At 71.8% G+C, this 57502-nt stretch carries 50 protein-coding genes (2 of these 50 running past the window's edge); 28 read left to right on the top strand and 22 right to left on the bottom strand.

Going from position 1 to position 57502, the window contains the following annotated elements; all coding sequences use genetic code 11:
* The 5 genes from ABD369_RS18770 to ABD369_RS18750 all read left to right on the top strand — a co-directional run.
* Positions 1–5581 carry part of the coding region annotated (locus ABD369_RS18770; RefSeq protein WP_425557658.1) for an amino acid adenylation domain-containing protein on the top strand (this coding region is incomplete at its 5' end). Its footprint begins 6604 nt before the window's first position, so 5581 of the 12185 annotated nt are shown.
* A 5-nt stretch (positions 5582–5586) separates the two neighbouring features.
* Positions 5587–5802, top strand: a complete 216-nt coding sequence (locus ABD369_RS18765; RefSeq protein ID WP_344637585.1) for an MbtH family protein — start codon at positions 5587–5589, stop codon at positions 5800–5802.
* 10 nt (positions 5803–5812) lie between these two features.
* The gene (locus ABD369_RS18760; protein WP_344637584.1) at positions 5813–7090 is read left to right on the top strand and encodes a cytochrome P450 family protein; all 1278 of its coding nucleotides are present in this window, start codon (positions 5813–5815) and stop codon (positions 7088–7090) included.
* A 30-nt stretch (positions 7091–7120) separates the two neighbouring features.
* Positions 7121–7855: an SRPBCC family protein gene (locus tag ABD369_RS18755; protein WP_344637583.1), complete on the top strand. Its 735-nt coding sequence runs from the start codon at positions 7121–7123 to the stop codon at positions 7853–7855.
* 33 nt (positions 7856–7888) lie between these two features.
* Positions 7889–8077 (top strand): hypothetical protein, encoded by a 189-nt coding sequence (locus ABD369_RS18750; RefSeq protein WP_344637582.1) that lies wholly within the window; start codon positions 7889–7891, stop codon positions 8075–8077.
* A 334-nt stretch (positions 8078–8411) separates the two neighbouring features.
* On the opposite strand, the gene ABD369_RS18745 is transcribed toward ABD369_RS18750, so the two are convergent.
* A complete protein-coding gene (locus ABD369_RS18745) occupies positions 8412–9017 on the bottom strand; it encodes a hypothetical protein (RefSeq protein WP_344637581.1) in 606 nt (201 codons plus the stop codon).
* A 406-nt stretch (positions 9018–9423) separates the two neighbouring features.
* On the opposite strand from ABD369_RS18745, the gene ABD369_RS18740 reads away from it, so the two are divergent.
* Positions 9424–10278, top strand: coding sequence for an SAM-dependent methyltransferase (locus tag ABD369_RS18740; protein ID WP_344637580.1), 855 nt, complete (start codon positions 9424–9426; stop codon positions 10276–10278).
* A 230-nt stretch (positions 10279–10508) separates the two neighbouring features.
* Here ABD369_RS18740 and ABD369_RS18735 read toward each other — a convergent pair whose 3' ends face one another.
* The 4 genes from ABD369_RS18735 to ABD369_RS18720 are packed head-to-tail and all read right to left on the bottom strand — an operon-like array spanning position 10509 to position 15013.
* The gene (locus ABD369_RS18735) at positions 10509–11525 is read right to left on the bottom strand and encodes a ketoacyl-ACP synthase III family protein (RefSeq protein ID WP_344637579.1); all 1017 of its coding nucleotides are present in this window, start codon (positions 11523–11525) and stop codon (positions 10509–10511) included.
* A complete protein-coding gene (locus ABD369_RS18730; RefSeq protein ID WP_344637578.1) occupies positions 11522–12250 on the bottom strand; it encodes an SRPBCC family protein in 729 nt (242 codons plus the stop codon). The genes ABD369_RS18735 and ABD369_RS18730 overlap by 4 nt, the downstream gene beginning before the upstream one ends.
* Entirely contained in the window at positions 12222–13997 is a 1776-nt protein-coding gene (locus ABD369_RS18725) for a thiamine pyrophosphate-binding protein (RefSeq protein WP_344637577.1), read from the bottom strand. Before ABD369_RS18725 ends, ABD369_RS18730 begins: the two co-directional genes overlap by 29 nt.
* Entirely contained in the window at positions 13994–15013 is a 1020-nt protein-coding gene (locus tag ABD369_RS18720) for a GlxA family transcriptional regulator (protein WP_344637576.1), read from the bottom strand. Before ABD369_RS18720 ends, ABD369_RS18725 begins: the two co-directional genes overlap by 4 nt.
* A 593-nt stretch (positions 15014–15606) precedes the next feature.
* On the opposite strand from ABD369_RS18720, the gene ABD369_RS18715 reads away from it, so the two are divergent.
* Positions 15607–16140, top strand: coding sequence for a hypothetical protein (locus ABD369_RS18715; RefSeq protein WP_344637575.1), 534 nt, complete (start codon positions 15607–15609; stop codon positions 16138–16140).
* A gap of 188 nt (positions 16141–16328) precedes the next feature.
* Here ABD369_RS18715 and ABD369_RS18710 read toward each other — a convergent pair whose 3' ends face one another.
* The 3 genes from ABD369_RS18710 to ABD369_RS18700 form a co-directional block, all read right to left on the bottom strand.
* Positions 16329–17531: a macrolide family glycosyltransferase gene (locus ABD369_RS18710; protein ID WP_425557657.1), complete on the bottom strand. Its 1203-nt coding sequence runs from the start codon at positions 17529–17531 to the stop codon at positions 16329–16331.
* Positions 17532–17668: 137 nt separating this feature from the next.
* The gene (locus tag ABD369_RS18705) at positions 17669–17812 is read right to left on the bottom strand and encodes a hypothetical protein (RefSeq protein WP_344637573.1); all 144 of its coding nucleotides are present in this window, start codon (positions 17810–17812) and stop codon (positions 17669–17671) included.
* Between the two features lie 329 nt (positions 17813–18141).
* Positions 18142–18819, bottom strand: a complete 678-nt coding sequence (locus ABD369_RS18700; RefSeq protein WP_344637572.1) for a macro domain-containing protein — start codon at positions 18817–18819, stop codon at positions 18142–18144.
* Positions 18820–19059: 240 nt separating this feature from the next.
* Between ABD369_RS18700 and ABD369_RS18695 the strand changes: the two genes are divergently transcribed.
* The 7 genes from ABD369_RS18695 to ABD369_RS18665 all read left to right on the top strand — a co-directional run bounded on the left by ABD369_RS18695 (position 19060) and on the right by ABD369_RS18665 (position 25566).
* On the top strand, positions 19060–20676 hold the full coding sequence (locus ABD369_RS18695; RefSeq protein WP_344637571.1) for an ADP-ribosyltransferase domain-containing protein: 1617 nt from the start codon (positions 19060–19062) through the stop codon (positions 20674–20676).
* Positions 20677–20844: 168 nt separating this feature from the next.
* Positions 20845–21735: a hypothetical protein gene (locus ABD369_RS18690; RefSeq protein ID WP_344637570.1), complete on the top strand. Its 891-nt coding sequence runs from the start codon at positions 20845–20847 to the stop codon at positions 21733–21735.
* A complete protein-coding gene (locus ABD369_RS18685) occupies positions 21729–22262 on the top strand; it encodes a GNAT family N-acetyltransferase (RefSeq protein WP_344637569.1) in 534 nt (177 codons plus the stop codon). The genes ABD369_RS18690 and ABD369_RS18685 overlap by 7 nt, the downstream gene beginning before the upstream one ends.
* A 184-nt stretch (positions 22263–22446) precedes the next feature.
* A complete protein-coding gene (locus tag ABD369_RS18680; RefSeq protein ID WP_344637568.1) occupies positions 22447–23172 on the top strand; it encodes a rhomboid family intramembrane serine protease in 726 nt (241 codons plus the stop codon).
* A gap of 379 nt (positions 23173–23551) precedes the next feature.
* Positions 23552–23791 carry a hypothetical protein gene (locus tag ABD369_RS18675; RefSeq protein ID WP_344637567.1) on the top strand — a complete coding sequence of 80 codons (240 nt, stop codon included), beginning with the start codon at positions 23552–23554 and terminating at the stop codon, positions 23789–23791.
* Positions 23788–24708: a 1-phosphofructokinase family hexose kinase gene (locus tag ABD369_RS18670; protein WP_344637566.1), complete on the top strand. Its 921-nt coding sequence runs from the start codon at positions 23788–23790 to the stop codon at positions 24706–24708. Before ABD369_RS18675 ends, ABD369_RS18670 begins: the two co-directional genes overlap by 4 nt.
* Positions 24709–24717: 9 nt before the next feature.
* Positions 24718–25566 (top strand): class II fructose-bisphosphate aldolase, encoded by an 849-nt coding sequence (locus ABD369_RS18665; protein ID WP_344637565.1) that lies wholly within the window; start codon positions 24718–24720, stop codon positions 25564–25566.
* Between the two features lie 73 nt (positions 25567–25639).
* On the opposite strand, the gene ABD369_RS18660 is transcribed toward ABD369_RS18665, so the two are convergent.
* Both ABD369_RS18660 and ABD369_RS18655 read right to left on the bottom strand, forming a co-directional pair.
* Entirely contained in the window at positions 25640–26482 is an 843-nt protein-coding gene (locus ABD369_RS18660; RefSeq protein WP_344637564.1) for an ABC transporter permease, read from the bottom strand.
* Positions 26483–26484: 2 nt separating this feature from the next.
* Complete coding sequence (locus ABD369_RS18655; protein WP_344637563.1) at positions 26485–27450, bottom strand: ATP-binding cassette domain-containing protein; 966 nt, start codon at positions 27448–27450, stop codon at positions 26485–26487.
* A 420-nt stretch (positions 27451–27870) separates the two neighbouring features.
* Between ABD369_RS18655 and ABD369_RS18650 the strand changes: the two genes are divergently transcribed.
* From ABD369_RS18650 to ABD369_RS18630, 5 genes are all read left to right on the top strand, one after another.
* Positions 27871–28314 carry a pyridoxamine 5'-phosphate oxidase family protein gene (locus tag ABD369_RS18650; RefSeq protein ID WP_344637562.1) on the top strand — a complete coding sequence of 148 codons (444 nt, stop codon included), beginning with the start codon at positions 27871–27873 and terminating at the stop codon, positions 28312–28314.
* A 47-nt stretch (positions 28315–28361) separates the two neighbouring features.
* Positions 28362–31412, top strand: coding sequence for an amino acid adenylation domain-containing protein (locus ABD369_RS18645; protein ID WP_344637561.1), 3051 nt, complete (start codon positions 28362–28364; stop codon positions 31410–31412).
* A gap of 27 nt (positions 31413–31439) precedes the next feature.
* Positions 31440–32678: a cytochrome P450 gene (locus ABD369_RS18640; protein ID WP_344637560.1), complete on the top strand. Its 1239-nt coding sequence runs from the start codon at positions 31440–31442 to the stop codon at positions 32676–32678.
* Positions 32679–32720: 42 nt separating this feature from the next.
* The gene (locus ABD369_RS18635) at positions 32721–33953 is read left to right on the top strand and encodes a cytochrome P450 (protein WP_344637559.1); all 1233 of its coding nucleotides are present in this window, start codon (positions 32721–32723) and stop codon (positions 33951–33953) included.
* Positions 33954–34192: 239 nt separating this feature from the next.
* Entirely contained in the window at positions 34193–35197 is a 1005-nt protein-coding gene (locus ABD369_RS18630; RefSeq protein WP_344637558.1) for a helix-turn-helix domain-containing protein, read from the top strand.
* Here ABD369_RS18630 and ABD369_RS18625 read toward each other — a convergent pair.
* Positions 35163–37646 carry a hybrid sensor histidine kinase/response regulator gene (locus ABD369_RS18625; protein WP_344637557.1) on the bottom strand — a complete coding sequence of 828 codons (2484 nt, stop codon included), beginning with the start codon at positions 37644–37646 and terminating at the stop codon, positions 35163–35165. The genes ABD369_RS18630 and ABD369_RS18625 overlap by 35 nt on opposite strands.
* 163 nt (positions 37647–37809) lie before the next feature.
* Between ABD369_RS18625 and ABD369_RS18620 the strand changes: the two genes are divergently transcribed.
* The 3 genes from ABD369_RS18620 (at position 37810) to ABD369_RS18610 (ending at position 41087) form a co-directional block, all read left to right on the top strand.
* Positions 37810–38475, top strand: a complete 666-nt coding sequence (locus ABD369_RS18620; RefSeq protein WP_344637556.1) for a response regulator — start codon at positions 37810–37812, stop codon at positions 38473–38475.
* Positions 38476–39275: 800 nt separating this feature from the next.
* Positions 39276–39842 carry an HAD family acid phosphatase gene (locus ABD369_RS18615; protein ID WP_344637555.1) on the top strand — a complete coding sequence of 189 codons (567 nt, stop codon included), beginning with the start codon at positions 39276–39278 and terminating at the stop codon, positions 39840–39842.
* Between the two features lie 372 nt (positions 39843–40214).
* Positions 40215–41087, top strand: a complete 873-nt coding sequence (locus ABD369_RS18610; protein WP_344637554.1) for a hypothetical protein — start codon at positions 40215–40217, stop codon at positions 41085–41087.
* A gap of 261 nt (positions 41088–41348) precedes the next feature.
* On the opposite strand, the gene ABD369_RS18605 is transcribed toward ABD369_RS18610, so the two are convergent.
* A complete protein-coding gene (locus ABD369_RS18605) occupies positions 41349–42155 on the bottom strand; it encodes a family 1 encapsulin nanocompartment shell protein (RefSeq protein ID WP_344637553.1) in 807 nt (268 codons plus the stop codon).
* Entirely contained in the window at positions 42152–43201 is a 1050-nt protein-coding gene (locus ABD369_RS18600) for a Dyp-type peroxidase (protein ID WP_344637552.1), read from the bottom strand. The genes ABD369_RS18605 and ABD369_RS18600 overlap by 4 nt, the downstream gene beginning before the upstream one ends.
* A 488-nt stretch (positions 43202–43689) precedes the next feature.
* Here ABD369_RS18600 and ABD369_RS18595 point away from each other — a divergent pair, with 488 nt between their 5' ends.
* Entirely contained in the window at positions 43690–44658 is a 969-nt protein-coding gene (locus ABD369_RS18595; protein ID WP_344637551.1) for an extracellular catalytic domain type 1 short-chain-length polyhydroxyalkanoate depolymerase, read from the top strand.
* Positions 44659–44833: 175 nt separating this feature from the next.
* Here the strand turns inward: ABD369_RS18595 and ABD369_RS18590 are convergent, their stop codons facing one another.
* The 4 genes from ABD369_RS18590 to ABD369_RS18575 form a co-directional block, all read right to left on the bottom strand.
* Positions 44834–45400, bottom strand: a complete 567-nt coding sequence (locus ABD369_RS18590) for a GNAT family N-acetyltransferase (protein WP_344637550.1) — start codon at positions 45398–45400, stop codon at positions 44834–44836.
* The gene (locus ABD369_RS18585) at positions 45394–46746 is read right to left on the bottom strand and encodes an ATP-grasp domain-containing protein (RefSeq protein WP_344637549.1); all 1353 of its coding nucleotides are present in this window, start codon (positions 46744–46746) and stop codon (positions 45394–45396) included. The genes ABD369_RS18590 and ABD369_RS18585 overlap by 7 nt, the downstream gene beginning before the upstream one ends.
* A gap of 220 nt (positions 46747–46966) precedes the next feature.
* A complete protein-coding gene (locus ABD369_RS18580; protein WP_344637548.1) occupies positions 46967–47095 on the bottom strand; it encodes a hypothetical protein in 129 nt (42 codons plus the stop codon).
* Between the two features lie 120 nt (positions 47096–47215).
* The gene (locus ABD369_RS18575; RefSeq protein ID WP_344637547.1) at positions 47216–47593 is read right to left on the bottom strand and encodes an HAD family acid phosphatase; all 378 of its coding nucleotides are present in this window, start codon (positions 47591–47593) and stop codon (positions 47216–47218) included.
* Positions 47594–48043: 450 nt separating this feature from the next.
* On the opposite strand from ABD369_RS18575, the gene ABD369_RS18570 reads away from it, so the two are divergent.
* Positions 48044–48871, top strand: a complete 828-nt coding sequence (locus ABD369_RS18570) for an LLM class F420-dependent oxidoreductase (RefSeq protein WP_344637546.1) — start codon at positions 48044–48046, stop codon at positions 48869–48871.
* Between the two features lie 7 nt (positions 48872–48878).
* Positions 48879–49310: a TIGR03668 family PPOX class F420-dependent oxidoreductase gene (locus ABD369_RS18565; protein WP_344637545.1), complete on the top strand. Its 432-nt coding sequence runs from the start codon at positions 48879–48881 to the stop codon at positions 49308–49310.
* Positions 49311–49419: 109 nt separating this feature from the next.
* Here the strand turns inward: ABD369_RS18565 and ABD369_RS18560 are convergent, their stop codons facing one another.
* Positions 49420–49911, bottom strand: coding sequence for an Lrp/AsnC family transcriptional regulator (locus tag ABD369_RS18560; RefSeq protein ID WP_344637544.1), 492 nt, complete (start codon positions 49909–49911; stop codon positions 49420–49422).
* Positions 49912–50094: 183 nt separating this feature from the next.
* Here ABD369_RS18560 and ABD369_RS18555 point away from each other — a divergent pair, with 183 nt between their 5' ends.
* The gene (locus ABD369_RS18555; RefSeq protein WP_344637543.1) at positions 50095–51762 is read left to right on the top strand and encodes a PLP-dependent aminotransferase family protein; all 1668 of its coding nucleotides are present in this window, start codon (positions 50095–50097) and stop codon (positions 51760–51762) included.
* A 147-nt stretch (positions 51763–51909) separates the two neighbouring features.
* Here ABD369_RS18555 and ABD369_RS18550 read toward each other — a convergent pair whose 3' ends face one another.
* Complete coding sequence (locus ABD369_RS18550) at positions 51910–52821, bottom strand: LysR family transcriptional regulator ArgP (protein WP_344637542.1); 912 nt, start codon at positions 52819–52821, stop codon at positions 51910–51912.
* 67 nt (positions 52822–52888) lie between these two features.
* Here ABD369_RS18550 and ABD369_RS18545 point away from each other — a divergent pair, with 67 nt between their 5' ends.
* Positions 52889–53500, top strand: coding sequence for a LysE/ArgO family amino acid transporter (locus ABD369_RS18545; RefSeq protein ID WP_344637541.1), 612 nt, complete (start codon positions 52889–52891; stop codon positions 53498–53500).
* Positions 53501–53633: 133 nt separating this feature from the next.
* Here the strand turns inward: ABD369_RS18545 and ABD369_RS18540 are convergent, their stop codons facing one another.
* On the bottom strand, positions 53634–54239 hold the full coding sequence (locus ABD369_RS18540) for a TetR/AcrR family transcriptional regulator (RefSeq protein ID WP_344637540.1): 606 nt from the start codon (positions 54237–54239) through the stop codon (positions 53634–53636).
* A 49-nt stretch (positions 54240–54288) separates the two neighbouring features.
* Between ABD369_RS18540 and ABD369_RS18535 the strand changes: the two genes are divergently transcribed.
* Positions 54289–54843, top strand: coding sequence for an HXXEE domain-containing protein (locus ABD369_RS18535; RefSeq protein ID WP_344637539.1), 555 nt, complete (start codon positions 54289–54291; stop codon positions 54841–54843).
* A gap of 206 nt (positions 54844–55049) precedes the next feature.
* Here the strand turns inward: ABD369_RS18535 and gndA are convergent, their stop codons facing one another.
* Complete coding sequence (gene gndA / locus ABD369_RS18530; RefSeq protein WP_344637538.1) at positions 55050–56489, bottom strand: NADP-dependent phosphogluconate dehydrogenase; 1440 nt, start codon at positions 56487–56489, stop codon at positions 55050–55052.
* A 540-nt stretch (positions 56490–57029) separates the two neighbouring features.
* On the bottom strand, positions 57030–57502 hold the 3' portion of the coding sequence (locus tag ABD369_RS18525; protein ID WP_344637537.1) for an MFS transporter. The gene runs 922 nt beyond the window's last position; only the last 473 of its 1395 coding nucleotides appear in the window; its start codon lies beyond the right edge, outside the window; the stop codon is at positions 57030–57032.

Raw genomic sequence — 57502 nt, 5'->3', positions numbered from 1 at the left:
GGACGCGGCCCGCGACAGCGGCCTCGAAGCGGATCACGTGGGCGAGTGGCAGGACATCTACGACGCCCTGCCCATCGCTCCCGAGGAAACCGCCTTCGGGCAGAACTTCGTCGGCTGGAACAGCAGTTACGACGCGAGCCCGATCCCCGTCGAGCAGATGCGGGAGTGGCGGGACGCCACCGTGGAGCGCATCCTGGCCCTGCGCCCCCGTCGGGTGCTGGAAGTCGGTGTCGGCACCGGTCTGCTGCTCTCGCAGATCGCTCCGCACTGCGAGAGCTACTGGGCGACCGACTTCTCCGCCACCGCGATCGACGCGCTGACCGCGCAGGTGGCCCGGCAGCAGGACCTGGCCGGGCGCGTCGTGCTGCAGACCCGCCCGGCGCACGACACCGACGGGCTGCCCGCCGGGGAGTTCGACACCATCGTGATCAACTCGGTGGTCCAGTACTTCCCGTCCGCCGACTACCTCGCGGACGTGATCAACCGGCTGATGGGCCTGCTCGCCCCCGGCGGCGCGCTCTTCGTCGGCGACGTACGCAACCTGCGGCTGCTGCGCCCGCTGGCCACCGCCGTCCAGCTGCACCGGATCGGCGACGGCGCCGACCTCACCGCGGTGCGCCGCGCGGTGGAGCAGGCCGTCAGGGTGGAGAAGGAGCTCCTGGTCGACCCGGACTTCTTCGCCGTCCTGCGGGGGCGCGGCACGGACATCGGCGCGGTGGCCGTGGAGGTCAAGCGCGGTCGGCACCACAATGAGCTGACCCGCTACCGCTACGACGTCACCCTGCACAAGCCGCCGGTCACCCCGGCGGCCCCGAGCCGGCGCGTCGAGCTGGAGTGGGGTCGGCAGGTCGCCGATCTGGCCGAGCTGGGCGAGCTGCTCGCCCGGCCGCACGCGGACGTGCTGCGGATCACCGGGGTGCCGAACCGCCGCGTGGTGCGGGAGTCCGCCCTGGCCCGGGCGGTGCAGAACGGGGACGGGTCGCTCGCCGAGCTGCTGGAACGGCTGCACGCCCCGGAGAAGAGCGACCTCCCCGACCCGGACGACTTCCACGCCCTGGGGCGGGAACTCGACTGCTGGGTGGGCGTCACCTGGTCGGCCACCGCGGCCGACGCCGTGGACGTGGTCTTCGCCGACCCGCGGGCGCTTCACGGCTTCCCGGTCGAGCCGTACCGGCCGGCCCGGGGTGCAGGCAGGGCGCTGTCGTCGCTGACCAACCACCCGACCGGCAGCCGGGGCACCGGTGCCCTCATCGGCGAACTCCGCGACTGGCTGCGCGGGCGGCTGCCCGACTACCTGATCCCGTCGGCGCTCGTGGCGCTGGAGGCGCTGCCGCTGACGGCCAGCGGCAAGCTCGACCGCCGCGCGCTGCCCGCTCCCGACTTCGGCTCGGCCGGAGCCGGGCGGGCGCCGCGCACCCCGCAGGAGCAACTCCTCGCCGAGCTGTACGCCGAGGTGCTAGGACTGGCACAGGTCGGTGTCGAGGACAGCTTCTTCGACCTGGGCGGGCACTCGCTGCTGGCGACCCGCCTGGCCGCCCGGGTCCGGGCGACCCTCGGCGCGGAGCTGGAAGTCCGGAGTCTGTTCGAGACCCCGACCGTGGCCGCTCTGGCGGCCCGCCTCGACGGCTTCGGAACGGCGCGGCCCGCGCTGACCGCCCGGCCGCGACCCGAACGGGTGCCGCTGTCCTTCGCCCAGCGCCGCCTGTGGTTCCTGCACCGGATGGACGGGCCGAGCGCCACCTACAACATGCCCTTCGCGCTGAGCCTGACCGGCGGCCTCGACCGGTCGGCCCTGCACGCCGCGCTCGCGGACGTGGTCGCCCGGCACGAGAGCCTGCGAACGGTCTTCCGCGAGACGGACGGTGTGCCGTACCAGGTCGTGCTGAGCGCCGCACAGGCGCACCCGGCGCTGCCGGTGGTCGAGCTCGACGAGAGCCGGCTGGCCGAGCGGCTGGCGGAGGCGGCCCGGCGCGGGTTCGACCTGGCCGCCGAGCCGCCGGTCCGGGCGGAGCTGTACGCGCTCGCGCCCGACCGGCACGTGCTGCTGGTCGTGGTGCACCACATCGCCGCCGACGGCTGGTCGATGGGCCCGCTCTCCGGCGACCTCGCGGCGGCCTACGCGGCGCGCTGCCGGGGCGAGGAGCCGCGGTGGTCCCCGCTGCCGGTGCAGTACGCCGACTACACCGGCTGGCAACGCGACCTGCTCGGCGACGCCGCCGACCCGGACAGCCTGTTTGCCAGTCAACTTGCCTACTGGAAGGACGAGTTGGCGGGAATTCCGCAGCAGGTGCAGCTGCCCGTCGACCGGCCCCGGCCGCCGGTGGCCTCCCAGCTGGGCGGCCGGGTGGTGGTCCGGCTGGACGCCGAACTGCACCAGGCGCTGCGGGACCTGGCCACCACGCGCGGCGCCAGCATGTTCATGGTGCTCCAGGCCGGCCTCGCCGCGCTGCTCACCCGGCTCGGCGCCGGTACGGACATCCCGATCGGGAGCCCGATCGCCGGCCGTACCGACCAGGCCCTGGACGAGCTCGTCGGGTTCTTCGTCAACACCCTGGTGCTGCGCACCGACACCAGCGGCGACCCCGGCTTCGCCGACCTGCTCGGTCGGGTGCGGCAGAAGGCGCTCACCGCGTACGACCACCAGGACGTGCCGTTCGAGTACCTGGTCGAGGTGGTCAACCCGGTGCGGTCGCTGGCGCACCACCCGCTGTTCCAGATCATGCTGGCCCTGCAGAACGCGCCGCTCGGCGAGTTCGCGCTGCCGGGGCTGGAGACCGGCCACTTGGAGGCGCCAACCGGCACAGCGCGGGTCGACCTGACGTTCAGCCTGGCCGAGCAGTTCCGCCCAGACGGCGGCCCGGACGGCCTGGTCGGCGCGGTGGAGTACGCCACCGACCTGTTCGATGCGCCCACCGTGGAGCTGCTGTTCGAGCGCTGGGCACGGCTGCTGCGCGCAGCAGTCGCCGACCCCGACCGGCCGATCAGCCGGATCGACATCCTGTCGGGCGAGGAACGCCACCGGCTGCTCGGCGAGTTCAACGACACCGCCGCCGAGCTGCCCGAGGCTGCGGTGCCGGAGCTGTTCGCCCGCCAGGTGCGGGCCACCCCGGACGCGGTCGCCGTCGTCGCGGACGGCACCGAACTGACCTACCGGGAACTCGACCTGCGGGCCAACCGCCTCGCGCGGGCGCTGATCCGTCAGGGCGTGCGGCCGGAGACTCCGGTCGCGGTCATGCTGGACCGCTCGGCGGAGCTGGTCGTGGCGATCCTGGCGATCATCAAGGCGGGCGGCGCCTACGTCCCGCTCGACTCGCGCTTCCCCTCGTCCCGCATCGACCTGATCCTCCGGGAGACCGAAGCCGCGCTGGTGCTCACCGAGGACGTTCTGACCGCGCTGATCCAGGGTGAGCCGAATACCTCGGACGTGGAAGTCCGTTGTGACCAAGGGCAGTTGGCGTACATCATGTACACCTCCGGCTCGACCGGGCGGCCGAAGGGCGTGGCCGTCACCCACCGCGACGTCGTGGGCCTCGCGCTCACCCCCGAATGGCACGGCGGCGGGCACGAGCGGGTGCTGATGCACTCCCCGACCGCCTTCGACCTCTCGACCTACGAGCTGTGGGTGCCGCTGCTCAGCGGCGGCCGGGTCGTGGTCGCACCGCCCGAGCGCCTCGACCTCGACCTGCTCCAGCACACGGTCACCGCGCACGGGGTGACCGGCCTGTGGCTGACGGCCGGCCTGTTCCGTCTGGTCGCCGAGGAACGGCCAGGCCTTCTCGCCGGGGTGCGCGAGGTGTGGACCGGCGGTGACGTGGTCTCCCCGGCCGCCGTCGCCCGGGTTCTGGCGGCCTGCCCCGGCATCGAGGTGGTCAACGGCTACGGGCCCACCGAGGCCACGACCCTGGCCACCTGCCACTCGGTGCGCACCCTCCCCGAGCACGCCGCGACCGTGCCGATCGGCGGGCCGATGGCGAACATGCGTGCCTACGTGCTCGACGACCAACTGCGGCCGGTGCCGATGGGCCTGGTCGGCGAGCTGTACCTCGCCGGAGTGGGCGTGGCCCGGGGCTACTTCGGCCGGCCCGGCCTGACTGCGGAGCGCTTCACCGCCGACCCGTACGGGCCGCCCGGAAGCCGGATGTACCGCACCGGTGACCTGGCATGGTGGCTGGCCGACGGCACGCTGGAGTTCGCCGGCCGCGCCGACCACCAGGTCAAGCTGCGGGGCCTGCGGATCGAGCCCGGAGAGATCGAGGCCGTGCTCGCGAGCTGCCCGGGTGTCGCCCAGGCGGCCGTCGTCGCCCGCGAGGACCAGCCGGGCGACAAGCGGCTGGTCGCCTATCTGGTGCCCGCACCCGAGGGCGCTCCCGAGTCGGGCGAGCTGTCCGAGCGGCTGCGCCGCGAGCTGCCCGAGTACATGGTGCCGTCGGCGTTCGTCACCCTGGACGTGCTGCCGCTGACCGCCAACGGCAAGCTGGACCGGGGCGCCCTGCCGGCCCCCGAGTACGGCACGACGGGCACCGGCCGCGGCCCCCGGACGCCGCAGGAGCAGCTGCTGTGCGACCTGTTCGCCGAGGTCCTCGGTCGGCAGCAGGTGCGCATCGACGACAGCTTCTTCGACCTGGGCGGGCACTCGCTGCTGGCCGCCCGCCTGGTCTCCCGCGTCCGCGCGACCCTCGGCGTCGAGGTGGGCCTGCGCACGCTGTTCGAGGCGCCGACCGTGGCCGGGCTCACGGAACGCCTGGTCATGAACGATCCCGACGACGCGCTGGACGTGGTGCTGCCGCTGCGCACGACCGGGACCGGTACACCGCTGTTCTGCATCCACCCCGGCGGCGGCATCAGCTGGTCGTACTCCGGCCTGCTGAACCACGTCGGCCCGGAGTACCCGGTCTACGCGATCCAGGCGCGCGGCCTCGGCCGGCCCGAACCCCGGCCGACGTCCTTCGAGGAGATGGCGGCCGACTACACCGACCAGATCCGCAAGATCCAGCCGGAGGGTCCGTACCTGCTGCTCGGCTGGTCCGCCGGCGGGCTGATCGCCCACGCGATCGCGTGCGAGCTGCAGGCACGCGGCGAGCGGACCGCGCTGCTCGCGATCCTCGACGCCTACCCGGTGAAGGACGTGGTGTTCGAGGAGATGCCCGTTCCGACCGAGCGGGACGTGCTCGTCGGTGTGCTCGACGTCGACCCGGACGAGCTGGGCGATCGGCCGCTGACCTACGGCGAGGTCGCCGAGGTCCTGCGCGAGCGGGGCAGTGCGCTGGCCGGCCTGACGGAGCGGCAGATCGAGGTCATCGTCCACATCATGATCAACAACGCGAAGCTGGCAGTCGACTTCGTCCCCGGCAGGTTCGAGGGAGACCTGCTGCTCTTCAACTCCACGATCGACCGTGCCGAGGACAATGCCGGGCCCGGGACCTGGCGCCCGTACGTCGCCGGCCGGATCGAATCGCACGAGATCACCACCCGGCACGACCGGATGACCCAGCCCGGCTCGCTGGCCCAGATCGGACCGATCCTGGCCGCCAGGCTCGCCGAGGCCACCGGTGACACCCCAACCCGCAACCAGGAGGACTGATCCCCATGACCAACCCGTTCGACGACCAGGACGGCACCTTCCTCGTGCTCGTCAACGAGGAGAACCAGCACTCGCTCTGGCCCCAGTTCGCCGACGTCCCCGCGGGGTGGACCGTCGCCCACGGCCCCGACACCCACGCCGCCTGCCTGGAGTTCGTCGGGCAGAGCTGGACCGACATGCGGCCCAAGAGCCTCGTTGACGCCATGAACGCCCAGCGGTAGAGCGGCAGAAGTGAACCCCACCGACACTGTGGGCGAGACCCGCACCGCGGCGGGCCCAGTGGGGCCCGGTGACCCAGCGGCGGATCCGGAGGGGCCCGGCGACCTGACGGCGGAGATGCACACGCCGGAGTTCCGCCGGGACCCGTACCCGCTCTACGCGCGGATGCGCCGAGAGTGCCCGGTCCACCGCAGCCCGCAGGGTATCTGGTACCTCACCCGGTACGCCGACGTCGAGGCGGCCCTGGGCGACCTGCGCCTGTCCAACGACCGCGACCGGGTGACCCGGGCCCTGGGCGCACTGGGCGGCAACCCGAAGGAGCTGAGCCGGCTCACCAGCCGGCTCGGCAGGGTGATGACCAACACCGATCCGCCGGACCACGCCCGGCTGCGCAAGCTGGTGAACAAGGCGTTCACAGCCCGGCGCGTCGAGGCCCTGCGGGAACGCGTCCAGGCGATCGTGGACGGGCTCCTCGACCGAGCCGTGGCCGCAGGGCCGGCCATGGACCTCATCGAGGCGGTCGCCTCGCCACTGCCGCTGTCCGTCGTCTGCGAGCTGTTCGGCATCCCGCCCGAGGACCGGTCGCGCGTCAAAACGTGGTTCCGTCGGCTGGGCAGCCTGACCCAGGACATCGTCCAGGCCGAGGCGGCCATCGACGAGTTCGAGGAGTACCTGTCCCGGCTCATCCGGCAGCGTCGGGCGGACCCGGGCGAGGATCTGATCAGCGCCCTGGTCACCGCGCAGGCACGAGGCGATCAGCTCACCGACGCGGAACTGTTGTCGACCTGCTTCGTCCTCGTCACCGCCGGCGACGAGACGACCACCCACCTGATCGGCAACGGGACCCTCGCCCTGCTGCGCCACCCCGACCAGCTGGCCCGGCTGCGGGACGAGCCTTCGCTGATCCGCACGGCCGTCGACGAGTTGGTCCGGTACGACACGCCGACCCAGGCGATCATCCGGGTTGCCGCCGAGGACGTCCCGATCGGTGGGGAGACGCTGCGCGAGGGAGAGCTGGTGTTTCTGTCCCTCGGCTCGACCAACCGCGACCCCGAGCGGTTCGACGACCCCGACCGGCTCGACCTGTCCCGCCCCGGCAACCGGCACCTGAGCTTCGGCAACGGCCCCCACTTCTGCCTCGGCGGACCGCTGGCCAAGCTCCAGGCCGAGCTGGCCATCGGCACGCTGGTCCGCCGGCTCCCACAGCTGCGGCTGGCCGACGGGGCGGTCCTCGAATGGCGGCCCAACCCGCTGCAACGGCGGCTGAGCGCCCTCACCCTCACCTACTGACACCTGACCGACGACAAAGGAGAACCGATCATGGCCCGAGAGTTCCAGGTCCGCAGGGAGCAGGAGCTGCCTGCCACGCCCGACCAGGTCTGGCGCACGGTCGCCACCGCCGGCGGCAACCTCGGCTGGCTCTACCCCATGGAGATCGAGCCGCACGTCGGCGGGAAGGTCTCCCGCGGTGACGGGACCGTCGTGGCGTGGGAGCCGCCGCACCACTTCGCCGTCCGGGCGACCAGGGACGGCGGGTTCTCCAACACGCTCAGCTACCACATCGAGGCGGCCGACGGCGGAACGAGCCACCTGCGCATGGGGATCCACTGGGTGCACGAGGGCGTCGTCGACGACGGCTGGGACACCAGGGCGGACGCGGCCGAGAAGCACGTCGACTTCTACCAGCACAGCCTGGCCGAGTACCTGACGCACTTCGCGGGGCGTCCCGCCGTCTACGTCAAGGCCGACCGGCCTGGGCCGAGCGCCGATCCCGCCGAGTTCGCCGCCCTGCGCCGGCGGCTCGGTCTGGCCGTCGGCACGGCCGTCGGCGACCGGCTCTCGGTCGACCTCCCGGGCGGGGACGGCCCGGTGGAGATGGTCGTGGACTGGCTCAGCCGCGACTTCGTCGGCCTGCGCGGCCCGGACGCGCTGTACCGCTTCTTCGACGGGAGCTCGTGGAACTGGCCGATCTGGCTGGGCCACCACCTGTTCGCCGATGACGCGGACGAGCAGCAGGCCACCAAGGCGTGGAACGCCTGGCTCAACGGCGCCTGACTCGTCGAACGACAGACAGCCGGAGGACCTCTGGTGGAAACACTGCTCTTTGCCGCCGAACTCATCGAGGAAGGCGGTACCTACAAGCTCGTCGTGCAGGACGTGGTGCGGGAGACGGTCCAGATCACCCCGGTCCCCAAATCCGCGGTGGACAGGCTCCCGACCTTCCTGTCGGCGCTCAGCGCCAAGCTCAACTCCGCACCGGGACGCGGCCGCTGGTAGACCGCCTCGGACTCCATGAAGCCGGTGCCGTCCGGCGCAGCAGTTCCGGACGGCACCGGCTTCGCGACGACAGCGGCCCAAGGCCCGGCGGTCCCCGTCAGGTGGAGAGGGCATCCGGTTTCCCGGATGCTCCGCCGGTTGAGGCCGCCGCTTCCCGCGGGTCGCGCACACGGCCGGGTGACACCTGCGAGGACTCGAGGACGTCCTCGTGCTCGCTGGTGGGGGCCGGAGTTGGGCAGGGCCCCACAGCTAGTTCCCTGTGCCTGCTGAAGCGGCATCCGTCCAGGTCGGATCCGGTACGCGGGCGGCAAGCGGTCCTTTCATCGCGCCTCGGTCACCCTCGTTGCCAGGTGGCTGCGAGGTGCACGCCGGCGAACGCGAGGGCCGTGCCGGCGGTCAGCGCGAGTGTCAGGGCGGACCAGCGACGGCCGCGGCCGGGGGCGGGTCGGCCGGGCTGGCTGGAACGACGGCGCAGGTCGGCGCCGAGCAGTCGGGCCAGGCGGGGCAGGTGCAACAGGACGTGCAGCGAGGTGACGCCGACCCAGCACAGGAACGCGGCCTTGTGCAGCAGCAGGACGGGAACGGGCCCGGTGTCGCGTCCGACCAGTGCGAGGGTCAGGCCGGTGGCGAGGACACCGACCGTGCTGGCCACCATCAGCGGGCCGAGTAGCCGTTGTGCGAGCGGCGGAGGGCCCTGGCGGCGGTAGGCGGGGGCGCCGGTGTAGTACCGGACGAACCGGTAGCCGGTGCTCGCGAGCTTCAGACAGACGGGCCCCGTCAGCAACAGCCCGACGAAGACGTGGACGGTCACCAGTCGGCTGATGGACAGGATGGTCCAGCCCTGTACGGCAAGCAGCAACACCAGCACCGCACCGGTGACGGCGGTGAGTCGGGCGTTTCCCTCGGGGTTGCCGGCGCCGCCGGGGTCCACGCCATTCACCTGTGGAGCATCGCTCGTCAGGGTCACCAGGCCATCCTCATGCTCGGTCCGGGCGCGGCTCGTCGACCGTGCCCTGTTGGCGGCTCGTGCCGGCGGGCTGCCGGTCGGTGAGCAGTGTGCCTGACGGATGCTGAAGAACCGGTTCAGCCGGCTGACAGGCACGGTGAGCCGTCAGTGGGGCCGAGCGGCCGCGCCGCGTCGAGTATCCCGCCCAGCGCCCAGGCGGCCGGCCCGCGTCGACGTGAAGACGGCCGGACACCGCAGCCGATGTGGCCGCACTGCAGCACGTAGTCGTTGAGCCCGTGCCGCGGTGCGACCCCGCCGTGTACCCGGTCACCGTCGACGATCCACTGGAAAATCAACGTAACGTGGTCACTCGGTAGCGGAACGGCACGAGGAGTGCGGTATGAGCACGGGCGAGGAGAGCGCCGTGGACGCCGTGGAGACGGCGCGCAAGTACTACGGGAACAGCGAGGTCGACGGCTTCTACTCCGTCGTGTGGGGTGGCGAGGACATCCACACCGGCACCTACCGCGACGAGCGCGAACCCATTGCGGCCGCGTCCCGGCGCACCATCGAGCTGGCGGCGGCGAAGATCGCCGATCGGCTCGGCCGCCCCGGGGCCACGGTGCTGGACCTCGGCTCCGGGTACGGTGGCCCGACCCGCTGTCTGGCCGAGCGCTTCGGGTGTCGGGTGGTCGCGCTCAACATCAGCGAGACGCAGAACGAGCGGCACCGCAGGACCAACGCCGAGCGCGGACTCGACCGGCTGATCGAGGTGGTCACCGGCTCGTTCCAGGACATCCCCTTCCCCGACGGTCACTTCGACGTCGTCTGGTCGCAGGAGGCCTTCTGCCACAGCCCCGACCGCGACCGGCTGCTCGGTGAGGCGGCCCGGGTGCTGCGGCCGCAGGGGGACCTGGTCTTCACCGATCTGATGGCGGCCGACGGTGTCGCGCCCGAGTCACTGCGAGCGGTGGTCGCGCGTCTTGGGGTGGACGCCCTCGCCACACCGGAGTACTACCGGAAGCGGATTGCCGAACTCGGGCTGACCCGGATCGACTTCGACGACCGCAGCGGGCAACTGCTCACCCACTACACCCGATTGGAGGAGGAGACCAGGCGAAGGGCGGCGGAACTGCGCCGGATCATCGGCCCCGCCTATCTGGATGAGCTGCTGGAGAACCTACCGCTGTGGGTGGACGCCTGCCGGGCGGGCCGGTTCAGCTGGGGAGTCTTCCACTGTCGCAATGACCGGTAACTTCCCCGCTTGCCCGGGAGGTCGGCTGTTTTCGGCGATCACCCGCCCGAGTCGCCGACAGCGAGTACGCCGACCTACCGCAGTGCGCCGGTAGAGATTCCCTTCGGGCCCTGCTGCTCACCGCCTGGACGCCCGGTTGCCCGGCCGTCCAGTACGCCCTCGACGTCCGGGCCGTCCGGCGGGAGGCAGCCGCAGCGTGACCGCTGGTGGAAGCCGGGATCGCCCCACCGTCAGGAAGCCGGCGTGCCCCACCGGATCGCCGCCGCACCCGCGTAGTCACCCGCGTGTGCGAAGCCGCCCAGCACCACCAGGTCGCCGTCCTTCACCTGCCCCGACCGCAGGGCCCGGTCCAGCGTGACGGGGATGGCGGCGCCGAAGAGGTTGCCGCAGCTGTCGAAGGTGTCGGGGTGCCGCTCGGGTGGAAGCCCCAGCGCCTGGCGCCAGTTGTGCAGGAACGTGCGGTTGGGCTGGTTGGTGACCAACAGGTCGATCTCCTCGGTGGGGACGGCGATCCGCCCGCAGACCTCGGCGACGATCTCGGGCACCAGGCGGTTTCCGCGTTCCAGGACCGTACTGACGCTCTCCTCGGTGAAGCCGATCCGCAGCTGGGACCGTCCTGGTTCCCAGTAGCGGCGCCCGTCGTCCAGGAGGGCGGTCATGTCACCGCCGTACGCGCCTATGTGACGGGCGGACACCTCAAGTACGGGCGAGGCCGTGGAGGTGGTGACGTAGCCGACTCCGCAGCCGTCGCCGGGAATTGCGGCCTGGGCGAGACGTCGTACCTCGGACTGGGTGAAGAGCTGGCCGGCGGATGTCTGCGCGTTGCATATCAGCGCCGTCCTGGCCTCGGTGCTGCGAAGGATCTGCCGGGCCAGCTCCAGCATGTGCACGAAGGAGGCGCAGCCCCCGTTGGCGATGTCGATCAGCCAGGACGGGTTCAGTCCGAGCCGGCGGGCGACCTCGGTGCCGGCGCCCACGAACGGGGTGTCGGGCAGCTGACTGTGCACCAGCAGAACGTCCACGGAGCGGATCTCGGTCCGGCCGTGCCGCTCGATCAGCGGCTGTACCGCTCGCTCCACCAGGTCCACATTGCTCTCCCCGGCCACGTGGTGCCTCAGCGGCGGGACCCGGAACATCGGGCTGTCCCTGAGCCGGTCCTCCGCGCCCGGGTGGTCGGTGTAGAAGGCGGCCGGGACGGGTTCCCCGGGCAGGTAGCCGGAGACGTCGGTGAGGCTGACCGTCCTCACTGCGCGACCGCCGGACCCGTGGCGGCACCCGCCGGGCGCGGCGGGACGCTCACCGGAAGACCGCCCAGGTGGCGGTGTTCCAGGATCGCCTTGAGGTTGGCCAGCTCCACCGTGTGGCCGGCGTAGAACAGGTCCCAGTACGCGCCCACCCAGGCCCGGTCCGGGCGCGGGGCGAGGTCGGGGCGGGGGTTGGCGTCGTAGAACGGGTGCCGGCAGTTCGTCCACGTGATCACGGAACCGGGCCGGTCCAGCACCAGCTCGGCGGGCACGACCCGCATCAGGTAGATCATCCAGAGCTTCTCGCCCTGGTCCCAGGAGCAGTGGAAGTCCACGGTCCTGGCCTCGGCATTGGTCTCCACCCGGCAGTAGATCCGGGTCTGCGCCTCCAGCAGATCGTCACCGACCCACAGCCCGGCGGTGCCGGTGGGCGCGAAGTTCCGCAGGCTGAAGGTCCACTCCTCCAGGTGGTGACCCTGCCTCAGGTACGCGTACGCCTCATCCGGCGGGCAGTCGACGTACTCGTGGATCGTGCAGTACCGCCCGTAGACCTCCTGGTGCGGGTAGGCCGGGCGGGTGAGCTCCGCGCAGCGGGCCGCCAGCACGGCCGGGTCGGTGTTCTCCACCCTGGTCAGCCCGGGAATCCCGGTCAGTCCGCGAACCTCGGTCGGGCCCGAAGGCCCGGTCAGGTGCGAAGGCTCAGCCGACGTGGACGGTGCGACGCTCATGGACGGACTCCTCGTGTTCGGCCGGCAAGTGGCCGGCGGCGGTCAGAAAGGGAAGGAACGGGGGAATCTCGGCGGGGTCGAGGTCCACTGCCACCAGGGCCGGACCGCTCCCCGCGTTGCTGCGCAGCAGCGCCCGGCGCAGCTGCGCGCCGGTCTCGGCCCGGCTGACGTCCAGGGTGGGGAACAGGCCCGCCACCCCTGCGGCGATGTCGGAGGGGAGGAACAGGTTGCCGGGGTGCGGGGCGCCCTGGAACAGCTGCTCGCGGGTGGCGCACATGGCGTGGGCGTTGTTGTTGAGGATCACGAAGGTGACCGGCGCGGCGTACTCGAGGGCGGTGTGCACCTCCATGCCGTGCATGAAGAAGGCGCCGTCGCCCGCGAGCACGTAGGTGCGCCGTCCGGTGGCGAGCGCCGCTCCGATGCCGGCGCCGAAGGTGTAGCCCATGCCGCCCATGCCGACGGCGACCACGAACCGCCCCCGGCGTGGGGCCGGGAGGCGGTGGATCGCGCTGGCGCCGGCGTTCCCGGCGTCCACGAAGACATGGGCGTCCGGGGGGAGCGCGTCCGCCACCGCCGCCACTGCCTCGGCGTGGGAGATGCCGTCGCTGGTGGGCGGGGTCGCCAGCGGGACCGGTCCGGCGTGCTCGGGGGCCGGGCGGCTGCCGGGAGCGAACCGGGCGGCCAGCCCGCGCAGCGTGTCGCGCAGATCGCCGGACAGGTGGAGCCCGGGGGAGCACGGGACGAACGGAGGCTCGGGACCGACGCAGATCACGGGCGTCCGGGCCAGCTCCTGCTCCAGTCCGCCACGGGCCATCACCGACAGCCGGGTGCCGACCAGCAGGCAGAGCCCGGCCCGCCGCAGGCAGTCCAGGACGTTGGGGTGCCCCATCACCCCGGCCACCCCGGCGAACCGCCGGTCGGTGTTGTCGAAGACGTCCTTGGCGTCCGGTACGACCGCGACCCAAGACCCCAACCTCCGGGCCAACTCAGCCAGTTCGACCTTCGCTCCGACCGTGGCGACACCCTCGCCGGCGATGATCAGCACCGGCCCGGCATCCCGGAGGCGCTCCGCCGCGAGGTCCAGCTGCCGCGGTAGCGTTCCCGGTTCGACGGGTGCGACGGGTTCGACCGGGAGCGCAGGTGGTGCGGGCCGAGGGGATGTCAGCGTGGCCTGCTGCACGTCCTTGGGCAGCAGCAGGACGGCGGGCCCCCGAGGATGCGCGTCGGCCGCCGCCAGCGCCCGAGCCAGCAGCCGCGGCAGGTCATCGGCCGCCTCGACCCGGGCGCAGAACCGGCTGACCGGCTCGAACACCGCACGGGCGTCGAGGGATCCGGCCCGCCCGCTGGAATCCTGGAAGGCGCCGCGCCCGTCCAGCGCGGTGGGCGGCTGCCCGACCAGGGCGAGCATCGGTACGCGTGAGGCGTAGGCCTCCGCCAGCCCCGGCAGCAGGTTCATCGCGCCGCCGCCGGAGGTGACCGCGACCACTCCGATCCGGCCGGTGGCGCGGGTGTGTCCGTCCGCCATCGTGACGGCGGAGAACTCGTGTTTGGCGATCACGGTACGCACCGCGCCGCCGGTGGCGTTCAGGGCGTCGTACAGGTCCTCGATGTTCGCGCCGCCGATGCCGAACACCTGCCGGACGCCGGCCCCGGCCAGAGCGGCCGCCAGGTGGTCGACGACGCGGACGGCGGTGGCTGCGGGAGCGATGGCGACCGCCTGCTGGGTCACCCGGATGTCGGTGGTCACGGGGTGGCACTCCTCTCCTCCGGAACGGTCGCGAGGACCAGGCCGGCCGGCGCCACGGCCTGGAAGCGCCGGCGGTACTCGTTCGGGGTGAGTTCCAGCGTCCGGCCGAAGGAGCGGAAGAACGTCTCGGCGGAGGCGAAGCCGCAGCGAACGGCTATCTGACCTGCCGTCAGTTTGGTGGATTCCAGGAGCTTGCGGGCCCGGGCGATGCGCATCTGCTCGATGTACTGGCCGGGCGGCGTGCCCACCTCGCGTCGGAACACCCGGGCGAAGTTGCGCACGCTCATGTTGGCGCGCTCGGCTATCTCGGGTACGGGAAGCGGCTGTTCGAGGTTCTCCAGGATCCACTCCTGGGCCGCGCGGATCGGCGGGCGGTCGGCGAGCTGGGCGTCCAGGATGGTGCTGAACTGCGACTGGCCGCCGTTCCGCTTGAAGAAGAGCACCAGGAAGCGCGCCACCTCCAGGGCGAAGGCCGCACCGTGGTCGGCCTCCACCAGTGCGAGGGTCATGTCGATCCCGGTGGCCACCCCGGCCGAGGTCACGTAGTTGCCGTCCCAGACGAAGATGGGCTCCCGCTCCACCGTCACCCGCGGGTACCGCCGGGCCAGTTCCTCGCAGTACGCCCAGTGGGTGGTGGCCCGCCGCCCGTCGAGCAGCCCCGCCTCGGCGAGGAGGAACGCACCGCCGCAGACCGACACGACCCGGCGCGAACGCGTGGCCGCCCGCCGGATCCAAGACACCAGATCCCGGTCGGCCAGCGCCTCGTAGAGACTCCAGCCACCCGGCACGAGGAGCGTGTCGATCGGCCCCTCACCCGCCTCCAGCGGCTCCGCCTCGATCACCATCCCCGCACTGGTCCGCACCCGTGGAGCGTCGGCCGAGACGAACTCGACCCGGTACCCGCCCTCGCCACCTGGACGCTGCCGGCCGGCGGTGTCGAACACCTCGGCCGGCCCCGCGATGTCCAGGGCCTGGACACCGGGGTAGACCACCACAACAACTCGTCGCTGAGACACCGTCACAGCCTGTGTCCGGATCCAGGGTGGCGGCAATGACGGCTTAGTGACGAATTCGGCCATCACGGCCGGTCACCACTCCGTCGACCAGCAGTGATGGCACAGCGTGACGATCGGATGTGAGGCGCGTCATAGTCGCCGTGCACGATCTGCTGCTCGCGTCACCCCGGGGCGAACCCGGCGGAGCCGTTCCGGAGCACCGGGACGCGGCCGGGGCGCCGGCGGTCCCGCCGGCTCGTCCGCGAGTTGAGGTACCGGGGAGGGAGCACCTCGTCCATGGTGGGATTCCGTTCTCGTCATCGGCGATTCCTGGGGCCGCAGCAAGTCCAGGACTGCTGTTCCTCGGGAAGGCGCAGGATCGCCTGAAGCCGGTCGCGGCGTGCGAGCGTCTCCGCCTGCTCGTTCTCGTTCGGTGGCCCTGGGCCGACTTGTCGGCCCGTGTCCGGAACTCGCCGCCCGGCCCGGGGGCATACCGGATCCGTACCACCGGTAGACCGGCTCTGAATCGGGCCTTCCTAGCTTCGGGGCTGCCAGGTCGCATCATCAGATCCACTTCCCCGAAGGCGACTTGCTCGACAGAAAGGGTTCGCCAGATGATCAGTCTCCGCACGCGTGCCTCGGCCCTCGCGGCCGTTGCCGCGATCGGGCTCGCTCTGACCACCGGAACGGCCAACGCCGCACCGGCCGAGCCGTTGAGGACCGGCCGACCTGCCATGACGGCGGCGGCGACGCTCAGCGGGGCGACCCAGATCGGCGTGAACAGCGTGCTGGCGAAGAACACCGCGTGGTACTCGCCGGACGGGAGCACCGCGCTCTGGGTCCAGGACGACGGCAACGTCGTGCTGTACCACAACAACAAGCCGGTGTGGGTGGCCAACGGTGTCATACCGAACGGCAACGTCCTGGTCATGCAGAACGACGGCAACCTGGTCGTCTACTCCGCCGCCAACGCGCCGCTGTGGTCGAGCGGGACGGCAGGCCACGCCGGTGCGTACCTCGCGATCTACAACGACGGTCACATGAACGTCGAGCAGAACGGCACCGTGCTCTGGACCTCCGTCCACGTGGTCGTCAACCCGTGCTGGGTCTTGTTCCCGAAGCCGTGGTGGTGCCCGACGTTCCCGTGACCGGCCTGCCGGCGGCTTGCCGTGCGGCCCGGGCCGGGCGCGGGATAAGGGGCTGTGGGCCGGGACCCCTGAGTCCCGGCCGAAGCAGCCGCCGAGTCCGACCGCGCCCCACTGCTCGGGTCGGGCCGCACCTCTCGTGCTGAAACGTCGTCGCCGCCCCGGCCGGCGGGGCAGCGACGACCGCATGGTCAGACCAGGGCCGCCTCGATCACGTCGGCGGCCTTGGCCGAGCTGCCGCCCGCGCGCACGTCGCGGCTGATCTCGGCCAGCCGGGCCGCCACCACCGGGTCGCCGTTCAGCTCCAGCACCGCGGAACGCAGCGCCTCGGCGGTGGCGTCCGCAGTGTCCAGCCGCCGTCCGACACCCAGCTCGACCAGCCGGTCCGCGTTGGCGAACTGGTCGGCGGCCTGTGGCACCGCGACCATCGGCAGCCCGCAGTACAGGCCCTCGCTGCATCCGCCCATCCCGGCGTGGGTCACGAAGGCGTCGGCCTCCTGGAGCACGGCGAACTGCGGCACCCAGCGGTGCACTTCGACGTTGGCCGGGATGTCCCCCAGTTCGGCCAGGTCGGTCGTCTTGCCGACCTGGAGCACGACGTGCCAACCGGGCAGGTCGCCGAAGGCCTTCAGGCATTCGCGGTAGAAGCCGGGCTGGTGGGTGAAGGCCGAACCGAGTGAGATCAGCAGCACCTTCTCCGCGCCCTCCGGACGGGTCCAGCCGCCCTGGTGCTCGCGGGGGCCGAGGCAGGGCCCGACGAAGGAGAAGACCTCGGGGTCCACCAGGTCGATCTTGGGTTGGAGGACCCGAGGGATGACCGCGATCGCGCGATCCGGGCGCAGCATGTACGCGAACGGGTCGGGGGACTCCAGCCCGTTCTCGAGCAGCCACTGTGCGAACCGCTCCTGGTACCCCTCCGTCGCCAGGGCGTCCCGTGCCATCTGGAACCGGTCCGCCATTTCCTGCTCGAAGCCGTCCCAGGCGACCATGGACGGCGAGATCGCCATGGCCGGTACGCCCCAGCCGTCGGCCAGCACCCGGCCCGCGTACGCCATGAAGTCGTACAGGACGAGGTCGGGCCGGTCGTCCTGGAACGCCTCCCGCAGCCGGGGCAGCATCGTCTTCGCGTCCTCCAGGATGAGGCCGTGCACATTGGCGCTGGTTTCGGGGTCGACCGCGCCCTTGAGGAACGGCAGGGTGGTGTCGTAGGGCACCAGCCGGGCGCCGGTGGACTCGATCTGCTCGGCGAACGAGGGGTCGTTGAGGTAGCTGACCCGGTGGCCGCGGGCGACCAGCTCCCGGATCACCTCCAGGCTGGGGTAGACGTGGCCGTGCGCCGGGATGTTGACCATGGCGATGTGTGCTGGGCGGGACATACCGGGTCCTCTCGTCATACGTTGTTAAGCGTCCTGCACCCGCAGCCTGACTCGCCGTCAGCTTTACTGTCAAAGGCAATACCTATCCTCGCCTCGCCGAAGCGTGCGGCGGCTATCGGCTCCCTGACTGCGGACCTCGATCAACTCCTCGTCCGTCATTCGCTCCAGCGCCCCGTACGGGTGCCGACGGCGAGGTCGGCCCGGCCCCCGGACTGCTCCCGCGCCCGCTTGATGACCGCACAGCCGTGCAACGGCCCATCCGGCAGCGCGGCGAGGATGAAGTGCGTGGCCTCGCTCATCACGCTTCGTCGTCTGCTCGCGCGCCGACCTTGTATCGACCGTCGAAGTAGGTGAAGAACCTTGGGGTGGCACGCGCCTGTCGGTCGGCGGACCTTCCGGATCGTCAGCAAGGTCTGCGTGGAGCTGGGTTCAGCGGGGCGCCCGGCGTGATCGCCGCTATGGGCCTGCTGGTGGCCGGGTGCCGGTTGAGGGCGTGTTCTCGACCTACCTGTGCCAGGGCTGGGACGCGAAGGTCCTGCACAAGGTCTGACGGGCGCCGAGGGGGCGGTGCGCGGCTCGGGCAGGACGACCCGAGCCGAAGGCCGTCGCGAGCTGGTCGAGCGCTCGGTCAGCGACGCGAAGTGCGGCGCGTGGGCGGTGTGATGCGTACCCGCTTCGCGGCGGGCGCCTCCTCGATGTCGTCGAGCTGCGCGATGACCGTGCTGCGCAGGTCGTCATAGTCCTCGAAGCAGTAGTCGTTGAACAGCGTGTATCCCGTCCACATCAGGTTGGCGCACACCTGCGCCGGCACCCGGCCGGTCTGGGCGCCCATGCCGACCAGCGCCACCGACTCGATGCTGCCAGGCGACTTCCTGTTCTGCTGGTGGATCGCCTGGAACGCGGCGGCGCAGGCCAGGGCCACGTTCAGAGTCTCGCTCACGTTCTGCGAGGACGCTTCCATCGTCGGTGCCGAGATCAGGAACTTCGGGTTGACCGCCCCGGACGGAACGCACACCGCGCTTCCCACCGGAAGCTTTCCCGCGAATTGGGCGCGTATCGCACGCTGGACGCGCAGTTGGACGCCCGCTCCGAGGTGCCGCTTGATGACCGCGTCGACCCCGCCGTCCATTCGGCCCCGGGAGTTGGTGGGGCTGACCCAGGCATCGACGTTCTCATCGAGGATCGATCCCTTGCGGATCTCGATCCCTGGGGTGTCGGCGAACGCCGCTCGCCACGCCTCCACCACCGTCGCGTTGATGTCGGTCAGCACCACCTTGAGCGGCGACTGCACGCGGTCGTTGGTCATGGTGCACTCCAATCGAGATACGGTCTCTCTGCCGATCAGGAAGCTACCGTGGCCCACTGACAAGGCAGGTGCGGCCGGCAGGCGCTGATCCGCACCGACTCCGGTGACGCGAAGGAGTCCGTCGCCCGGCTCACCGTGCCGTGCCGGTGCTGTCAGACCCGGGCGATATGACTGTGGAGTCCGCCAGGCAAGCTGACGGCCTCTCATCAGCACGGTTCGATGATCTGGAGTCCCTCCACAATGAGCGATGCCAACGCCCCCGCCCAGCCCGACCCGAACGACCCGCTGGCGCTCGCGGAACTCTTCAAGGGCGGCGGTGAACCGTGGCTTCCGCTGCTGAAGCCGGTCATCGAGGCGCAGCCCGACGCGGCCGCGTTCATCGGCCCGGGCCGCAGCCCGGAGGTCGTACCCGTCCGCGAACTGACCTTCCAGGCGCTCAAGCCCAATGCGCCGCACAAGTGGAAGGTCGTCATCTTCGGCCAGAACCCGTACCCGCGGCCGGAGAGTGCCACCGGCATCGCCATGTTCGACAACACCTTCCACGACTGGAAGGACAGCCAGTTCGGCAGGGTCGTCAGCATCCGCTGCATCATCAAGGCCGCGGCGATGTGGAAGTACGGCATTCCCAAGAAGACCCCGATCGCCGACATACGCGCGCTACTGAAGAAGCAGGACACCGTCCAGCCGCCGGAGTGGTTCCAGGCGATGCTCACACAGGGTGTGCTGCTGCTGAACGCGGCACTCACCACCAGCAGCGACGGGGCGACGGGAACCGACCGGCACACCGCGTTCTGGCGTCCGGTCGCCGAGCGGATCGTCGAAGAGATCCTCAAGGCCAAGCAGAACGCCGCCGAGGAGGACCGTGGGGTCGTCTTCGCGTGGTGGGGGGCACACGCGCGGAACCTGAAGAAGGTCGTCCTCCAGCTCCAGAAGAAGTACCCGGAGGTCGAAGTCCGGCACATCGACCACTCCAACCCCGCGGCGCAGGGTGACATCTTCTGCGACGGCGACCATTTCGGAATGGTGAACGACGCCCTCGCGTCGCTGGGCGCCGATGAGGTCGACTGGCTGCCGAGCAAGGGGTGGAACGAGCTCGCGGCGGAGACCGGCGGGACGGACAGCGACCTTGCCGAGCGCATGGGCGCGTTCATCGCGTCCACCATGGAGCTGCACCAGCTGTATCTGGAGCGACTCGCCAGCGTCAAGGACGAGGGGCTCGTCCTCCCCGCGATCACCGGTGTGTTCGACACCCCGATCATGGAGTTCCGCGACGCCGTGAGCCCGGTTGCCAAACTGCTCTCCGGTCTGGACCGGCATGTCCAGCGGTCGCACGAGTTCGGCAAGAGGCGGGCGGACGAAGCGACCGGCGGCCTGTCCGCCGACGCGATCGCCGCCCTCTACCTCTACACCTGCGAGTCCGCCTTCTACCGGGAGATCAACGCCATCCTGCGCTCCCCGGACCGGACCAGGCTCGTCCCGTACCTCCCGTACCTGCGGCTGCTGTTCTCGGCGGTGTCGCAACTCCCGGTCCGCGCCGAACCCTTGTGGCGCGGGGTGCCGCTGGACCTGCGTGCGCAGTACCCGCTCGGACGGACGGTGACCTGGTGGGGCGTCTCCTCGTGCACGTCCCAGCTCGGCGTGGCCAAGGCGTTCCTCGGCAGCCGCGGCAAGCGGACGCTGTTCGAGGTGGTCCCCGCCCGGGCCGTGGGAATCCGCGACTTCTCCGCGTTCACCGGCGAGGAGGAGTTCATCCTCCTGCCGGGCACGCAGCTGAAGGTGACGGACGTGAAGACCGAGCGCGGCGGTCTGTGCACCGTGACGCTGGCGGAGCTGGAAGAGCAGACCCTGGTGTCCTGACGCAGCGCCGGCACTCTGCGGAATGGATTGATCCGCATGCATGCGCGGAGTCCGGGCGCTCTGCTGCCGGAACCTCCCGCAGACGTGAAGCCTCTGGTAGGACAGCTCTCGTCACGGGACGCCGTCCAGGGCGACCGGAGGCTTCACGTCGTTTTCGGCACAGCAGAGATGACCGGAGGTCAGCACGTGCACCCGCAGTGTCCGCTCACCTATGAGGCGTTCCTCGACCGAGCCACCGCTGACCCCGACGTGGTCGGACTCATCCTCAAGGGTTCCCACACGCACGAGGGCATGGCCACCGGGCATTCCGATCACGACGTCTACCTCATCCTCGTGGACGACGCCACGACCGAGCTGGCCGCTCTCGACGGCTACCGTTCCGCCGCACTGGACGTCGTCGTCACCACGGTCGGCGGGCTCCGCCACCGTGGCGGCCTGGAGCGCTGCGCCCTGGCCCGGGCCCGTGTTCTGCTCGACCGGGCCGATGGCGAGATCACGGAGATCATTACGAGGAAGGGCCGACTCGGTGCCGAGGAAGCGCGCACGGCCGCCGCTCACCGGCTGGACGCCTACGCGAACTGGCTGTACCGCTCGGTGAAGAACGACCGCGACGGCCGCGGCCCGGCCGCCCACCTGGATGCCGCGGAGAGTCTCGGTCACCTGCTCGAACTGCTCTTCGCCCTCGACCGTCGGCCTCGCCCGTACAACAAGTACCTCGCATGGGAGTTGGAGAGGTTTTCCCTGCCGGGCTGGGACACCGGCATCCTGCTCGACACGATCGAGAAGATCCAGCGAACCGGTGACGTGTCCCTTCAACGACGGCTCTTCGCCCAGGTCGAGAAGACGGCCAGGGCAGCCGGCCACGCGGCGACGCTGGATGCCTGGGGCGAGGACCTGGCGCTGATGCGCCCCGCCGGCCAGGCGGGTCAGTGCCTCGTAGGGCGTCGGCGCAGCGCGGCATCCGGCAGGGCCCATAGCCTGGTCGGGCCGTTCGCCCGGGGTGGCCCGGAAAACCTGTGGCACCGACCCGGCCGGGGCGGGACCGTAGTGCCATGCTGATTACCCAATGTCAACAAGCCGATGTCGCGCTGCTCGAGGAGCATCTGCCGTCGCCGAGCCGGACTTCGTTCCACGCACAGCGCTTCGCCCGACAGGGAGTCGGCACCAGCACCTACCTGGTGGCCTGGCTGGCGGATCGCCCGGTCGCGAACGCCGAGATCCGCTGGAACGGGTGCGCCGCCACCGAGGTACGACAGGCCGTGCCCAACTGCCCCGAGATCAACGGACTTTCCGTCACCGAACCGCTGCGCGGCGGCGGCATCGGCACCGCGCTGATCCGCCATGCCGAGCGGCTGGCCGTCGAACGCGGCGTGCAGCGGATCGGCCTCGGAGTCGACGACGATGGAAACCCGCGGGCCGCAGCGCTCTACGCCCGGCTCGGGTACCGGCCCGTGGTCCGCTATCTCGACCGCTGGTCCTACACCGCCCACGACGGTGAAGTCCACGACATCGAAGACCCTTGCGTCTTTCTGGCGAAGGAGCTCACCTCCGCTCCGACGCCAGACCTTGGCGTACGTGTGCAGTGATGCGGGTGGCGCCGCGGGCGCGCGGTATGGCGGAGGCTGGCGCGATGTCAGGGTGCGGCTGTCGTGACAACCGTCACGACCAGCCCGTGATCATCTGCGCTGGTGCGGGGTCCTGCCCGATCGGGATGATGGGCTGCGTGAACGGGGCGAGGTCGCCCAAGGCTGTTCGGACGGGGGTCCGGCGATGTCGCCGCACGAGATCGGGTTGTACGCGAGCGCCGCTGTGGTGGTCAGTGTGGGACTGCGGACGCTGGTACTGGTCAGCCCCACGGACGGCTCCGGGGCCGGCGGTTCCGCGGGGAACGGTGGCTCGCCGGGCGAGGTGCTCGCCGTCGTCCGCGCCGCCCTGGCGCGGCGGCCCTGGGCCACCCTCACGCTGTTCGCGGTGATGGCGGTGATGGCCGTGGTCCAGTACGCGCTGCCCGCCGTGGTCGACGACTTGATCCGCCAGCCGGGTGCGCTGACCGACGGGCAGTGGTGGCGGGCTGGAACCGCACTACTGGTGCAGTCCTCGGGAATCACGCAGATCGCGTGCAACCTGCCGGCCCTGCTCGTGGTCGGCGCCGTAGCCGAGTCGGTCTTCGGGCGCTGGCGGACCCTGGCCGTCTTCCTCATCAGCGGCGTCCTCGCCCACGTGGTCAGCCTGGCCGGCTGGTCACCGCGAGGAGGCGGCGACTCGGTGGCCATCTGCGGCCTGGCGGGCGCCCTGGCCGTCACCTGCCTGCTGCGCGGGAAGGCCCTGGGCCTGATGTTCAAGGGCAGCTGGTTCGTGCTGCTCGTCCCCGCAGCCGGTCTGTTCCTGTGCGTGCTGCACAACAACCACGGCGTCGGACTGTTGGCGGGCTGCCTGCTCGGCCTGGTCCTCGCCGTCCGTACGAGGACCAGGCTTGCGCAGCCCGGCGCGGCGTGACCTGAAGCCACTGGGGCGCGGGTCGGCGGTTTCGCGCAACCCCGGCCGTGCCCTCCCAACTCCCAAGCGGATGAACCTATCTGAGTGCGGTGCAGTCGACGCCGCGCTCGCCGCAGATGCCGACCATAGCGCCAGGCCGGCCAGGTAACCGGGCCTCACCAGGTGGGCCTCGCGTTCGGGACCACCCGGTCCGCCACCGGGAATCCCGTCCCGCAGTCGGCGCAGGAGGCATGCCCGAACAGATACGACAGCCTTCGGGTGACCACCGGCAGACGTGCTCGATCCGGTCGGCAGTATTGCTCACAGTTGATCGATATCGCTATAAAGAGCTCAGCTTCGAGCAGGCGCTGGCGGCATTGTGCGCACAGGAGGGTCCGTCATGAACCACGTCGAGCGGTTCGATCCGGCCGCTGCCGGCATCGCGGTGCCGGGCACGGCCGACGAAGGGGCGGGAAGCTCGGTGCTCGCCGCCGACCTCGGCCGGAAGCGGTTACCGGTCCGACGCCAACTCGCCGAACATCCGGGCCTTCAGGGCGCCTTCGGCCACGACGTCCGGGCCGGCTGCCAGGGCGCGGCGCTGCCCGCCCGGGACCTGCTGAACGGGGAGGCCCGAGCGTGATCCTCACCGTCACGCTCAATGCCGCGCTCGACGTCACCCACCGCCTGGACCGGCTGCGCCGGTACGGCAGCAACCGGGTCCGCGACGTGGCGGAACGGGCCGGAGGCAAGGGCGTCAACGTCTCCCGGGTCCTGCACGCGCTCGGACAGCCCACCGTCGTGACCGGCCTGGCCGGCGGCCTCACCGGCGCCGCACTGCGCCGCGACCTCGTGGAAGCCGGACTGGCCGATCAGCTGCTGCCGATCGAGGGGGAGAGCCGCCGCACGGTTGCCGTGGTCGAGGAGCAGGCGGGCGACACCACGATCCTGCTGGAGCCCGGGCCGGTGGTCCGGCCCGGGGAATGGGCGCGCTTCCTGGGCCGCCTCGACGCGCTGCTGCCCGGCGCGGCGGCGGTGGTGTTCTCCGGCAGTCTGCCGCGCGGCGTGCCCGAGGACGCGTACGCCGTCCTGGTGCGCCGCGCGCACGCCCACGACGTGCCCGCGGTGGTGGACGCCGACGGCGCTGCCCTGCGCGCCGCGCTGCCCGCCGGCCCGGCGCTGGTCAAGCCGAACGCGGGAGAGCTGGCCGCCGCCACCGGCCTTGCCGATCCGGTCGCCGCCGCCCGTTCCCTGCGCGCCGCCGGCGCCGGAGCGGTGGTCGCCTCGCTCGGCCCCGATGGCCTCATCGCCCTTACACCGCACGGAGGTTGGCGAGCCCGATCGCCCGAGCGGCTGGCTGGCAATCCGACCGGCGCCGGGGACGCCGCGGTGGCCGCCCTCACCCTCGGGCTGGTCGCCGGTGCTCCCTGGCCGGACCTGCTGGCCGAGGCGGTGGCGCTCTCCGCGGCCGCCGTCGCTGCGCCGCTGGCCGGCGAGTTCGACCCCGCCGTCCACCGACGCCTGCGATCGCTGGTGGACGTCCGACCCCTTCGTACCTGAGGAGTTCCCGTGCCCCTGACCGGTACCGGCGCCATCGTCACCCCCGCTGTGAGCGCCGCGCGCGGGGTCGGCGCGTTCAACGTCATCCAGCTCGAACACGCCCAGGCCATCGTGGCCGGTGCCGAGGCAGCCGGATCGCCGGTGGTGCTGCAGCTGAGCGAGAACGCCGTCCGCTACCACGGTGCGCTCGCCCCCGTCGGCTCCGCGGTGCTGGCCGTCGCCCGCGCCGCCGAAGTGCCGGTGGCCGTCCATCTCGACCATGCGACCCGCCCGGAACTCGTCTACGAGGCTGTGGAGTTGGGATTCTCCTCGGTCATGTTCGACGCCTCCGCGCTGGACTACGAGGAGAACGTGCGCACCACCGCCGAGGTGGTCGCGCACTGCCACGCCGCTGGTGCCTGGGTGGAGGCCGAACTCGGGAAGGTCGGCGGCAAGGACGGTGTGCACGCGCCGGGCGTCCGGACCGACCCGGGCGAGGCCGCGGCCTTCGTCACCGCCACCGGAGTCGACGCGCTCGCCGTGGCCGTCGGCACCTCGCACGCCATGCTCACCCGCGACGCCGCGCTCGACTTCGAGCTCATCGCCGCGCTGCGCAAGGCCGTTCCGGTGCCGCTGGTGCTGCACGGCTCGTCCGGAGTGGGCGATGAGCACCTGAGCCGCGCCATCGAGCACGGCATGACCAAAGTCAACATCGCCACCCACCTGAACAAGGTCTTCACCACCGCGGTCCGCCGGGCTCTCGCCGAGAACGCGGAACTGGTCGACACCCGCCGGTACCTCGGGGCCGGACGAACGGCCGTGGCGGGCGAGGTCACCCGGCTTCTCGGCGTACTGAAGGCGGTGCCTTCCACGGCCTGAGCCCGGTCGGAACCTCAGGGCATCGGACGCGCCACAGGCCCGGCGGCGCGGCGCTGACACGCCGGTCGGCCGATCATCCTGTCGCGTTGCGGTACTTGCGCACCGACAGCCAGGAGAACAGCCCCAGGATCAGCAGCGACCAGAGCGTGGACGCCGCGACCGGATGCTGCATCGGCCAGGCGGGCGCGCCGTCCGCCCCCGGATTGCCGAACAGGTTCCGGCAGGCCTGGACGGTCGCGCTGAACGGGTTCCAGTAGGCGATCGCCTGCAGCCAGCCCGGCATGGTGTTCACCGGCACGAAGGCGTTGGAGAGGAAGGTGAGCGGGAAGAGCCAGATCAGGCCCGCCGAGGTGGCGGCCTCCGGGCTGCGCACCGACAGGCCGATCAGCGCCCCGATCCAGGAGAAGGCGTAGCCGAGCAGGAGCAGCAGCAGGAAGGCACCCAGCGCCGCGAGCACCCCGTGGTGCGCCCTCCATCCCACCAGCAGCGCCACGATCGCCAGCACCAGCAGGATGAAGGCGCTCTGCACCAGGTCGGCCAGGGTCCGCCCGGCGAGCACCGCCGAGCGCGCCATGGGCAGCGAGCGGAAGCGGTCCACCAGACCCTTGGTCATGTCCTCCGCGATGCCGGCGGAGGCACCCGCCACCGCGAAGGTGACCGTCTGGGCGAAGATCCCCGCCATCAGGAACTCCCGGTAGCCCCCGCCCGGTACCTTGATCGCGCCGCCCATCACGTACGAGAAGAGCAGCACGAACATCACCGGCTGCAGCAGCCCGAAGACCACGATCTCGGGAATCCGGGTCATCCGGCGCAGGTTGCGCTTCGCGACCACCCAGGAGTCGCGCGCCATCTGGACGAGTCCGCCCCGCGGCTGCGGAATCCCGGGTCCCCCCGCCAGGTCGGTGACGACCGTCATGGTCATGCGTCCTTTCCGGGGCCGGTCTCCTCGGCCGCGTGGCCGGTCAGGAAGAGGAAGACGTCGTCGAGGGTGGGCCTGCCCAGGCCGATGTCGTCGATGAGGATGTCCCGTCCGTCCAACTCGCGGATGACGTCGGCGAGCACCCGGGCGCCCCCGCGCACCGGCACGGTGATCCGCCGGGTGTGCTGCTCCACACTGAGCCGGCCCGTCCCGTACGGGGTGAGCGCCGCGACGGCCGCACCGATCAGCTCGCGCTCGTGGACCACCACTTCCACCCGCTCGCCGCCGATCCTGGCCTTGAGGTCGTCGGCACAGCCGCGTGCGATCACCCGGCCGTGGTCGACCACGGCGATGTCGTGCGCCAGCCGGTCGGCCTCCTCGAGGTACTGGGTGGTGAGCAGCAGGGTGGTGCCCTCGGTCACCAGCGTCTCGATGACCTTCCAGAGCGCCAGCCGGTTGCGCGGGTCCAGGCCGGTGGTGGGTTCGTCGAGGAACATCACCGGGGGCCGCACCACCAGCGCGGCCGCCAGGTCGAGCCGGCGGCGCATACCGCCGGAGTAGGTCTTGGCCAGCCGGTCGGCCGCCTCGGCGAGGTCGAACGACTCCAGCAGCTCCCGGGCGCGCGCCTTGGCGTCCCTGGTCCGCATCTGGTAGAGCTCGCCGACCATCTGGAGGTTCTCCCGGCCGGTGAGGTACTCGTCGACCGCCGCGTACTGGCCGCAGAGGCCCATCAGGCTGCGGACCCGGCCGGGGTGTCTGAGCACGTCCACTCCCGCCACCTGGGCGCGGCCCGCGTCGGGCCGCAACAGGGTGGTGAGCACCCGCACCGCGGTGCTCTTGCCGGCGCCGTTGGGGCCGAGCAGACCCAGCACCGTCCCCTCCGGCACGTCCAGGTCGACCCCGTCCAGGGCCCGTACGTCGCCGAAGGTCTTCACCAGGCCCTCGGCTCGGATGGCTGCCCTCATGTGCCTCTTCCTCCTCCCGGTGAACCACCTGACGGTTGGGCCGCTCCCAGCACCTGGCAGGACCTCTCATTGTGCTTTCCGGCGGGGGCACGGCCCGGTAGCCCACGCGTCCCGTCGACCACCCCGGCCGACGACCGGCGGTCCGCTGCCGCCGGGCACCCGGGAGGCGGAAGCACCCCGTCCTCGCCCCCGTCCGGATGCGAGCCACCCGGGTGTGATGAAAGGTTGGAGGAGGACTGGTCCCCGCCCCGGCCGGGCCACGGGTCGTCGACGGCCCGGTGCACCGCCGAGGGCGACCGAGGACCCGCACAGAGCCGCGGCGCCGGCGCGGCGCCCGGCCGGAGGTCACCCCGTCCTTCGCACCACGTCAACACCGGATGCGTTCCCTGCCGAATCGAGGCGGTACCAGTGGATCTCAGGATGTCGGTCGAAGACCGGGAGAAGTTCCTCGCCGGCCTGCACGTGGGGATCCTGGGAGTGGACGATCCGCGCAACGGCGGTGGGCCGTTGCTGGTACCGCTCTGGTACTCCTACCGGCCCGGTGGGCTGGTGACGATCCAGACCGGGCGGGAAACGCAGAAGGCGCGGCTCATCCGCGGCGCGGGCCGGTTCAGCCTCTGCGCGCAGGACGAGACGGCACCCTACCGCTACGTCAGTGTGGAGGGGCCGGTGGTGGCCGTCGAGGACCCGCTGCCGCCGGCCGAACGCGAGGAACTGGCCCGCCGGTACCTGGACCCGGACACGGCGGAGGCGTACCTGGCGGCCAATCAAGGGCAACTGGCCGACGACGTCCTCATCCGCATGAGGCCCCGGAGATGGCGGACCGCCGACTTCGCCGCCTTCGCCGAGGAGTTCGAACAGTAGCTTCCCGTGCCACGTGGTCCATGCGCGGCAGAGAGCGTGATCTTCCGATGGACACTCAGACATTGACGCATCAGGCGGCGGCCGAGCAGACCGGGACGGGGTGCTATCCACGCGATCGCTGTCTACACGAGCTGTTCGATGCCCGGGCGGCGCACCGCCCGCAGGACACCGCCTCCGTGCGGCACGGTCGCAGCATCAGCTACGGCGAACTCAGAATCCGCTCCGACACGCTGGCCGCCCGGCTGCACGACTCCGGTGTGCGGCACGGTGACAAGGTCGGCGTGTGCGGAAGCCGGTCGCCGGAAGCACTGGTCGCCTTCCTGGGCATCCTCAAGACCGGCGCGGCGTACGTTCCGCTCGACGACACCTCACCGCCCGCGCGCCTGCAGGCGATGGCCGAGGACGCCGGCGTGCACACCGTCGTCACGCTGCCCGGCAGCACCCGCCGCATCCGGCGCGTGCGCACCCGCATCGACCTGGGCGGCCTCGCGGCGACCGCGCCGGTCGCGGTACCGCAGGCCCGGGTACACCCAGTGGACTGCGCCTACGTGATGTTCACCTCCGGCTCGACCGGCCGCCCCAAACCGGTGGCGATCCCGCACCGCGGCGTCGTCCGGCTGGCCGCCTCCGACCTGGTCGGGCAGCGGCCGCGGCCCGGTGAGCGGGTGCTGCACGCCTACGGCCTCTCCTCGGACGCCTCCTCGATCGAGATCTGGCCCGCGCTGCTGGCCGGCGCCTGCATCGTGATCGCCGAGCAGGAGGAACTGCTGTCACCGGCCGCGCTGGAGTCACTGCTGCTCTCCGAGCGGGTCGGCATCGCCTACCTCACCACCGGAGTGTTCCACCACATCGCGCGCACCAGGCCGTCGGCACTGCGGTCGCTGCGGTTCGTCTCCGCCGGCGGTGAGGCGATGGACGCGGAGCTGGCCCGCGCGATACTGGAGGCCTGTCCGGACACCACCGTGGTCAACTTCTACGGTCCGACCGAGAACAGCGTGGTCTCGACCGCACACCTGGTGCACGACCTGGCTCCCGAGGTGACGGCCGTGCCGATCGGCCACCCGTTGGAGAACTCCACCTGCCGCGTGCTGCGCGCGGACGGCACGCCCGCAGGCGTGGGCGAGGAGGGTGAACTCCTCGTCGGCGGAGACGGGCTCGCACTCGGGTACCTCGGCGACCCCGAGCTGACCGCCGAGCGCTTCGTCGACGACCTCGTCGAGCCCGGCGCGCGGCTCTACCGCACCGGTGACCGGGTGGTCCGGCGCGCGGACGGCGCACTGGAGTACCGGGCCCGGATGGACCGGCAGATCAAACTGCGCGGGCACCGCATCGAGCCGGACGAGGTGGAGACGCGGCTGCGGGCGGACGACGCGGTGGGCGAGGCCGTCGTCGAACGTGACGGCGACGCCCTGATCGGATACGTGACGCCGGCCCGCCCCGGCCAGGCGCTGCCCCTGGACCGCATCCGCGGCTCCCTCGCAGGCTGGCTGCCCGCAGCCGCGGTGCCCGCGCGGCTGGTCGAGGTCGCGCGGTTCCCGGTGACCGCGGGGGGCAAGGTCGACCGCCACCGGCTGCGCAGGCTGGCGGCGACCGGGCCGGCCGCCACCCCGGTCGCGGTGGACGGCCCCGGTCCCGGTCCGCAGGACACCCTGGCGAGGGTCTGGCAGCTGGTGCTGGGCGTGCACCCGGCACCGGGAGACGGCTTCTTCGACATCGGCGGTGACTCCCTGCTGGCAGCCGAGGTCGTCACCCGTACGCTGACCGCCTTCGACCTCGACGCCAGGTACGGCCGCACCCTGGTCCACAGCCTGCTGCGCCACCCCACGCTGGAGGAGTTCACCGCGGCCGTCGCCACCGTCAAGGACCGGCACGGCGGCGAGGGAGCCGACACGCGCCCGGTGGACTTCCGAGCCGAAGCGCGGCTGGGCTTCACCCTCCCGCCGCAGCGCGGACCGGACCCGGACTGGCGGCACCCCGGGGAGGTGCTGCTCACCGGCGCCTCCGGATTCGTCGGCGCCTTCCTGCTGCTCGGGCTGCTGCGCCGAACCGACGCCCGGGTGCACTGCCCGGTGCGCAGCCGGGACCGCGCCCACGCCCGGCAGAAGGTGACGCGGAACCTGGCCCGCTTCGGCCTGGCCACCGCCGAAACCGCCGATCGCACCGTGTGCTTCCCCGCCGACCTCGCCGAGCCCGGCCTCGGTCTGGAACCGAGCCATGCCGAGGAACTCGCCGACACCCTCGACCTGGTGGTCCACGCGGCCGCGCAGGTCAACTTCCTCTATCCGTACGATGCGCTGCGCCGCGCCAACGTGGAGGGCACCAGGGAACTGGTACGGCTGGCGGCCGGACGCCGGGTGCCGGTGCACTTCCTCTCCACCATCGCGGTGCTGGCCGGCTTCGGGACCGCCGGCGTGCGGCACGTCGACGAGGACCTGCCGCTCGACCACGCCGACTGCCTCACCATGGGCTACGCCGAGAGCAAGTGGGTCGCCGAAGAGGTGCTGCGCGCCGCCGCGGGCCAGGGCCTGCCGGCGGCGGTCTACCGGCCGTACGAGATCACCGGGGAGCGGCGGACCGGCGCCTGCAACACCGACACCGCGATCTGCTCGCTGTTCAAGACGATCAGCGAGACGGGGCTGGCCCCCGACATCCCGCTGCCGCTGGACTTCGTCCCGGTGGACTACCTGGCCGACGCCCTGGTGCACATCGCCACCACGCACCGCACCACGCGCCGGACCTACCACCTGACCAATCCCCGCCCGGCGAGCCTGTGCGACATGCTCGACCGGATGGACGCCGCGGGCCACCGGATCCGCCGGCTCCCCTACGAGGAGTGGGTGGGCGAACTCGTCCGCCATGTCGCACAGCACCCCACGAGCCCCACGGCCCCGTTCGTCTCGCTGTGCGTGGACCGCTGCAGGCAGGCCGACATGTCCGTCAAGGAGATGTACTTCGAAGGCACCTTCCCGACCGTGGGGCGGGCCAACGTCGAACGTGACCTGGCCGCTTCGGGCCTGCGCTGTCCTCCGGTCGACGCGGAACTGCTGGACCGCTACCTGGAGTACTTCTACGCCACCGGCTACATCGAGCGCCCGTAGCCGGAGCAGCCGGGAAGGGGAGCGCGCATGACCGCACAGTCACCCGGTGCGCGGGGAAGCGGACCCGAGCCGGACGTCCTGGACTTCCCGCTCCCGCCGCCGGGCACCATGGGGCCGCCCGCGGAGGCCGCGCGGCTGCGCGAGAACTGCCCACTGGCGAGGGTCAGGATGCCGATGGACGCGACCGCCTGGTACGCCACCCGGTACGAGGACGTCCGGATGCTGCTCGCGGACCCCCGGCTGATCAGGCCGACCATCAACGACTGGCCGTCGCGCCCCGGGCAGCCCGCGGACGACGGGCCGCGCCTGGTCACGATCGCCGAACTCGACGGCCCCCGGCACGCGGCCCTGCGCCGGGCCCTGGCCCACCCGTTCAGCTCCCGGGCCGTGCGGGACCACCTGCCGCGCATCCGCCGGCTCGCCGAACGACTCCTGCGGGAATTCCATGAGGACGGCCCACCCGGCGATCTGGTCGCCGGCTTCACCGACCCCTTCCCCCTGCTGGTGCTGTGCGACCTGGTGGGTATCCCCTTCGAGGACCGGGACTGGTTCCTGCCGGTGCTGGAAGCGGCCCTCGGCGGGATGGTGACCTCGCAGGAGGGGCGCCGGGTCACCGATCTGCTGCGCGGGTACGTGGGCGAACTGATCGCCCGCAAGCGGAACCGGCCCGGCGACGACGTCCTGACGCAGCTGGTCCGCCAGTGCGACGACGGAGCGCTGACCCACGACGACGTGATGGCGTTCGGGCTGTCCATGCTCACCGTCGGCTTCGGCATCAGCAGCTTCTTCCTGGCCGACTCGGTGCACACCCTGCTGGAGCGGCCGGACCTGTGGGCCCACCTGCGCGACGACCGGGAGTCGATGCCCGGCGCGGTGGAGGAGTTCCTGCGCTACATGCCGGTGATGAACGGCACCGTGGTCCTCCTGGCGACCGAGGACATCGAGTTGCACGGGCGGACGATCGGCAAGGGCGACGCAGTCATCCCCGTGCCGGCCTCCGCCAACCGGGACGAGCGGGTCTTCGCCGACGCCGACCGGCTCGACCTGAGCCGGACCGGCGCGATCACGGGCCACGGGGGCCATCTCGCCTTCGGCCGGGGGACCCACAACTGCCTGGGCGCCCATCTGGCACGCGCCGAACTGACCGTCGGTCTGGAGGCGTTGCTCGACTTCTTCCCGCGACTGCACCTGGCCGAAGGACGGGAACCCACCTGGGACGACGAATCCGTGACCAAGTCACCGCTGACCCTCCCGGTCAGCTGGTGAGGCCGACCCGGCCACCTCGCACCCGACCAGGGGAGCCAGCCAGTGAGCAGCACACCGCCGGAACCCGCCATCGAGTGGCCCGTCATCGACCTGCCCCTCCCGCCGCCGGGCACCATGGGGCCGCCCGAGCAGTACGGGTGGCTGCGCCGCCAGTGCCCGCTGGCGCAGGTCCGGCTGCCGGCCGGCGCCACCGCCTGGTACGCCACCCGCTACGAGGACGTCCGGGACCTGATCGCGGACCCCCGGCTGATCAGGCCGACCATCAACGACTGGCCGCCCCGGCACGACCGGGCCGCCGACGACGAGCCGGGCCTGATCACGATGATGGAACTGGACGGCCCCCGGCACGCGGCCCTGCGCCGGGCCCTGGCCGAGCCGTTCAGCGTCCGGTCCATCCGGCGCCGGCTGCCGCGGCTGCGCCGGTCGGCCGACCGGCTGCTGGACGAGTTCGTGGCCGGCGGGCAGCCCGGTGACCTGGTCGGCGGCTTCCTGGAGCCCTTTCCGCTGCTGGCCATGTGTGAGCTGGTGGGCATCCCCTACGAGGACCGCGAGTACTTCCTGCCCAGGGCGGACGCCGCCCTCGGGGCGATTCTCACCCTGGACGAGGGCCGCCAGGTCACCGCCCAACTGCGCGATTACATCGCGTCGTTGCTCGATCGCAAGCGGCGCGAGCGGGCCGACGACATCCTCACCGAGCTGGTCCACGCGTGCGGGCGCGGCAGCCTGGACGGGGAGAGCGTGGTGAACTTCGGACTCTCGATGCTGGTCGCCGGCTACCGGACGAGCACCATGTTCCTGGGGGACGCCGTGGTGGCGCTGCTGACCGTGCCCGGCCAGTACGCCCGACTGCGTGACGACCGCGGCGTGATGCCCGGCGCGGTGGAGGAACTCCTGCGGTTCATACCGGTGATGAACGGTGTCGTGGTCCTCCAGGCCGTCGAGGACATCGAGTTGCACGGGAGGAGGATCCGCGCGGGCGACGCCGTACTGCCCGTCCTCGCCTCCGCCAACCGGGACGAGCGGGTGTTCGCCGACGCCGACCGGCTCGACCTGTGCCGAGCGGACAACCCGCACCTCACCTTCGGCCGGGGCGCGCACAACTGCATCGGCGCGCACCTGGCCCGGGCCCAGCTGACCGTGGGACTCCAGGCGCTGCTGGACCGCTTCCCGGACCTGCGCGTGCCCGACGGCCACCACCCCACCTGGGACGACGAATCCCCGAGCAAGTCACCGCTCACCCTCCCGGTCAGCTGGTGCGCCACCGACGCCGCGTAGGAGGCAGCCCTGCAACACGGGCTGGTACGGCCGGAATCCGGCAGATCGACGCGACGTGTTGGTGGTCCTCGAGGGACCGGCCCTTCCGCCGGGCCCCGGCGCCGTGGCCGCACCCGAGTGGGCCGGTGCCGACGGTGATAAATATGCACAGATATCTGATCTCAGCGGGTTCGCCCGGTAGATTCCGCAGCTCGGAGCGACTGCCGACACGGTGCGGTCCCGGTGGGAGCAGGTGCAGGATGCGCAATCAATCCTTGAGCAGGGCCGGTACGGTCATGGGGACGGAGCTCGCCCAGGTGCTCCGCTCCGGCCCCTTCGACCTAGCGCTGCGGACGGCGATCCGCGAGCAGGGCCTGAGCCTGGAGGCCATCCAGCGGCGGTTGGCCCGCCGCGGGATCCAGGTGAGCGTGTCCAGCCTCAGTTACTGGCAGCGCGGCCGGAGCAGACCCGAGCGGGCTGCCTCGCTGGACGCCGTACGCGCGTTGGAGGAGGTCCTGGAGCTGGAGCGCCACTCGTTGATCGTGCTGCTCGGCCCGCGCCGGCCGCGCGGCCGGTGGATCGACCATATCCCGGGCTCGCTGGACCACCGCCGGACCTTCGGCGATCAGGCCGTCGAGCGGGTCCTCGCCGACCTCGACCCGCGGGCCAACACGCGGGTGGAGACTCTCCACACGCGCATCGACGTACACATCGGACCCGAGCGCGAGGAGCGCCGGGTCGACGTCCTGCAGATCGTGCGAGCGCTCGACCGGGGCGCGGACCGGCTGGTCCTGGTCACCCGGGCCGGGCCGCAGACGTCGGCCGACGCCGATCTGTTCGGGCTGGTCGGCTGCCGACTCGGCCGGCGCCGCATCGACCGCGAACACGGCGTCACTGCCGCCGAGTTGCTCTTCGACCTCCCGATACCGCCGGGCGGCAGCACGATCGTCGAGTACAGCTATGCGTACCCGTCCTCGCACGTCGCCACGGAGTACGAACGGAAGGTGGGCGTCCCCGGCCGAAACCTGGCGCTGCGGGTGAACTTCGACGCCGGCATGCTGCCGGCCGGCTGCACCGCGGCCTGGCGGCCGCACCACGACGCGCCGGCCCGGACGCTCCAGGAGGTGCGGATCTCCTCCACGGGTCAGGCGTGCCTGGTCGTCCCCGACGTCGCCCCCGGGGTGCACGGGCTGTACTGGGAATGGGACGGCACCTCCGCGGATCGGCTGGTCAGACCGAACCTGCCGATGAGTGCAGGGAGCTGAGCTCGACGATCGCTGCCGCCACCTCATCGGCCAGGCCCGTGGCCGTCCCCGGGGGTGGTGGGCCGCCCGTCTCGGCCAGCCGCTCGATCCGACGGCACCGGGCCGCCAGCGAGCGGGCGCCGATGGTAGCTGCAGCCCCTGCCAACCGGTGCGCCGCGGCACCCAGGGCGGGCAGGTCCGCTGCCCGGACGGCGGAGGCCACCGCCTGCGCGAGTCCGGGGGCGGTGATGCCGAACGCCTCTGCCGCGGCTGGAAAGGCCCCGCACTCCGCCAGATCGGCCACCACCTCGCTGTCCCATTCGATCCGCCCGGCCGGTGGCGGATCCAGGAACGGCGCACCGCCGGCCGTCGCAGCGGTGACCGGTGTCCGGTCGCCGCGCTCCGAGGCGCCGGTGCCTCGGAGCGCAGCGACCAGCGCTGGCCAGTCGACCGGCTTGCCCACCACCGCCTGGATGCCGGCCTCCCGGCAGGCCTTGAGCACCGCCGGTTCGCGTTCCCCGGTCACGGCGACCACGGGCGGTGAGGCGTGGTGCCGCCCGGCGCGGATCGCCCGGGCGGCGGCGAGCCCGTCCAGCCCCGGCATCCGCAGGTCCATCAGCACCAGGCCGTACTCCGCCCTCCGGGTGGCGGCCACCGCCTGCTCGCCGTCCGGTACGAGGTCCACGGTGAAGCCGGCACCCTCCAGCACGTCCCGGGCCACCTGTCGGCAGACCTCGTCGTCATCGGCGACCAGGACGGCCCTGCCCACCGCATCCAGGAAGGGCGGCAACCCGGCCTCGCCAGGCCCGGGGGCCGGCGCCAGCCCGAGCGTGAACCAGAAGCGGCTGCCCCGCCCGGGCGTGCTCTCCACGCCCATGCGCCCGCCCATGGCGGCGACCAACTCCCTGCTGATGGCCAGCCCCAGTCCCGCGCCCTCCACCGCCTGGCCCGATCCGGCGTACCGCGTGTAGTGGTCGAAGATCCGCTCCTGCTGGTCCGGCGTCAGCCCGTCCCCGGTGTCGCGGACCCCGAACCGCACCACGTACCCACCCGGCCCGGCCGCGTCGGCGACCAGATCGACCAGCACGTCCACCCGCCCGAGCGGAGCGTACTTCACGGCGTTGCCCACCAGGTTGACCAGCACCTGCCTGATCCGCCCGGAATCGCCGGCCAGCCGGTCCGGGACCTCGGGCGCAATCTTCGCGTCCAGCCGGAGCCCCTGCTCCGCCGCCTGCGGTGCCATCAGGTCGAGCACCTCGGCGCACAACCACCGGGGATCGAAGGAGATATGACGAAGCATCAGCCTGCCCGCCTCGATCCTGGACAGGTCCAGCAGGTCGTCCACGATGGTGAGCAGGGCCGCGGCCGAGCTCCGGGTGGCGGCGGTATAGCGGCGTTGGAGCTCGTCCAGTCCGGTGGCCTCCAGCAGCCCCGTCATGCCGACGATGCCGTTCATCGGGGTCCTGATCTCGTGGCTCACCTCCGCCAGGAGGGTGGACTTCCGCTCGGAGAGCAGCAGTGCCTCGTCCCGGGCCGCCTGCAGGGCGTCCTCGGCCCGGCTGCGCGCCCAGGCCAGCCTGACCTGGGCGGCCAGGCCGATCAGCAGGACCGTGCCGAGCAGCAGGACCGCGCCGACCACGGCTGAGCGCAGCGCGAGCAGCGGGGCGAGGGCCTGGCTCTCGGGCACCGTCGCGGTCGCGATCCAGCCGAAGCCGGGCACCGGCCGGGTCGCGGTCAGGACCCGGCCGTGACCGTCCGAGGACCGGGCGGACGGCCGGTCGGACGCCGACGACGCGACGGGCGCGCCCGTCTGGTCGGTGATCACCAGGCCGATGCCCTGTGCCGCGGCGATCTGGTCGGTGAAGGTCTGCAGCGCGTCCAGACGATATGCGGCGGCGAGCACGCCGCCGGGCCGGCCCGTCCGGTCGCGCACGGGTGCGGCGATCACCACCGCCCGCCCGGCGCCCTGCACCGCCGGCGCGTATCCTGCGGACAGATAGGTGCGCGGACTCGCCACCTCGGCCCGGAACCAGTCGGTCGCGGTCGGATCGCGCAGGTAGCCCAGGTCCGCCGAGTCGGCCAGCGGAAGACCGTCGCGGTCGCACAGCAGCACTTCGGCCACCCCCGGCTGGGAACTGCGCAGCTGCGTGACCTCCTGCATCGGCGACTCGCCCTCGGCGATGTGCCTCGGGTCGGACAGGTACGCGGCCAGTGCCGGGTCGTTCGCCGAAGCGGTGACCAGATCGCCGAGTGCTGACAACCGGTCAGCGGTGGCCACGGCGCTGGTGGTCGCGGTGGTGGTGAGCCCCGTGCTGACCTGGTGCCGTACCGCGTCCTGTGCCGACGACAGGCAGAACTGGGCCAGCGTCAGCAGGGGCAGCAGCCCGAACGCCACGTACAGCGCCGCCAGGCTCAGCACCGGCCGCCGGGGGCCCAGCAGCATGGCCAGGCGACCGGTTCGTCTCTCCATCCGCACCTCTCGCCAACCGGCCGGGACGCGCCCCATCCGGTGTCGCAGCATTATGGTGGGCCGATGCGGAGCGGGCCAGGGCCGGCGGACATGGACCTGCCAGCCGCTGACCGGCCGAGGTCGGGCATGCGTGGTGCAGATGTTCAGCAGGAGCGGGGCGGACTTGATCGCGACTCTTATCGTCGAGGACGATCCGGTGGCTTCTGCTGCCCTGACCCGCTTCGTCGCGCATGTGCCCGGCTTCACCGTGGTGGGCGTCGCCGCCTCGGTGACGGCTGCCCGGGCGGTGGCCGCGCAGCGCCGACCGCAGCTGGCCCTGATCGACATCAGTCTTCCGGACGGCAACGGTCTCGAACTCGCCGCGGAGCTGCGCGGCGGCTGCACCGGCACCGACGTGATCGTGGTGACCAGCAGATCCGACCTGTACGCCGTCCGGGCCGCCATCCGCAGCGGAGCCCTTCACTATCTGGTGAAACCGGTACGGCTGGCGGCGCTGAGCCAGCTGTTGCGCCGGTACCAGGCCCTCCAACGGGATCTGGCCGTGGAGGGGCTGGTCTCGCAGCCGCAGATCGACCGGCTCTTCGGCACCCTGCACGCCCCCGCGGAGCAGTTGCCCAAGGGACTGAGCGAGCCGACCCTGGACGCGGTCCGGGAGACCCTGCGGAGCGGCCCCGACCTGTCGGCCGCCGAACTGGCCGACAGACTCGGCGTCAGCCGGCCCACCGCGGGCCGCTATCTGGAACACCTGGTCCAGAGCGGCGTTGCCGAGGTGGAGCTGCGCTACGGGCAACGGGGCCGGCCGCAACGCCGCTATCGAGCACTGGGCTGAGCGGTGCGGCCGGCCGGAGCAGGTGCCCGGACCATCGGATGACGGCGGCGGCGAGCGTCGCCCGCAGCTGTGGCGTCGGGGCGCCGCCGTCGGTACACGGGTGACAGGGCGGCCTTCGTGGGGGAGAGGACGTCAGCACCGGCCGGGGGCGGGGCGCAGATGCGGGCGGAGGCCGTGCCTCAGCGGCGGCAGGACGGTCAACCCGGTCGGGGCGGGTGGCGGCTCACAGGCAGAGCACGGTCCGACTCTGTGGACACCGAGAGCCGCCGGACCGTCGCGGTACCCGGAACGTCGCACGGAGGGCAGGGCGGCACCGGCTCCAACTCTGCGGATTCGCCTGCTGCGTGGCGGCCGTCACCGTCCGGCCCAGCTGCTTCTGGCGAATCCACAGAATTGTCCGGCACACGGGGCGCTCGACCGCGTCGCCGCAGGTCGGAGGGTGGGTCAGCGGTTGTCGCGTTGCCAGACAACCCGCCGCTTCCGAAGTTCCGTTGACGTCAGTCCCAGCTCAGGGAACGCTCGGTGGCCAGATCCCGGCGGGTTCCCTCCGGATCCCCCCGGCAGCCGGCCGGCTGTGGCCGCCGCCCGCCGAAGCGCCCCTACGACAAGGAGACTTCATGCCCGTCATACCCAACTCGCCAGCACCGAGGGCCCGGAGACCGGTCGTCGCGGCCATCGCGGCCGCGGCCCTGCTGGCCCTGGGCCCGGGGCGTTCGTCTTCCGGACCTGCCGCTGCCCCCGGCACACCAGAGGAACCCCAGCCTCGAGCCACGGTCCGCTTTCCCCACAGGAGACAAGCAATGCTCAAGAAGCTCGCCATCGGTCTGATCGCCGGCACCGGCGTGTTCGCCACCGTCCTCGCCCCCGCTGCCCAGGCGTCCTCCGGCCTGCCCGGCAAGAGCCAGTGGGAGTCCGACGTCAACGCCGTCGCCAAGCCCCTCATGAGCTACGTCCAGCAGCGGCTGGCCGGGAGCAAGCCCGGTGACCACCTGGCGCTGGTCCTCGACATCGACAACACGTCCCTCGCCAGCCACTACGACCCCGGAAAGCCCGTCAAGCCCGTCCTGGCCGTCACCCAGTACGCTCACCAGCACGGTGCGGCGATCCTGTTCGCCACCTACCGCAGCGACAGCTCCCGCCGGTCCACCACCATGGAGCTCCACAACGCCGGGTACACCGTCGACGGCCTGTGCATGAAGACCAAGAGCAGCGCCGGCAAGGCCGACGTCAAGCTCTCGTGCCGCGAGTCCTTCGAGAAGCAGGGCTACACCCTCGTCGCCAACATCGGTAACAACGACACCGACTTCAAGGGCGGCCACTACGAGAAGGGCTTCGAGCTCCCCAACTACGGCGGGGCCCTGAGCTGACGACCCTGCCGCCTGCCACCCCCACCGGCCGGCTGATCATCAGCGGAATCCGACGGTGACGCGGACACCGTGAAACGGTGAGATCCGCGGAGCCACAAGACCCCCTGACTGTCCATGGGGCCGTCAGGGGGTCTCTCGCGCGCGGCTCGACCCAGACCGGCCCCGCCCCGGCGGGGCCGGTCGACCACCGGGAGTTCGCCTCCGAAGCGACCTCGATGATCACGGGGTTTCGCCCCTCCTCCCTGGCATCTAGGATCACGCGAGCGTGACCGAAAAGCTGGGGAGGGAAAGTGGGCCAGACGGGCTCGGAGCGATACCGGTCCATCGCTGCCGACACGACGGAGCCGCACCAACGGCGGACGGCGCCCGGTCGTGCGTCTCGACCAGGCAGCACTCGGCATGGGTGATCGGCTGGCGAACGTGGCCGCTTATCTCGCCTGCGGACTCGCCATCACCGGAACCGTGTTGAAAGCCCGGCTCGACCGCCACCGCCGAAAAGATCCCGCGATGCGCTTCGCCTCTGCCTTCGGCCTGAGCATAGGTACGGCGATGGCGGTCACGGCCCCGGCGACGGCAACGGCGGTCCGTCACTTAGGTCCCCTGCCCGACCTGCTCACGCTGATCGGCGACCAGTTGAAGCTGGTCGCGGCGGGCTCGCTGGCGATGATGGCGCACTCCCTGAACGCCCCTGGGCGGGCGCGGACCGGACTACGGCGCCAGAGCGTGCTGCTCGGCGTCACGGTGGTGCTGGAGATCGTCGCCTACCTCTCCGCCGGCGCCACCCGGGTCGGGGACGAGGTGACGGTGCAGGGCACGGGCCGGCTGATCCTGGTCGGGTACATCGTGCTGTTCACCGCTTACGGCATCTGGTGCCTGGGAGTGTTCAGCCTCCTGATCGGCCGCCGTGCGTGGGACGTGCCGCCGGGCCTGCTGCGGCTGGGGTCACTGCTGATGTCGGTGGCATCCGCGGTGGGACTGGCCTGGCTGGCCGACAACGGCCGCGACATGGCGCACGTCCTGACCACCGGTGGCGAGGATGCCGCCGAAAGCCCCTTCTCCGCCCTGGCGGCGCTCGTCTGCGTGACGGTGGGCTTCACCGGTGCGATGGTCTCGTCCTGGGTGGCCGCCCGGCCCGGTGCGGCACCGTCACCTCCCGCCACGCAGAACGACCACGGGCCATCCGACCACGGGCCATCCGACCACAGGCCATCCGACCACAGGCCATCCGACCGGACCGGCAGATGATTCCGAGCCGAGGGCCGGTGGCTATCTGAATCCCATCAGGACCGCCGCCGGAGCTCCCGGGGTTGCACGGGTGCGGCTGATCAAGGGAGTTGAAACAGGCATGGGCGAGGGGAGAAGCAGGCCCCGCCGTGCAGTTCGCCCGTGACACCAGTGGGGCTGCACGAGACCCGAAAAAAGCCCTCAACTGACGACGGATTATGACTGCCTCTCAGGCACCGCGGCCCGGCGGAGCGCGAAGGCCGCCGGGCGCATCGTGGTCGGCTACCGCGGTCCCGCCGTCAGGGACACCACGGCCTCGGCCGTGTGGACCAGGAATGTCAGCGTCTCCTCGACGTAGAGTCGGACGGTCCTCTCGTCGTGCGACTGGTAGCCGATCGAAACGTCCTGGCCGATGTACAGTTCGAAGTCGCCGCCCCGGGTGGACAGCAGAAAGGCACCGCCGATGGCCGGCGCCCAGACGATCTCGCCGTCCAGGAGCCGGGCGATGTGCTTGATGACCGGGTACCCGTAGTCAGAGGTCTCGCTGACGGCGGTGTACGCGTCGGCGCTCAGCGCCAGCGTGTAGGGTTCGCCCACTCCGGCCAGCCGCAGTGCGGTGACCGCCCGGCTGATGGTGTTCGGGTAGTCACGTACCTCAACCGGCAGGCTCAGGGCGGGGTTCGACGAGCTCTCGCGCATTCCGGCGATGCCCGCAGCCGCATATCCTTCGAACACCGTGCGGTCCTCGGCGAAGGCCATCCGGCGGGCGGCGTCCTTCACCGGCTGCCAGTCGGCGTCCTCGGCTCCGCGTGCGACGTCGTCGACCTGCCGGCGATCGACGGTGAACGGAACGCGTAGTTCCACCATCGGCTGGAAGTGGCGGGTGTGGGCGATGATCCCGTCGGCCGGAGGGTCGACCGCCTCCAGGTGTCCGGTGCCCACCCCGGCCAGTCGAAGGCCGCCGGGCGCGGAGACGTCCGCGATCCGGCGGGCGGCCACATGGCGCTCGAAGGTGCGTCGCGCCTCGTTCTCCAGGTCGGCCCAGGCGACCGCGGAGATGGGCGCAAGTTCACGGTGCAGATTGTTCATTGACGATACCTCTTCATATCGCCGATCCCCAGGGACTCGTCGGCGGTCGGCGACCGGACATCGGGTGCCGGGTCCGCCGCCGACTCCGTGCGGCTCGCGCCGGGCGGATCGGGAAGGTCGTCGAGGAAGTCGGTCGTGGGCACGAAGAACAGGGACCCGGTGACCGCGGTGGAGAAGTCCAGGATCCGGTCGTGGGAGGCCGGCGGGTTGCCCAGGAACATGCGCGTCAGCATCGTCTCGGTCACTGCCGGGGTTCGGGCGTACCCGATGAAGTACGTGCCGAACTCTCCCTCTCCCACGCTGCCGAAGGGCATGTTGTCGCGCAGGATCTCGTGCTTCGTCCCGTCGGGATCGACGAGCGTGTTCAGCGCGACGTGTGAGTCGGGCGGCTTGATCTCGTCGCTCAGCTCGATGTCGGACAGTTTCCGACGCCCGATCACCAACTCCTGCGCCTCGGTCGGGAGGGCGTCCCAGCCCGCGAGATCGTGCAGGTACTTCTGCACGATCACATAGCTTCCACCGGCGAACTCCGGGTCCTCGTCGCCGACCAGGACCGCCGTACGGGCGGCCTCCTCCACCGGGTTCTCCGTCCCGTCGACGAAGCCCAGGAGGTCACGCTCGTCGAAGTACCTGAACCCGTGCACCTCGTCGCGCACCGTGACAGCACCGCGGAGCCGGTCCATGAGAAGGGAGGCCAGCGCGAAGCAGAGGTCCATCCGCGCGGCCCGGATGTGGAACAGCAGGTCACCGGGGGTCGACACCGCGAGGTGCCGTGGCCCTGCCAGTTCGCGGAACGGGTGTAGCTCCGCCGGGCGTGGCGCACCGAACAGGCGCTCCCAGACCTGTGACCCGATGCCGGTGACACAGCTCAGCGTCCCGTTCGGCGCCCGGAAGCCGACGGCCCGCTGCAACCCGGAAAGGTCGGGAAACAGCTCCCGTACGACCGGCTCGCCGCCGGGATCGACCGTCACCACCAGAAAGACCGCTGCCGCCGTCAGCGGGGACAGCACCGGTTGTGGAACCGGCTTCCGGGAGACCGCGGCCATGGCCACACCCCTCCCCAGTCGTCACGAGCAGGGTACGGACGGGCGGCCGAAGCGGGCAGCTGTCCGATGGCCGCTCCGCACCGGCCCGAGGGCAGGCGCGTCGGCCGGCCGGTGTGAAGGAAACCCGACTGGAAACGCCTTCTCACCATAGGCCGAGCGGTGTGGCACCTGCCACCGCTGCACCGTGACCGGCACGGCCGGTTCCGACGGGGGCCGGGCCACGGCAGCGTGACCCGGCTTCCCGGCTCAGGGGGCTGACCGAGGCCAGGGCGGCTTCCGCTTCCGCGGCCTGCCGGTCCCGCAAGTGCTCTCGGCGGCGACGGTCCGCCTCCGGGCCGGCCGCGTCCTGTCGGGAGGCCCGGCCCGTGCCTGACACGCACTGAGCGCGGGTCGGGCAACAGGTCGCCTGCTCCGGGGCGCGGGTGGATGCTGTTGCGGGTGATGCCCACTGACCCGTACCGACCAGTCCACCGACGGAGGTGCCGACCATGTTGCGAATCCCTGTCCTCGCCGCGCTCCTGAGCCTCGCCTGTTGCGGTGCGGCCGCCGGCGTGCCTCAACCGGGAACAGCCGTCGATCAGACGGCTTCCCCCACCCCGGCCGGCTGTCTGACCCCGCCGCCCGTCGCTCCGGGTGAGACCGCGACACAGACGCTGACGTCCGGCGGGCAACAGCGGAGCTACCTCGTCCACGTGCCCGCCAGCTACCGGAACACCGAACTGACACCGCTGATCCTGGCCTTCCACGGTTCCGGTGAGAGCGACACGCAGATCGAGTCGTACAGCGATCTGTCGGCCCTGGACGCCATCGTGCTGTATCCCGAGGGGACCACCGGCACCAACGGCGAGACGTCCTGGGAAGGCGCGCCCTACTCGTCCGGCGCCGACGACGTACGGTTCGTCGAGGACCTGCTCGACCGGACGCAGCAGCAGTTCTGCGTCGACCGGGGCCGGATCTACGCGACCGGGAAGTCGAACGGCGGTGGCTTCACCGCCCTGCTCGCCTGCCAACTGCCGCGCCGGATCGCCGCCTTCGCGCCCGTCGCGGGCGCCTACTACCCGGAGACGACGCAAGGCTGCCGAACGAGCCCGCCCGTGCCGATGCTCGAGTTCCACGGCACCGCTGACCCGGTCATCCACTACGACGGGGGAACCAGCCACGGTGAGCAGTACCCTTCGATCACCCAGTGGTTGGGCACCTGGACCGAGAAGGACCAGTGTCCGGCGGGGAGCCGGCGCAGCATCGGCTCGGACGTGGTCGAGTTCGCCTGGACGCCGTGCGCCCAGGGCACCGAAGTCACCCACTACCAGGTGACCGGTGGCGGCCACACCTGGCCCGGAGCGGTGGCGCCGAGCGGCCCGGGGCACACGACGCAGACGATCTCGGCGACCGCGGTCATGTGGGACTTCTTCACCCGGCACCCGCTCAACCGGCCGACAGGCCCTGGCGGAAGGTGACGAACGGAGCGGAGCCGCAGCCCGCGCGTTCGCCGATCCCGCCCTTCCAGCGGGGGCGGGTCCGGGCCGCGTACGCCCGGTGGGGAACACGCGGGCAAGGAGGGAACCCGGGCCCTGCCCGCGCACCGCATGTTGCGCACAGGGACTGCGGGCCCGGCCGGTGGCAGCTCACGGTTCACCGGAGCAGCGGGATCTCGCCCAGCTCATGGACGCAGCGTGGTCGGGACCGGCGCACGGCCATCTCGAAGAGCGCCCCTGAGCGATTGCCGGTGACCGTTCTGACCCACTGCCAGCCGTGGGCGCGGTAGTAGGCGTGCAGACCCGCGTTGTCGCTCCAGGCGTTGGTGCGGACCAGCTCGGCGCCCGCGCCTGCGGCCCGCCATCGGGCCCAGTCGGTCAGGTGTGCGCCGATGCCCCGGCCGGCGTAGCGGCGGTCGACGATGAAGCGGCTGAAGTAGCGTGCGGGGTCCGCCAGTTCCTGCGGCGTCCAGAGCAGGCGGCTCCCGGTCGGCCGGTCCGTGACGGTGGCCACCGGCTCGCCGTCGGGCTCCAGCAGCGCCACCACGGTGGCGGCCCGCTCGATCCAGACGAGACTGCGGGTGGCGTCGAAGGGATCGGACCACTGGCGCGAGCCGTGCTGCCGGGCGATCCAGGCGGCGGCCTCGGTGCGCAGCGCGGCCAGTCGGTCCAGGTCGGCCGGTACGGCCGCGCGGACGTACAGCGGAGGCGGCGCGCTCAGCACGGCTCGAGTGTGAACTGCGCGTGCAGCGCGTCCACCAGTTGGCGTCCGTGGGGGCGGAGAGTGCTCCCGTCGGGTGTGGTCAGCGAGTAGCGGGCGACGAGGCGGGCCAGTGGTGCGCCGGGGTGCAGTACTGTGCCCGCACTTGGCAGTTGGAGCAGGACGCAGTCGTCCGTTCCGCATTCCAGCAGGCCGAAGCCGTCGCCGCAGCGGTGCAGCAGGCCGTCCTTGAGCCGGTGCACGCCGCCGGTCGGCGCCGCCAGGACTCGGGCGGGAGCACCGGTGTGCCGGATCACCAGCTGGCAGCCGCCGGCCGGGTCCAGGCCGGGATCGGCCCGGGTGGTGAGGCCGTACCGCTCCAGGACGTGCCGCAGCGAACTGGGCAGCGCGTTCTCCGCCAGTTCGAGCTCGCCCAGCAGCCAGGTCGACCCCTGCATACGGCAGTTGGCCTCCAGCAGCAGCGGCTGATCCCCGCACAGGACGAAGTCCGCGCCGAACAGGCCCCGGTATCCCAGGCCGGCGAGCTGCCTGCCGATCCGCTCCACCACGTCACGGGCACGGGAGAGCGCGAGCGGCGGCAGCAGCGCGGGCGCCTCGAAGTCGCAGCCGGAGTAGGCGCCGAACGGTGCGCCGATGCCGTCGGTCCGGGTCAGCTGAACGGAGGCGCGCAGTACCGAGACCGCGTCGTCCGCCGAGACCAGCCCGTGGATGTTGACCGGGACTCCCTCGGTGTACTGGCTCACCAGCCAGGGGCCGGTGGGCGCGATCCGGCCGAGGTCCTCCGCTCCGGTGACGAGGTGCGTGCCCCGGCCGTTGGAACCCCTCGGCGTCTGTACGACGTAGCTGTGGCCGAACCGGCGACGCAGCACCAGGTGGTCGAGGTCGCCGACGACGGTGTCGAGCGGCGTCCGCGCTCCGATCGATCGGAACCACTCACGCTGCGCGATCTTGTCGGACAGGACGCTGACGGCGGGCGGGGAGTACGGGAGCACCAGACGGGCGCCCAAGTCCTCCAGTGCGCTCTGCCAGCGCGGCTTCAGTGCCAGATAGGAGATCAGACCGAGTTCGCGTCCCCGCCAGGTGCCGCCGTCGGAGCCGGGGAGCCGGCGCACCAGGTCGTCGATCCCCGCCGAGGTGACCGTGTTGTCACGGACCCGGGTGAGCTTCTCCAGGGAGTGGAACTCGGCGTCGAACTGGCCCTCCCAGGCCTGATCCGCCGCCTCGACGCTGAGTACGTGCGAAAGGCATCCGGCTCGCAGCAGCGGCAACAACAGGAACGGACGGGCGGCGAGGGCGAGACCGGGCCGGACCGTTAACCGGCGGATCGCTTCGTCGTAGGAGGTGATCACCAGGCGATTATGGGGACCGGCGAAGGCGGCCCGTGTCCCGCGCGGTGCCGGTGGCGGCGGCACGGCTGGCGGGCGTTGGACGCCGACACGCACAGCCGTCACCCTTGGGGACACCGCGCCCTGTTGACGACCCGGACGAAGGCACGGATCGGCGGATCCGTCGGTTGCCACCGGCGGCAGGTCCGCCGACTCCCCGGCAGGGTCCGGCGGGCGCGGGACCTCACCCGCCGAGCAGCAGCCGCTCCAACGCCGCCCGGGCGCGGGCGTCGGAGCGGGCCCGGGCGGTGACGGCCGCCGCCAGCTCGCGCGTCCACTCGTCGAGCGGGACCGGCCGTCGCGACAGCACCATCTGCCGCTCGACGTGACGGCCGTCCGCCCCGGTGCGGACCAGGCCTCCGCCCCGATGCCCGGTCGGCCCGGCGGAGAGGCACCTTCTCCACCGGGCCGGCCGATCGCGTCGGGCTGGTGCTCAGGAGAGCCGACCGTTGTACGAGGGCAGCTTGAAGCCCTTCTCGTAGTAGCCGCCCTCGAAGTCGGTGGACCGGTTGCCGATGTTGGCGGTGATCCGGTAGCCCTTGTTGGTGAGCTCCTCCCGGCAGCGGGCCTTGCCGCCGTCCTTGCTCTCGCCGTGCTGCCGCGTGCAGATGGCGTCCACCGGGTATCCGGCGTCGGTCAGTTCCTGGCGGGCGGACGACGAGGAGGTGCGGGCCGTGACGAACAGGACGGACATGTTGTGGTCCTTCGCCCACTGGGCCACTCTGAGCACCGGCACGTTGGCGTTGCCCGGGTGGTAGTGCGTCTCCAGCGCGGTGTTGTGGTGAACAGGCGGTCGGTCGCCCGAGGCCATGGTTGCGCTCGGTGCGGGGCGCCGCACCTGTGGGAGGCCTTTCGGCTGGTCTTCTGCGGTCCGCTTCTGGGAACGCGGAGGATGACGACCGTCCGTCTCCCCCTGGGCAGGCCCGGGAGCTGAACTCCGGACGGGCTGCGGAGAGGCGAGAACGCCCGTGGCCCGCTCCGGGTTCACCCGGTCGGCCGCGCGGGGCGAGCGCCTGGTGGCGACGGACGGCAGATCCGCCGAGACTGCCGATTGCGGGTTGATGGGCGCGCCGGCCGTCGTGGCGGGGCGGGCCGCCGGGACGCCCGTCCCGCCAGGGAGTTCATGGACGGCCCGGGAGTGCTGTCGCCGTACCTCCGACCCCGGTCCGGGGTCGGAGGTACGGCCTTCGGTTTCGCCGGGAGGTACCGCCACCCCGGCGGGTACCGGTGGTGAGGGAACCCAGTTGAAAGGATGGCGCCGATGCATTTCGGGGTCTCGACGTTCGTCACCGACGAGGGCATCGCACCGGTCGCGCTCGGCCGTGCGCTGGAGGAACGCGGGTTGGACTCGCTGTTCCTGGCCGAGCACACCCACATCCCGGCCAGCCGGGAGACGCCGTACCCCGCCGGCGGCGAGCTGCCACGGATGTACTACGGCACGCTGGACCCGTTCCTGACCCTGGCCGCCGTCGCGGCCGTCACCAGCAGGCTGCGGTTGGGCACCGGGATCGCCCTGGTGGTCGAGCGCGACCCGATCACCACCGCCAAGGAGGTCGCCACCCTCGACCTGATCTCCGGTGGGCGGGCCGACTTCGGCATCGGCGCCGGCTGGAACCTGGAGGAGATGCGCAACCACGGCACCGATCCGCACACCCGCGGCCAGCTGTTGGACGAACGGGTGCGCGCCATGCGGGAGTTGTGGACCAAGGAGGTGGCCTCCTTCGACGGAGAGCTGGTGCGCATCGAACCGTCGTACTGCTGGCCCAAGCCGGTGCAGCAGCCGCACCCGCCGATCTGGGTCGGCGGGAACAGCCCGCGCACCTTCCGGCGGATCGCTGAGTACGGTGTCGGCTGGCTGGTGGTCGGCCTGTCGCCCGGACAACTGGTCCAGCGGATCGCGGAGTTGCGAGAGGTGGCAGGCCCCGAGAAGCAGGTGCTGGTGTACCTGACGCGACACCAGGAGGAGCAGGTCGACGAGTTCCTGAAACTCGATGTAGCCGGAGTGCTGTTCCAACTCCCGACAGTTCCCGAGGAGCAGACCATGCCGTTGCTCGACCGGTTCGCCGAGCTCGCCGCCGCGCGCCGCTGACCGGCCCGTGCCCGAACTGACGGCAGGAGAAGCCCGGCGGCGCTTCGCGGCTGCCAGGGTCGCCGTGCTGGCCACCGTGGACCGGGACGGCCGTCCGCATCTGGTCCCGGTCACCTTCGCCGTCGCCGACGACCGGGTGGTGACCGCCGTCGACCGCAAGCCCAAACGCACCCCGCGGCTGAAGCGGCTGGCGAACATCGCGGCGAACCCGGCCGTCTGCCTGCTGGTGGAGCACTGGGACGAGGACTGGCGGCTGCTGTGGTGGGCCCGGGCCGACGGCGAGGCCCGCCTGCTGCCGGACCCTGAGGCAGTCGAACACGCCGCCGCCGTCGGCCTGTTGACCGCCAGGTACCCGCAGTACGCGGACCTGCCGCCGGACGGCACCGTTATCGAGGTGGCCGTCCGGCGCTGGCTCGGCTGGTGTGCCGGCCCGAGCTGAGCGGGTGCGGCCGCCGGGGGAGTTCGCAGGTGTCATGCTCCGGTGGGGGCCAGACGGTCCAGCCGGCCGTGGCGATCTCCGTCTCGATCGCCACTCGCTCGTCTCGCGGTCACCGCCCCGACGCCAGGTACCGGCGGCCCGCTATCTGCTCGAAGATCAGGTTGGTTCGGGTCTGGGCCACCGCCGGGTGGGTGGTGAGGTTGTCCACGACGAAGTCGCGCAGGGCCTCGGGGCCGGCGACGCCGACGTGGAGCAGGTAGTCGTCGGATCCCGCCATGTGGAACACCGCCAGGACGCCGGGAAGCTCGGGGGCCGCGCTCCGGAAGCTCTCGTTCTGCTCCCGGGTGTGCGCCCGGAGCCGGACCGAGATCATCGCCTGCAACGGCAGTCCGATCGCGGCGGGGTCCACCTCGGCGCGGAAACCGCGGATGATCCCGCGGTCCTGCAGTGCGCGTACCCGGGCCAGGCAGGTCGAGGGGGCGATGCCCACCGCCTCGGCCAGCGCGTTGTTCGGCACCCGGGCGTTGCCGGCGAGGGTGCGGATGATAGCCCGGTCCACGTCGTCGATGGACGCCCGCCGGTTCTGCGGATTATTCGGCACGCCCTCCAGGATCCCCGCAGATACCGTCGATTTGCAAGACAACACGCGTCTGCACCGAATTTCATTCGGGAGACCTTTCGCAGAACGTCGAGAAGTTCCATCCTTGCCGCGAGCGGCGAACGCCCCTCCGCCGTTCCCCCGTGCTGCGGATCGGCCGACCAGTGACCCCGGAGTTCCGTGCCCATGAGCCCGACCGCCACCTTCGCCGCCGCGCCCGCCGTCGACCCGGGGCCCGACCTGGACGACCGCGACTTCGAGCTCCCGGCGAGCGGCCTGGACGACGCCCGGCGACTGCGCGCCCTCGACACGGTGGACGAGTACCTGACCCGGAAGCGCCGGCACCTGGTCGGCTACCAGGCCACCCAGGACATGCAGGGCTGCGCGCTGGATCTGGCCCGGTTCATGCCGAACAACATCAACAACCTCGGCGACCCGTTCCAGAGCGGCGGCTACAAGCCGAACACCAAGGTCATCGAGCGCGCGGTGCTCGACTACTACGCGAAGCTGTGGAACGCCGAGCGGCGGTACGACCCGGCCGACCCCGAGTCGTACTGGGGCTACATGCTGTCCATGGGCTCGACCGAGGGCAACATGTACGCGCTCTGGAACGCCCGGGACTACCTGAGCGGCAAGGCGCTGATCCAGCCGCCGACAGCCCCGTTCGACGCCCTGCGATACGTCAAGGCCCGCCCCGACCGGAGCAACCCCAACGCCCACCGCCCGGTGGCGTTCTACTCCGAGGACACCCACTACTCCTTCGCCAAGGCGGTCCGGGTGCTGGGCGTCGAGACCTTCCACGCCGTCGGCCTGGAGCTCTACCCGGACGAGTGCCCGCTGGTCGACCCCGCCACGGGGCGCCGCGAGTGGCCCACCGAGGTGCCCTCCAGCCCCGGCCCCTCGGGCCAGTCCTGGGACGGTACGGGCGAGATAGACGTCGACGCCCTCACGGTGCTTGTCGAGTTCTTCGCCGCGAACGGGCACCCGGTCTTCGTCAACCTCAACCTCGGCAGCACCTTCAAGGGCGCCCACGACGACGTCCGCGGGGTCTGCGAGCGCCTGCTGCCGATCTTCGAGAAGCACGGCCTGATCCAGCGCGAGGTGGTCTACGGCACGGACCCGAAGACCGGTGAGCCGCTGGTGGACCTGCGCCGGGGCTTCTGGATCCACGTGGACGGCGCCCTCGGCGCCGGCTACGCGCCGTTCATGCGGATGGCCTCCCAGGACCCGGCGGCCTACGGCTGGGCCCCCGAGGCGGAGCTGCCGCAGTACGACTTCGGCCTCACGCTGCCCACCCGGGAGTTCGGCGACCTCGACATGGTCTCCTCGATCGCGATGAGCGGCCACAAGTGGCCCGGTGCGCCGTGGCCGTGCGGCATCTACATGACGAAGGTCAAGTACCAGATCTCGCCGCCGTCCCAGCCGGACTACACCGGTGCGCCGGACACCACCTTCGCCGGTTCCCGGAACGGGTTCTCCCCCCTGGTCATCTGGGACCACCTTTCCCGGCACTCCTACCAGGACCAGGTGGACCGGATCCGCAGCGCCCAGGAGCTGGCCGGCTACCTGGAACGGCGTCTGCGTGAGATGGAGCAGGAACTGGGCGTCGAGCTCTGGCCGGCACGAACCCCGGGCGCCATCACGGTGCGCTTCCGCAAGCCCAGCCCCGAGCTGGTGGCGAAGTGGTCGCTGTCCTCGCAGGACGTGCTGATGGTCCCGGGCGACGAGTCGACCCGCCGCTCTTACGTGCACGTCTTCCTGATGTCCTCGGTCGACCGGACGAAGCTGGACGCCCTGCTGGCGGAACTCGCCGACGACCCCGCCATCCTGGGCCTGCCCACCCGGATGCCGTGACCACCGGCCGGGGCCTCCCGGCGGCGTCGGGGCGTCGACAGTCCACGCTGCCGTCGGGATGTTGACGATCCGAGCTGGAACATCCCGCCCCGGAACGGTCCGCGCCGGCTCGCGAGCCGCCCGGTCGTAACCGCGTGGGGCGGTCGACTAGGCCAGCGCCAGCGCCGCTTCCGCGGCCACCGCCGCGGCGACGGCCGCCAGCGCGGGCGAGTCGAGACGCCACTGCTGCCAGTGGAGCGGGACCTCGACCGTGCGGCCCGGGAGGAACTCGACCAGCGCACCGGCGCGAAGCCGGGGTTCGGCCTGGCCGCGCGGGACGAGGCCCCAGCCGAGGCCGGCCGTCACCGCGTCCGCGAAGCCCTCGCTGGACGGAACGTAGTGCCGCAGCAGGCTTGCGCTCTGACCGCCGGTCAGCTCCCGGGCGAAGGCGTCCTGCAACTCGTCGCGACGGTCGAAGCAGACCACGGGGGCGTCCGGCAGCAGCAGGGCCGGGTCGCCGTCGAGCCAGCGGGCGGCGAACTGCGGTGCGGCGACCGGGAGGTAGACCATCGCGCCGAGCCGGCGCACCGAACAGCCGGCCACCGGATCGGGCGAGGAGGTGACCGCCGCCATCACCTCGCCCGCGCGCAGCAGGGCGGTGGTGTGCGCCTCGTCCTCGCGGCGCAGGTCGACGTGGATCCGCGCGTCCCGCGCGAGCGAGGCCAGCGCCGGTACGAACCAGGTCGCCAGCGAGTCCGCGTTGACCGCGATCGGCAGCCAGGAGGGCCCCGACGACTCGCCGTCCTCCCCGCCCTCGGCCATCCCGAGCGCGGTACGCGCATCGCCTTCCAGGCGGGTGAGCTGACGTCCGAAGCGCACCACGATCTGCCCGGACTCGGTGGCCCGGACCGGTCGGGTGCGGGTCAGCAGCACCCGACCGGTGCGCTGCTCCAGCGCCTTGATCCGCTGGCTCACCGCGGAGGGCGTGACGTGCAGGGCCGCGGCGGCGGCGTCGAAAGTGCCTTCGTCGACCACCGCGAGCAGGGTCTGGACCAGGTCATGGGGCAGCTCGCTCTTCATGGGTGCTAATGATACGTAAAAATCTTTAGCTGGCCTTATGCGGAATCCGCTGCCTACGGTGGCGCCCATGGGAAACACGCTCACTGCCGCCGTGGCCGGATTCGGGACCGGCATGTCACTCATCGTCGCCATCGGGGCGCAGAACGCCTTCGTCCTTCGCCAGGGCGTCCGCCGGGAGGCGGTGCTGCCGGTGGTCGTGATCTGCGCGGCCTCCGACGCGCTGCTGATCGCCTGCGGCGTGGCCGGACTCGGTGCACTGGTCACGGCGTGGCCGACGGGGCTGACGGCGGTGCGCGTGGTGGGCGCGGCCTTCCTGCTCTGCTATGCCGTGATCGCCGCGCGCCGCGCCCTGCGGGCCTCCAGCCTGGAGGGCGGCGGACCGGCCGTCAGTTCCCGGCGTCGCGCGGTGCTCAGCTGTCTCGCGATGACCTGGCTCAACCCGCACGTCTACCTCGACACGGTGCTCCTGCTCGGCGCCGTCGCGGCCACCCACGGCACGCTGCGCTGGCAGTTCGCGCTCGGTGCCGCACTGGCCAGTCTCTGCTGGTTCGCCGCGCTGGGCTTCGGTGCCCGACTGCTCGCCGGCTTCTTCCGCAGGGCCTCCTCCTGGCGGGTCCTGGACGCCCTGGTCGCTGCGACGATGCTGTTCACCGGCCTGTCCCTGGCGGCGGGAGCCTGACGTCCGCGAACTCCCGACGGCGGACGGCTCCGGCCGTCCGCCCGGCCACGGGGGAGCGGGAGGGCGGAGCGGCTGCCGAGCTGCCGCGCGGCCGGCGGGGCCAAGTCCCGGGCGGTGCGGGCGCGGTGCGCACTCAGGACGGAGGGAGCTCGATCGCCTTGCAGGCGGCCGCGGCCAGGGTGTCGGCGGTGGCGTCGGAGAGCTGCCCGGTGAGTAGCCAGTGGTAGATGAGCGGGCCGAACAGCAGGTCCCGGATGGTGTCGGGGGCCAGGGCCGGGTTCAGCCGGCCGTCGGCGATCCCCTGCTCGATCAACTTGGTGATCAAGGCGTCGCGGGGATTGAGGTAGTGCTGCCGCAGGGGAGCGGCGAGTTCGGGGCGGCGGCCCGCTTCGGCGTGCACGGCCAGGACGGCCCGTCCGAGCGGGGAGCCCGCCAGCCGTAGCGCGAACCCGACGGCGAGTTCCCTGAGATCGTGCACCGCGTCGCCGCTGTCCGGTGCTCCCAACGGCGGCACCGCGTGGATGAGGGCGTGCACCACCAGGTCGTCCCTGGTGGGCCAGCGCCGGTAGACCGCGGGACGGCCGACCCCCGCGCGCGAGGCGACCGCCTCGATGGTGAGTACGCCGTATCCCGGCTCGATCAACAGCTCGACGGTGGCCGCGATGACGGCCTGGTCGACGTCGGTGCTGCGCGGGCGGCCGCGGCGCGGGCGCGCATCCCTCTTGCTTTCCTCGCTCACTCGATGAATATTACGTTACGGCTCGTAACGTAATCTAGGGAGGGTGCTGATGGTCAGCAAGAAGGTCACCTGGGGGCTCCTGCTGGCGTGGGCGGTCAACGATGCCGAGGAGTGGTTCACCATGGCGCCGTGGTCCCGGCGGTACGGCGGCCAGGCGCGGGGGAGGGTTCCCGGCCCGGTGTGGCTCCGGCGCGAGATCTCGCCCGCACAGGCCCGTACGGCCATCTCGCTGATGGGAGTGATCATGCTCGCGGCCTCGGCGGACGGAGACCGGACAGCGGGGCGCTCGCGCTTCTTCCAGGCGGCCCTGGCCGCCTTCGGGCTGCACGGGGTCGGGCATCTGGCGCTGAGCGCCCGGCACAGGGGTTACACGCCGGGGGTGGTCACCGCGCCGACGGTCGTCCTGCCGTTCTCGCTGTGGGCATGGCGCGAGCTGGGCCGGGCCGGGGTGCGCCGCAGCGCGGCGGGTGCCGTACGCGACGCGGCCGTGCTGCTGCCGGCCTCGCTGGCGGCCGTCCACCTGGCCGCGGGTGTGCTGACCGGTGAGGCCCGCCGCCGCGGCGTGAACGGACGGGCGACCTCCCGAGCGGACCGGCTCGGCTAGGCGGGCCGAGGAGTGGACACGGCCTGGTCGTCGACGGGCGTCAACGACCAGGCCGGCTGCGGGTGTTCCCCCGGTGGTCGGTGAGTCGGCCCGGCCTCGGGGCGGGCACCCGCCTGCCTGTGCGGCGGAGGTCTCCTCCGCGGGGGACCGAGGTGAGGTGGCTCGGTCCGGGCGGCCTCCGGGTGGCCGGGACCACGGCCGTGTCGTCACACCTCGGTTTCGGGGCGGCCGGGTTGCGCCCAGTGGGTGTGGAAGGTTCCCGGGCGGTCGGTGCGTTGGTAGGTGTGGGCACCGAAGTAGTCGCGCTGGCCCTGGATGAGGGCGGCGGGCAGGCGTTCGGCGCGCAGGGTGTCGTAGTAGGCCAGGGCGGCCGAGAAGGCGGGCGTGGGGACACCGCGGTGGGCGGCGGAGGCGACGACCTCCCGCCAGGGAACCTGGGCGTCGGCGATCTCCGCGGCGAAGGTCTCCTCCGCCAGCAGGCTCACCAGGCCCGGATTGGCGGCGTGGGCGGCCCGGATCCGGTCGAGGAAGGCGGCACGGATGATGCATCCGCCGCGCCAGATCCTGGCGACCGCGCCGAGGTCGATGTCCCAGCCGTACTCGGCGGCCGCGTCCCTGATCATCGTCCAGCCCTGGTCGTAGGCGATGACCTTGGACGCGTACAGCGCATGCTCGACCTGCGAGACGAAGCGGGCGGCCTCGTCGTGGCGCACGGGCGGGCGGATTCCGCCGGGCATGGCGCGGTAGGCGGCGCGCAGTTCGCCGCGGCTGGAGGCGACGCGGGCGAAGGTGGCCTGGGCGATGGCGGTGACCGGGGAGCCGAGGTCGAGTGCGGTCTGCACGGTCCAGCGGCCGGTGCCCTTCTGGCCGGCGGCGTCCGCGACGATGTCGATGAAGGGCTGCCCGGTGGCCGGGTCGGTGTGGGCGAGGATGTCGGCGGTGATCTCGATCAGGTAGGAGTCCAGGCGCCCCTCGTTCCAGCCGCGGAAGATCTCCGCGATCTCGGCGGGGGTGTGGTCGGTGACCTGGCGCAGGAGGTCGTACGCCTCGGAGATGAGCTGCATGTCGGCGTACTCGATGCCGTTGTGGACCATCTTGACGAAGTGGCCGGCGCCGTCGGAGCCGATGTGGGTGCAGCACGGCTCGCCGTCGACGTGTGCGCTGATGGTCTCCAGCATCGGCCCCAGGACGGCGTACGCGTCCACCGAGCCGCCGGGCATGATCGAGGGGCCGTTGAGGGCGCCCTCCTCGCCGCCGGAGACACCGGTGCCGACGAAGTGGATGCCGCGCTCGCGCAGCGCGGCCTCGCGGCGGCGGGTGTCGGCGAAGTGGGCGTTCCCGCCATCGATGATCATGTCGCCGGGTTCGAGCAGCGGGGTGAACTCGTCGATGACGGCGTCGGTCGCCTCGCCGGCCTTCACCATGATCATCATTCGGCGGGGGCGCTCCAGGGCCGCGACGAACTCCTCGATCGACTCGGCGGGAACGAAGGCCCCCTCGTGGTTGAACTCCTCGATGAGCTCCCGGGTACGGGCAGGTGTGCGGTTGTGGACGGCGACCGTGTATCCGTGGTGGGCGAAGTTCCGGGCCAGGTTACGGCCCATCACCGCCAACCCGGTGACGCCGATCTGGGCACGTGCCTGCATGGTGCCTTCTCCTCCGTCTGTGCTGCGTCCGTCTGTGCTGCGTCGCGAGGCTCCGGGCCGGCAGATGTAGGCGAGCCCCACACGGCGGCCGTGCCTCCACAGTGGCTGCTCGCGGTCCGCCCCGCGACTGGGAGCCGGTGACGTCGGGTATGCCCGGCCGCCCGTCCTCGGCCGTGGGTGACCGGGAGGCGGCCTTCCGCGCCGGTGCGCCGCCGAGCCGGTCGTCGTAGCCGACGGTTGCACCGAGCCGGTGATCGCCCCGAGCCGCGACCCCCGACGCCCTGGCGGCGGTCGAGGTGGCACCCACGGCCGAGCTGACGACACCCTGCTGCGCTGGACGGGGTACTCGGTGCGCAAACGGGCTGCAGTGCGGTGGTTGGACGGCGGTGGCGCGCTCGGGCGTTGCTAGGCGAGAGGCACGGGCCCTGCGACCGGGGGCGGATGGTCCTGGACCGTGACCACGGCCTGCCGGGCGGCGCTTCGATCTCGCGGAGGCGTCGCTCGCGTCGTCGAGGAGGGACTGGAAGTCGCGGTCCCCGCTCAGGACTCCGCCGCAGTGGGCCGGGCCGACGCGGTGGTGAACGCGAGGACCGCGAAGACCAGCAGGACGGCGGACGCCGCCACGAAGCCGGCGCTGGCGGGGGTCAGATGGAGGGCCAGGGTGACCGCGGCGACACCGAGGGCGGTGCCCAGGCCGCGGGTCATGTTGACCATGCCGCCGCCGGTTCCGGCGGCGCTGCGCGGCAGCGCGTGCATCACCACGGCGTTGTTGGCCGGGATGAACACCCCGAGCGCCAGGCCGAGCAGGAGGAGCGGCACCGGCAGCAGCACCGCGTCGACCGGCAGCAGGATGAGCAGGACCAGCGCCGCGACGCATCCCGCCGCGCCCGCTCGGCTGCGCCTGCGGTCGTCCCAGCCCAGTGGCAGCGCACGCTCGGCCAAGGTCGCGGCCAGGGCGAACCCGACCGGCAGGGCGGTGAGGACCAGCCCGGCGGTGAGGGACGAGAGCTGTC

It is taken from the genome of Kitasatospora cystarginea (genome assembly GCF_039533515.1).
GTDB classification, from domain to species: Bacteria; Actinomycetota; Actinomycetes; order Streptomycetales; family Streptomycetaceae; genus Kitasatospora; species Kitasatospora cystarginea.
This window is presented reverse-complemented; position numbering and strand designations above follow the sequence as displayed.

Excerpts from the sequence above, each read along its gene's own strand:
- ABD369_RS18630 (WP_344637558.1), top strand. The coding sequence starts at position 34,193 with ATGCGCAATCAATCCTTGAGCAGGGCCGGTACGGTCATGGGGACGGAG.
- ABD369_RS18715 (WP_344637575.1), top strand. The coding sequence starts at position 15,607 with ATGATCAGTCTCCGCACGCGTGCCTCGGCCCTCGCGGCCGTTGCCGCG.
- ABD369_RS18605 (WP_344637553.1), bottom strand. The coding sequence starts at position 42,155 with ATGAACAATCTGCACCGTGAACTTGCGCCCATCTCCGCGGTCGCCTGG.
- ABD369_RS18640 (WP_344637560.1), top strand. The coding sequence starts at position 31,440 with ATGACCGCACAGTCACCCGGTGCGCGGGGAAGCGGACCCGAGCCGGAC.
- ABD369_RS18570 (WP_344637546.1), top strand. The coding sequence starts at position 48,044 with ATGCATTTCGGGGTCTCGACGTTCGTCACCGACGAGGGCATCGCACCG.
- ABD369_RS18730 (WP_344637578.1), bottom strand. The coding sequence starts at position 12,250 with ATGAGCGTCGCACCGTCCACGTCGGCTGAGCCTTCGCACCTGACCGGG.
- ABD369_RS18645 (WP_344637561.1), top strand. The coding sequence starts at position 28,362 with ATGGACACTCAGACATTGACGCATCAGGCGGCGGCCGAGCAGACCGGG.
- ABD369_RS18545 (WP_344637541.1), top strand. The coding sequence starts at position 52,889 with ATGGGAAACACGCTCACTGCCGCCGTGGCCGGATTCGGGACCGGCATG.
- ABD369_RS18580 (WP_344637548.1), bottom strand. The coding sequence starts at position 47,095 with ATGGTGCTGTCGCGACGGCCGGTCCCGCTCGACGAGTGGACGCGCGAG.
- ABD369_RS18650 (WP_344637562.1), top strand. The coding sequence starts at position 27,871 with ATGTCGGTCGAAGACCGGGAGAAGTTCCTCGCCGGCCTGCACGTGGGG.
- ABD369_RS18675 (WP_344637567.1), top strand. The coding sequence starts at position 23,552 with ATGAACCACGTCGAGCGGTTCGATCCGGCCGCTGCCGGCATCGCGGTG.
- ABD369_RS18690 (WP_344637570.1), top strand. The coding sequence starts at position 20,845 with ATGACCGGAGGTCAGCACGTGCACCCGCAGTGTCCGCTCACCTATGAG.
- ABD369_RS18535 (WP_344637539.1), top strand. The coding sequence starts at position 54,289 with ATGGTCAGCAAGAAGGTCACCTGGGGGCTCCTGCTGGCGTGGGCGGTC.
- ABD369_RS18660 (WP_344637564.1), bottom strand. The coding sequence starts at position 26,482 with ATGACGGTCGTCACCGACCTGGCGGGGGGACCCGGGATTCCGCAGCCG.
- ABD369_RS18680 (WP_344637568.1), top strand. The coding sequence starts at position 22,447 with ATGTCGCCGCACGAGATCGGGTTGTACGCGAGCGCCGCTGTGGTGGTC.
- ABD369_RS18705 (WP_344637573.1), bottom strand. The coding sequence starts at position 17,812 with ATGAGCGAGGCCACGCACTTCATCCTCGCCGCGCTGCCGGATGGGCCG.
- ABD369_RS18600 (WP_344637552.1), bottom strand. The coding sequence starts at position 43,201 with ATGGCCGCGGTCTCCCGGAAGCCGGTTCCACAACCGGTGCTGTCCCCG.
- ABD369_RS18625 (WP_344637557.1), bottom strand. The coding sequence starts at position 37,646 with ATGGAGAGACGAACCGGTCGCCTGGCCATGCTGCTGGGCCCCCGGCGG.
- ABD369_RS18755 (WP_344637583.1), top strand. The coding sequence starts at position 7,121 with ATGGCCCGAGAGTTCCAGGTCCGCAGGGAGCAGGAGCTGCCTGCCACG.
- ABD369_RS18655 (WP_344637563.1), bottom strand. The coding sequence starts at position 27,450 with ATGAGGGCAGCCATCCGAGCCGAGGGCCTGGTGAAGACCTTCGGCGAC.
- ABD369_RS18765 (WP_344637585.1), top strand. The coding sequence starts at position 5,587 with ATGACCAACCCGTTCGACGACCAGGACGGCACCTTCCTCGTGCTCGTC.
- ABD369_RS18550 (WP_344637542.1), bottom strand. The coding sequence starts at position 52,821 with ATGAAGAGCGAGCTGCCCCATGACCTGGTCCAGACCCTGCTCGCGGTG.
- ABD369_RS18740 (WP_344637580.1), top strand. The coding sequence starts at position 9,424 with ATGAGCACGGGCGAGGAGAGCGCCGTGGACGCCGTGGAGACGGCGCGC.
- ABD369_RS18575 (WP_344637547.1), bottom strand. The coding sequence starts at position 47,593 with ATGGCCTCGGGCGACCGACCGCCTGTTCACCACAACACCGCGCTGGAG.
- ABD369_RS18710 (WP_425557657.1), bottom strand. The coding sequence starts at position 17,531 with ATGACGAGAGGACCCGGTATGTCCCGCCCAGCACACATCGCCATGGTC.
- gndA (WP_344637538.1), bottom strand. The coding sequence starts at position 56,489 with ATGCAGGCACGTGCCCAGATCGGCGTCACCGGGTTGGCGGTGATGGGC.
- ABD369_RS18685 (WP_344637569.1), top strand. The coding sequence starts at position 21,729 with ATGCTGATTACCCAATGTCAACAAGCCGATGTCGCGCTGCTCGAGGAG.
- ABD369_RS18695 (WP_344637571.1), top strand. The coding sequence starts at position 19,060 with ATGAGCGATGCCAACGCCCCCGCCCAGCCCGACCCGAACGACCCGCTG.
- ABD369_RS18555 (WP_344637543.1), top strand. The coding sequence starts at position 50,095 with ATGAGCCCGACCGCCACCTTCGCCGCCGCGCCCGCCGTCGACCCGGGG.
- ABD369_RS18700 (WP_344637572.1), bottom strand. The coding sequence starts at position 18,819 with ATGACCAACGACCGCGTGCAGTCGCCGCTCAAGGTGGTGCTGACCGAC.
- ABD369_RS18595 (WP_344637551.1), top strand. The coding sequence starts at position 43,690 with ATGTTGCGAATCCCTGTCCTCGCCGCGCTCCTGAGCCTCGCCTGTTGC.
- ABD369_RS18615 (WP_344637555.1), top strand. The coding sequence starts at position 39,276 with ATGCTCAAGAAGCTCGCCATCGGTCTGATCGCCGGCACCGGCGTGTTC.